Here is a 57,671-nt window from a genome sequence, read left to right on the forward strand (position 1 = left end):
TTAAACGGCAAGCCCCTGACTCTATCCCCGATGGAGTACAAAATGCTGAACCTGTTTCGTAAAAATCCCCGGCAAGTGCTGACCCGTGGGCAGCTTTTGGAAAAGCTGTGGGATATAGACGAAAGGTTTGTGGACGAACACACCCTGACAACCTCTATCAGCCGGATTCGCAGCAAGATTGAAGCCGACGGCGGCGCACCCTACATCAAGACCGTTTACGGCATGGGCTATCAATGGACGGGAGGCGAGGCAAAATGAAGTTTCAAAACCTCTCGGTAAAGCGGCTGTTTGGCCGGGTGGCAATAGGGCTTGCCCTCTCCATGTCCGGGATCACCATAGCCCTGTTTCTTGTGACAAAACAGATTGCGGTGCTGCTGACAGGCGGGACGCTGCTGCTGTGCGCCCTTGTGGGGATTTTTGTACTGACGCAGGCGTTTGGAAAGCGGCTGTCGCAGTTTACCGCTGACCTGTGCCAGACCTTAGACCACATGATCGCCGGGAATGAAGCGCCCCAGCGGCCAGAGGACAGCGAAACCCAGCTTGCCAGAATTGGACACCGGCTGGCAAGGCTCTATCAGATCATGCAGGAGAACCGCCGCCGGGTGGACGAGGAACGGCAGGAGTTACAGACCCTTGTATCGGATATTTCCCATCAAGTGAAAACGCCGGTAAGCAATCTGAAAATGGCGACGGACACGCTGCTGGAAAAGCCTATGACCAAGGCGGAGCGCACCGACTTTATCCGGGGAATCCGCAGCCAGACGGATAAGCTGGACTTTCTCTTTCAGGCCCTTGTGAAAACTTCCCGGCTGGAAACGGGCGTGATCCAGTTGGATAAGAAACCGGGCCGCCTCTTTGATACCGTGGCACAGGCCATGAGTGGAATTGTGTATGCAGCAGAGAAAAAGGAAATCGTCGTGTCCGTGGACTGCCCGGAGGATTTGACCGTTTTCCATGACAGCAAGTGGACATCCGAAGCCCTTTTTAACCTGCTGGACAATGCGGTGAAGTACACCCCGGCAGGCGGGAAAATCGCTGTGTCGGTGGTGCTGTGGGAAATGTATGTGGAAATCAAAGTAGCCGACACCGGCAAGGGCATTTCCGAAAGCAATCAGGCCGCCATCTTCCGGCGCTTCTATCGTGAGGAAGAAGTACACGAACAGCAGGGCGTGGGCATTGGCCTGTATCTGGCCCGCGAGATCGTAACACGGCAGGGCGGCTATATCAAAGTGGTTTCGGAGCCGGGCAAGGGTTCGGAATTTTCCATTATGTTGCCGACTAAATAAAGCACACTTATAAAAGGAGAAAACACCATGAAAAAAATCAATTTTTGCAAAGCAACAACAATCATCTTAATAATCAATGTTATTTTATCTATTGTTTTATTTTTCGTTGTTCCTGATAAAATAGCAATTCAATGGGTAGGTACATCCCCCAGCAATGCAGTAGATTCTTACTATGTATTTTTGGTGCCGGTATTGTCAGTGCTTTTTGCTTTTACGGGAAAACCTATTTTTACAATGTTCCTGTTTAGATTGTGGAATAGAACTAACGAGCATTTAGTGACATACTTAAATTTGTGTCTGCAAGTTGTATTTCTTACTTGTGAAATCTATATCGGATTATATAACCTATGTAATTTTAATGTTGCCATTAGTATAATTCTCATTGTGGAACTTATGATAGATGTGGTGATTGGATTGAAATTATTTCACAATCAATCTATCTAAAAGATTGTGTAGTATGATTCGGCGGACGACCATTTCCGGCTGTCCGCCGTGAATTTTTTTGAAATGTCCGAGCGTTGTAACATTTCACCCCGATTTTCAATGAAATTTTTTGGCCGCTGTAACATTTCGCGGACATTTGGGTTTTACAATACCCTTATCAAATATGGAGGTGATACAACTATGACATGGCCTTTTGAGAACGATACCAGCGTCATTGTAAAGAAATTAGCAAAACGCAATGTATCTTCAAATCGTATTTTTTGCTTTTTTAATGTTTTGACCATTGCGCTGGCAATTAGTTTGATTGTGGGAATCTCCTTATTCCAACAAGGCAGCAAAATTAGTGAACAAAAGATTTTGAATCAAATGCAGCAAGCTACCATCGGGGGGCTTACAGCAGAACAGATAGAAGTTCTGAAAAAAGAACCTGATCTTGAAGATATTGTACCCTATAAGCATAGTGATAGTTTTCTGATGGATGGGATCAAATTTGAAGCGGTTTATATGCCGACTGGTTTTGGAATTATAAAATCCTATGAATTAGTCAGTGGAACCTGTCCAGAACAGTACAATGAAATTGTAATTGATAAAAATGTTCAATTAGAGCTGGGGTATCAGCTAAATATAGGAGATACCATCACTTTACCAACGGCGGGGAGTAAAACAGAGGATTTCATCATTACTGGTTTTACTGATAATGTGGAAACAGGAACATTTTACTTTTATGTCTCCCCAGCGTATGCAGAACAGGGTGTGTTATTATCTGATATTCCATATAGTGCCTTGATTCGTGTAAATGGTGCCACGGAAATGGGACTTATTGATTTTGAGAATACAGTATATCGTCTGGCTTTATCCCAAGACATAAGCAGGAACCAACTTTATTTTAATAGCAAATTCTGTTCCTCACTTATTAGTGGATCAGGAATGGGAGGTGTTCTTTTAGCTACTCTTTTTATTGCATTTTCAAGCGGAATTGTCATATACAGTGTGTTCTACCTTTCGGTATCAAATCAAGTGTCGCAGATTGGACAGCTCAAAACTATTGGCATGACAGAAAAACAGATTAAGCGGATGATTCGTAAAGAGGGGTATCGTTTCTGCCTGTTCGGAATACCTGCCGGTATTACAGTAGGTATCATATTTGCATATTTGTTAGAGCCGAATGGAATAACGATTATCAATGCCATAGCCACAAGTATTTTTGCAATAATATTAGGTATTATCATCGTACAAATTTCCGTATACAAGCCCGCACAAATAGCTTCAAATATTTCCCCTATTGAAGCAACAAAATATGTTGGAAACGATCCAGAACTAAAAGAAAGTAGAGTGTGCAACAGGAAAAATCATATTCGTCTCTCACCGTATTCTTTAGCCGTATTGAGCGAAAAGCAGAATCGAAAAAAACACAATCTGACGATTGCCTCGCTTGCAATCGGCGGGATTTTATTTATGGTTGGAGCCACTTTTATATCATCATGGAATCCAGATTCCTTTGCGAGAATGGGGAATTTGGAAGATGGAGAATATTATATTACGATTAACCACAATACATTAGTCAATCCGAAACCGTATGGTATTTCGGAGTATCAAGTTGATACGCCTTTTTCACAGGAACTCATGGAAGAATTGCAACAAATCCCGGAAGTTAAAGAGATTTATGCTACGGAGAGAACCGCAGCTATTATTGAGTATCACAATGAACAATTAGAAATTCCCATTATTCCGATTACGCCTGATAATCAGGAAGAAATTTTGAAAACGTTTCCTGTTGATTGGACATACGAAACATTGGTGGAACAAGACGCTATGGTTATATTGGGAACAAGCGTACAGAAAGAAGTCTATCATACTTGCCCGTCAATAGGAGAAAAAGTGACATTACGATGGTTTGATGGAACTGAACACAGCATAGATGTTTTGATTGCCGGTACTTCCGAAAAAAGTATGAATGAGGGCTTTTATCTTCCAAAAGAAACCATAGAAAAGTTGTGGGGCGATATGGATTTAACAGCTTCCTTAACTTTGTCCGTACCTGAATATGAAAAAGTGGGTAAATCAGTAGAAAGCAAATTAAATAAAATACTGTCCCGACACCCTGATTTGGTAATGGAAACCTTACAAGAGGTAAAAGCATCTTCGGCAAATACGATTCATAATACCAGCGTACAAGTTTATGGAGTATCTGCCTTTGTCATTATGTTTAGCATTTTTAATCTGACAAACACCTTGATTAGTCGTATCAGTACAAGGAGAAAAGAATTTGGAATATTAGAGTCTATCGGTATGACAAAAAAACAGATAAAGAAAATGCTGCTGCATGAAAGTGTCTTACTGATTATTCCATGCTTGATTATTACGGTTGTGGCAGGAACCTTGATGGGTTATTTGTTAGTACGGATATTGTCTGCGAATGGATTAACTTATTTTCAATATGCTTTTCCTTTTATTCCATTACTGATTTACGGTGTCTGCTTAATAATAACACCTATTATAATTTCTGCTATCTGTCTAAAAATTCAATGCAGAAATTCGTTGGTGGAACGGATCAAAATGGCAAACTGATTTTGAAATGTCCGAGCTTTGTAACATTTCACCCCGATTTTCAATGAAAATTTTTGGCCGCTGTAACATTTCGCGGACATTTGGGTTTTACAATACCCTTATCAACAAAAGTGAGGAGGCGACGCAATGGAACTGACCCCGACCTTGATTTTGAATCTGGCGCTGCTGATCGTCCCGCCCGTTGCCCTTGTGCTGGTGTTCCGGCAATGGCTGGCCCGGCACATCCGCTGGACGGTTGCCTTGACTGCTCTCTGTGATGTTCTCCTATTTTGGGATGAATTGTTCTACTATGAGAGCTTCGGTCTGTTCGCTGTGCTGATTCTGGTGCAGTTGGCGGCCACCGGCGCAGCAGCGTTCCACATTTACAACAAACAAAGAAAGGATTGAATTTTATGAGCATTTTACAGACTATCGACCTGAAAAAGTATTACGGCACAGAGCCGAACATCACCCGCGCCCTTGACGGCGTGAACTTCTCCGTAAATGACGGCGAGTTTGTGGCCGTTGTGGGAACCTCCGGCAGCGGCAAGTCTACCCTGCTTCACATGATGGGCGGGCTGGACACCCCTACTTCCGGCAATGTGATTGTCCGGGACAAAGAGCTGTCGAAAATGAACGACGAACAGCTTACCATCTTCCGCCGCCGCAACATCGGTTTTATCTTCCAGAACTATAACCTTGTTCCCATTCTGAATGTGTATGAGAACATTGTCCTGCCGGTGGAGCTGGACGGGGACACGGTGGATCAGAAGTTTTTGGACGAGATCGTTCACCTGCTGGGACTGGAAGATAAACTGAAAAATATGCCGAACAATCTTTCCGGCGGACAGCAGCAGCGTGTGGCGATTGCCCGCGCCCTGATTACCAAACCGGCTATTGTGCTGGCCGACGAGCCGACTGGCAACCTTGACAGCAAGACCAGCGCCGAGGTGCTGGGGCTTATCAAGCGTACCAGTGCGGAGTTCCGGCAAACTGTTGTGATGATTACCCACAACAACGACATTGCCCGCCTTGCAGATCGGATTGTCCGCATTGAGGATGGCAAGATTGTGGAATAAGGAGGTGGCAGGCTATGACATGGCCTTTTGAAAATGATACCAGCGCCATTACAAAGAAGCTGGCAAAGAAAAGTTTGCAAAGCGAGAAGCGCCGGAATCTGATGGTAGTGATCGCCGTTGCGCTGGCGGCATTTCTGATCTGCTTTACGGGAATTGTAGCTACTTCCCTGACACAAATGCAGCGCAATCAGGTTGTCGATACTTATGAGGCGGTCTGGCTGGGCGTAGAGGAAAACGACATTGAAACCCTGAAAGGACTGCCGGAGTTTGAGCGCGTAGGCGGCTACTATATGCTCGGTGAGGAACTTTCGGAACAGGGCTATCATGCGTCCTATGTGTATTGTGACGCGCAAATGATGGAGATTGCCAAGGCGCAAATGAATCTGTTAGAGGGCCGGGTTCCTGAAAAGGCAAATGAAGTTGTCGTAAGCGAATACTTTCTTTCCACTTATGGAAACAATGCCAAGATCGGGGACAGTGTGACCTTAGATACCGAGAGTTTTCATGGTGATTATGTCGTTACCGGCATTATGGACAGCGTAAATGAAAAAGAAGCGAATACCTGCGCTATCATTCTTTCCAAAGCTGCCCTGACAGAATGGAAAGGGTTTGATCCGGCTGGGTATCGCGCCTATGTCCATTTCAAAAACAGCGACCAGTTGGTCGAGGAACTGATAACCTCTTATTGCAGGGAGATTGCAGAGGAATATCAGCTTCCTAATCCCAGCATGAACAACAAGTATTTTGCTTATGCTTCTAAATCCTTTGATTTTTTACCGATTGTTGGTGTGATTGTTATTGTTCTGATCGGCGGCTATATTGTGATTCAGAGTATCTTCCGTATCTCCATCAATGACAAAATCAGGAGCTACGGACAGCTTCGGACGATTGGTGCAACGCCAAAGCAAATCAAGCGGATTGTAAAGCGGGAGGGACGCAAACTCGGCAGTATCGGAATTTTGGTTGGTACAGTGCTGGGCGTATGCTGCGGTTTTCTTCTGTTTTCCAAGGGATTTAACGCTGTTTCCTATGTCGTTATGGTTTCCCTGACACTCATAAGCAGTTGGATCATGGTGTCTATTTCCATCCGTAAGCCGGTGAAAATCGCGGCAGGGATTTCCCCCATTGAAGCCGTCCGTTTTACCCCGGTGCAAAAGGACATCCGCAGCCGGAAAAAGAATATCAAGCTCAATCCTGTTTCAATGGGAATTGCGAATTTTAAGCGTGACCGCAAAAAGACAATCTCTATTATAGCGTCTTTGAGTTTGGGCGGAATTATCCTGCTTGTGGTATCCTCCATGGTTTTGCTGCGCTCCCCAGAGGCACTTGCAAGGCAGATTTATCCGTATGGTGACTATAAAATTTATTTACATTCCGAGTTGGCAGTAGAAGAAGCTATGGCAGCGGGAAATCCATTGAATGAGAAATTGAAGCAGGAAATTTTGGCCATTGATGGTGTAACCGATGTGATTACAAAAAGGCAAAGCCTTCATATAAATTATCGTGCCAACGGAATTGATGAGGCTGGTTGGTGTGATATACTAACTGAACAAAATTATTCTGCGGTTGAAGCTGCATTGATAGAGGGAACTATGCCAGCGGATGCACACAGCATCATAATTGATTCGCATACAAGTAATCGTGATAATATAAGAGTGGGAGAAACGGTTGAAGTTACCTCTGGGAAATCAACTATTCCTGTTACTATATCAGGGGTGTTTGACAACGATAGCATACCAACTGATGGACATGGAACAGTCCCAGTTGACTCTCCACTTGAATTTGCAACGGAAGCATTATTCCATGAATTACATCCAGAAATAGCTTCGTTTGACTATTCATGGAACATTGCAAGTGATCCGAAAAAAGCGGACAATGTAGAGTCTGAATTGAAAAATATTGTAGCCACTCATACTGATATTGCGTTAGAAAATATTGACACTATAATTGAGTATGAAAAAAATATAAATTCTTTTGTATTTGGCAGTATGGAGGTACTTTCATGGCTGGTATTCCTCTTTGGCGTTATCAACCTGATTAACACGACCCTCTCTAATCAAATGTCCAGAAAACAGGAAAACAGTGTTTTGCGTTCCATCGGTCTGACCCAAAAGCAGCTATGTAAAATGAATATCTGCGAGGGGCTGTGCTATGCGTTCTTTGCAACATTGGCGACGCTGATCGTTGGGCTTCCGGCTTCCATCTTTGCTTGTAGCAAATTTAGTGTAGGCGCTTTTGCCGGAAAAGTAGTGCCTTACAAATTCCCGGTTTTGGAAATGGGTCTGTTCATTCTGGTATTGTTCGGAATGGAGCTGATCTTATCTGTATGGACAATCCGCAGACAGAAAAAACAATCCCTGATTGAGCAAATGCGGGCGATGGAATAACCGTATGGGATCGGCGGGGCGGCGTGTGCTGCCCCGCTTTTTTCGCCATTTCTCAAAAAATTTTTGAAATGTCCGAGCTTTGTAACAATTCAGCCTGTTTTTTTGTCGAAATCAAAGGCACCTCGGACATTTATAGTTCTTCCAAAAGTTTGATGATAATATTACCATTCATGGAAGAAGCAATCTGTTATTGCAATAATGCGAAATTGACGATAGAAAGTTTTTCATATCTCGGTCAGCTCAACAATTACATTACTCTGCTGATACAGCCAGTCCGTAAATTCTTTCGGGCTGGCCGTTCCTGTTTTTACAGCCTTTTTTCTCTGTAAGGCTTCTTTCCTAAAGTCGGAAAAGGAAGCCTGTATTTTTTCCAGACGGTCAGCCGGAAAGCCTGCGGTATTTTTTACCCGGTTTATTTTGTTGCGCCAGTTCTGGCATTCATTTTTATAAAGCAGGTCATAGTTATTTTCTCTTGACCTCTCGTCAAATTCCCGCTTGTTTTGAAGCGCCTGTGCTTTTCGGCACTTGTCGCTGCACAGCTCATACCGCTGGCTCTTTGCCAGAAAATATTTTCCACAGACCTTGCACCGCCGGAAGCAAAGCCCCCAGTCATTCAGCCTGTTCAGATAATAGGTAATCAACGGGTAGAGGGACGCATAGGCAGACACACATTCTTCTGTGCGCCGGTTGTCCGGGAACCAGAGGTCAAGCCGGGTATCTTCTGACGGTGCGCCTTTGAAATAAAGGCTGCCAGCTTGAAATTGTTTCGGTTTTCCTGTCTCCCTGTCAAAGCTCATGGTTTCGTTTTGGAATACCCCGGTCAGTCTGCTCATTTTATCCATGAAGCGGTCACAGGCAGCGTTACGGTCACGGGGTTCTCTGGCAAGCAGATAGCTGTTCCAGATACGGAACGCCACATACATTTTCAGAGGGTCGTTGCTAAGATATTTCTCCCAAAGAAATTCGCTTGCCGCCTGCTCCAGCTCCGGCTGTTTCCATCGGTTGGAGTGGAGAGCTTGCCGCAGCGGAGAAAGCCCGTATAAGTTCCAGTCTCTGTCCGTGTCACGCTCAAAGTTTATCAAAAAAGTTCCCAGTGGGCGTGTCATATCACAAAGCACCTCTGCGTTTTGGCTCCCGTTCAGACGGAAGCGGATCTGCTGTTCTTCCCCAATCAAAATCCGCTCTTTCATTTTCTTCCTGTCCAGCGTCAGGACAAACAAAATCCTCTCAAAACATGGCTCATGCCGTATAAACTGATTCTCCATCCCTATCCCCTGCCTTTGTTTATGGTAATTATATAATTCAGTTATATCCGTTACACTCATGGTATCGCAGAATCATTGTTTTGTCAAGGATAGTACGCTATGATGATTGCGGTTGGTAATTTCGTACCGCACAGTACCTTGACAAGTGAATGACCGTCCAAAAGGGATATGACCGGCAGGAGAAGTGACGCATTCGGCGCACCAATGCAGGGAAACACCGCAGGAATGGGGCAGGAAAACGGCTTTTGGGGAGAACGGCAACAGGAAGCATTTTAACCTATTTGATTTATGGGAGGAACAGAATGAACGATAAAAAGAGATTGAACAGCTACGAGGATTTACCGCTGGTTCTGGATGTGGCGGACATTCAGCGGATTATGGGAATTTCAAGAGCGAGCGCCTATGAGCTGGTACACACACCCGGCTTTCCAGCGTTCCGCAGGGGCAGACTTATCAAGGTCAGCAAAATTGCTTTCTTTGAATGGATGGCAAAAGGCTCCGAAACCGTACCGGGAAGCGACAAATAAGCGTGAGGTATCATTCCCTGACTTGCAATACTGCCGCACTTTCCAAAGGGGCATACAGAGGGAAAAAAACTTAAAAATGATACCGAGACGCTACATCAAAACAGCCTATCTGCGTACATCAGATAGAAACGGAGAAAGGAGCCGGTTATGGCAAGAATGAGTAACAAGCGGCGGTTGGAATGGTCTTTCTTCTTAAATGACCGCAGCCGTATCACTTACAACGAACTGTGCCGGAAATGCCAGCACGAATGTAAACAGAGCTTCCGGGCGGTTGTGGTTGACTGCCCGAAGTATCTTTCCAAGCGTTCCAAGAAAAAGGACAAGACTGCCGGAAACGGCAAAATCCCTTAGGAACTAAGGGCGCACTTCTATACATAGTCTAAAGACCATGTATCGTGCGTCCTGCGGAGCTTACCTCTGCCGCTGATAAAATCAGCAATCCGAGGTCTGCGTTCGCTTCGCTCCGACAAGGTGGCTACACCCCCTTGCGCCGCTAAAGCGGCTATCCCCTGTGTACCCGCCGCAAAGAGAAATCCGCTCTGCGGTTTTCCCTTTTCATCGGGTTTTATAGAAGCACTGACACACGGACTGTCTGCGGATGGTCTTTCTTTATCTTATCAGCAAAGGATGTGAGAACATGGAAAAATCTTTGGAACAGTTGAAGCAGGAATATGAAAAAACCACTGTCCTGCTGGAACAGGAAAAACGGAAAATGCAGCGTTTGAAAAACCGGCAGGCGTATCTGGAAAGCGGTTCCCGGAAACAGAGGACGCACCGGCTGATTACCCGTGGGGCAGCTATTGAGAGCATTGCACCACAGACAAAGGAGCTATCCGAAGCGGAATTTTATTCCCTCATGGAAAGCATTTTGAATCTGCCGCAGGCGGAGCATTTCATCCGGTCTGCCACAGAGAACCACGCCCGTATTTCCGGGCAGGAGAAAGGCGGTGACTAAGGATAGCACTTTATCATTTTTCAATCGCACAGATCAAGCGCAGCGCCGGTCAGAGCGCCATTGCCAGCGCAGCCTATCGAGCCGGGGAGCGTCTTTACAGCAGCTACTATGGAGAAGTCAGCGACTACACCAAAAAGGGCGGCGTGATCGCTTCGGAAATCATGCTGCCGCCCCATGCGCCGGAAATATATCTTGACCGGGCGACCCTCTGGAATGCTGTGGAGAACTGCGAGAAACATCCAAAAGCACAGCTTGCCTATTCCTTTGATATTGCCATGCAGAATGAATTGACGCTGGAAGAAAACATGGAGCTGGCGAGGAAGTTCGTACAGGAGCAGTTTGTGACAAAAGGCATGATTGCCGACCTTGCTTTTCACAGCCCGGAGAAAGAGGACGGCGGCATCCCTAACCCGCATTTTCATGTGATGACAACCATGCGCCCTTTGAACCCGGATGGCACATGGGGACAAAAACAGCGTCGGGAATATCTTCTTGATGAAGATGGAAACCGAATCCGGGATAAAAACGGCGATTATATGTTTAACGCTGTCCATACAACAGACTGGCATGAGCCGGAAACGCTGGAACACTGGCGGGAGCAGTGGGCGGCTGCCGTTAATACAAAATTTGAGGAAAAAGGGCTGGATGTGCGTATCGACCACCGTTCCTATGTGCGGCAGGGGCTTGACCTGATACCTACTGTCCACGAGGGAGCTAATGTCCGGCAGATGGAAGCAAAGGGCATCCGCACCGAGAAAGGGGAACTGAACCGCTGGATTAAAGCCACCAACCGGCTCATGCAGGATGTGAGGAAGAAGATCAAAGCCCTGTTTGTCTGGATGGCAGAGGTAAAAGAAGAACTTTCCAAACCGCAGACACCGAGCCTTGCCGACCTGTTGATCGCTTATTACAACCAGCGCAACGCAGGGGCATGGAGCAATAAAGCCAGAACCGGAAACTTAAAGCAGTTTGCCGAAGCCGTCAATTATCTGACGGAAAACAAGCTGCTCACATTAGAGGATTTGCAGGAGCGTCTTTCCTCTGTCAGTGAAGAATTTGAAGCATTAAGCGGCTCCATGAAAAAGAAATCCGCCAGGATAAAGGAATTGCAGGAATTGATACGGGAGGGCGAGAATTACCAGCGGCTAAAACCTGTTCATACGGAATTGAACAATATCAAGTTTAAGAAACAGAGGGAGAAATTTGAAACATCCCACGATGCGGAGTTACGGCTGTTTTATGCCGCCCGCCGTATTCTGAAAGAAGAACTGGACGGAAAATCCATTGCCCTGAAAGCATGGAAACAGGAATATGCACAGTTAAAAACAGAGTATGCCGAACTGTCTCCGCAGCACAAGCCACTCCGGGAGGAAGTCATACGGCTGCGGCAGGTGCAGAACGCCGTAGATACCGCACTGCGCCGGAGGGAGCAGCCACAGGAAGTACAGAGAAAGAAACATGAGATGGAGCTATGATATAACCGGCAGCTTTACCGCTACCAGTATTTTTATGGAGGGAGCATTTGAATGTATTTGAAGCGGTGAAACAGTCTGTTACCACCCGGCAGGCTGCTTCATTCTATGGAATCCGGGTGGGGAGAAACGGCATGGTCTGCTGTCCATTCCACAATGACCGCACGCCCAGCATGAAAGTGGACAGCCGCTTTTACTGCTTCGGCTGCGGGGCTTCCGGGGATGTGATCGACTTGGCCGCTTTGCTGCATGGATTGGGGAAACGGGAAGCTGCGGTCAGGCTTGCGGAGGACTTCGGCGTTTCCTATGAGAAATCCGGCAATGCGCCGCCAGATAGGAAGCGTCACAACAGGTCACAGCCCCGACAAAAATCAGCGGAGCAGAGATTTCAGGAAACGGAACGGTATTGTTTCCGGGTGCTATGCGATTATCTGCGCCTGCTGGAGCATTGGAAAACAGCACACGCCCCACAGCCGCAGGATGCCATCTGGCATCCTCTTTTTGTGGAAGCGTTGCAGAGGATAAGCTACACAGAATACCTTTTGGATATTTTGTTATACGGAGAAATAGAAGAAAAAGCGGCATTGATCGCCGCACAGGGAAAGGAGGTGCTGCGGCTTGAACAGCGAATTTCAGAGCTTGCCGCCGGAAACGCAGGAAGTGGTCAAAAGGACGATGGACACAATGGAACCGGCGCAGACACCGGCAGAAATCCGGGAAACATTAGAGGGGACGCAGAAAGGCGGCGTGAAGAACAGCATCCGAAACTGCCTGACGGTGTTCCAGCGTGACCCTCTGTTTCGCGGGGCGCTGCGCCTGAACCTTTTGACGGAGCAGATTGACATTGTGAAGCCGCTGGGCTGGGAGCGCACCAGTACCACGCTGACCGACATGGACATGAACTACCTGCTTTTGTATCTGGAAGAAAATTACGGGCTTACCAGCGAGAAAAAGGTGCAGAGCGCCATCAAGATTGTTGCCAATGAAAACCGCTACCATCCAGTCAGGGATTACCTGAACAGCCTGCAATGGGACGGCACAGAGCGCATCCGTTACGCCCTGCATCACTTTCTGGGAGCCGATACGGACGAATACACCTATGAAGCCTTGAAACTGTTCCTGATGGGAGCCATCCGGCGGGTATTCAGACCGGGGAGCAAGTTTGAGGTCATGCTCTGTCTGGTTGGTGGTCAGGGAGCCGGGAAATCTACCTTTTTCCGGCTGCTGGCAGGCAGGGACGAATGGTTTTCAGACGATTTGAAAAAGCTGGACGATGAAAATGTGTACCGCAAGCTGCAAGGGCATTGGATTATCGAGATGTCGGAGATGATTGCCACAGCCAACGCCAAGAGTATTGAGGAAATCAAGTCATTCTTAAGCCGCCAGAAAGAAACCTACAAAGTGCCGTATGAGACACATCCGGCAGACCGGCTGCGGCAATGTGTATTTGGAGGGACGACCAACCGGCAGGACTTTTTGCCCCGTGATCGCACCGGCAACCGGCGCTTTCTCCCCGTGACGGTGTACCCGGAACGGGCGGAGGTTCACATACTGGACGATGAAGCGGCGGCGAGGGCGTATATCGAACAGATGTGGGCGGAAGCCATGACGGTTTATCGCAGTGGGAAGTATAAGCTGTCATTCAGCATGGAAATGAACCGATACCTGAACGCCCACCAGCAGGACTTTATGCAGGAAGACACACAGGCCGGCATGATCTACGCCTATTTGGAGGACTACACCGGCGACAGGGTATGTTCCAAGCAGCTTTATGAGGAAGCGCTGGGGAACTTAAATTCCCCGGCAGACTGGGAGACACGGGCAATCTGCGAGATTATGAATACCGGCATTGCGGGCGGCATCATACAGGGCTGGGTAGCCTACAAAAGCCCGAAGCGGTATAAGAAATACGGTTCTCAAAAAGGCTGGGAGCGTGTCAACCAAGCTCCGCCGGAGGGGGACGGTTTTCAGGAAATCACGGAAGAAGAAGCCCGGCAAATGGAACTTCCATTCTGAAAAGCCACCGGTTGACAGTTTGGTTGACGCTTTGGTTGACAGCCGGTTGACGGGGAAAAGCCTGATATTTGGGGCATTTCTCTCCTTTGTCAACCATGTCAACCAAGAAATCAAAGAAAAAGTAAAAAGTAATCATAGAGCGCCTATGGATTGTTTTCAAAGTCTTTTCTGCCGGTTGACACGGTTTGGTTGACACGGAGACAGTCTGCGGCTGTACACCTGTCTGACATTCCCTTGTCGGGCATATTTCATTTATGGAGGTAACTGCCTATGGCAAAAAGCAAAAACGAGAGCAATAACAAAAACAGCGGCACCCTGCTTACCGAAAAAGACGGCACCCAGTATTTTGTCATGGGGAAAGTCCGTATCAAGGTATCGGAGCATTTCGCACAGGATGGGAAGCCGCTTGACAGCCTGCTGGAAGATGTGATCCAGCACGCTGCCGCCGCTTCCTGAAAAAATACGGAATAACGACTGTCAATCAGCCCACGCTTATGATATACTTGTACCAGCGAGTATTGTATAAGCGTGGGTTGTTTCTTTTAGAAGGAGGATTTTTAACCGTGAAACAACCATACAATACAACGATTTATAACACTGCACTATATTTGAGATTGAGCCGTGACGATGAATTACAGGGGGAAAGCGGCAGTATCCAGACCCAGCGCATGATGCTTAGACAGTATGCCGCAGAGCATGGGCTGACCGTTGTAGACGAGTACATTGACGACGGATGGAGTGGGACAAATTTCGAGCGTCCAAGTTTCCAAAGGATGATTGATGACATCGAAGACGGGAAAATCAACTGCGTTGTCACAAAGGACTTATCCCGTCTGGGAAGAAACTATATCCTGACCGGTCAGTACACGGAAATCTATTTCCCCAGCAAGGGAGTACGCTACATTGCCATCAATGACAATGTGGACACCATCAACGGAGAAAGCGAGCTTGCACCGTTCTTAAACATCCTGAATGAAATGCACGCCCGACAGACCAGCAAAAAGGTCAAGGCTGCCATGCACACAAGATTTGCCAATGGCGCACACTATGGAGCCTATGCACCGCTGGGCTATGTAAAAGACCCGGACAAAAAAGGTCATCTTCTGATCGACCCGGAAACACGCTGGATTGTAGAGAAGATTTTTGACCTTGCTGTACACGGGCGTGGAGCCGCCAGCATTACACGGATTCTGGTGGAGGAAAAAGTACCTACCCCCGGCTGGCTGAACTATGAAAGATACGGGACTTTCGCCAATATCTACGCCGGTGCGCCCGCAGAAAAAGCCTATGCGTGGACGATAGCACAGGTCAAGAGCATTTTGAAAGAGGAAACCTACATCGGTCACAGCATTCACAACAAGCAGAGCAACATTTCATTCAAGAACAAGAAAAAGGTGCGGAAGCCGCAGGAAGAATGGTATCGTGTGGAAAATACCCACGAAGCCATCATTTCTGAAGAAGTGTTCCAAAAAGTTCAGGAGCTGATTGCAAGCAGACGCAGGAAACGCAGAAACGGTACGACACAGATTTTCGCAGGATTGATAAAATGTGCAGACTGCGGATGGTCTTTAGCCTATGGGGAAAACAAGCAGAATAAGAACCCATACGGGTACTACCATTGCAGCAAGAACGGGCAGGGATTACGCCAGTGTTCCATGCACTATATCCGCTATGATGTACTGTATGCCTATGTGCTTGCAAGACTGCAATACTGGTCTATGCTGGCACAGAAAGACGAGGACAAGCTGCTGAAACGCCTGCTCAATGCCAGCGACAGGGAAAGAAACTCTGCGAAGAAAAAGCAGGCTGCGGAGCTGAAAAAGGCAGAGAAGCGTAAAGCCGAGGTTGACGGGCTGTTTGCTAAAATGTATGAGGACTGGTCTGCCGGACGCATAACCGAGTATAACTTCAATATGCTGTCCGAGAAGTACCAGAACGAGCAAAAGGAGCTTGAAACAAAAATAAGACAGCTTCACGAAACGATGGAAGCCGCCGTACAGACCGCAGCGGATGCTGAAAAGTGGATTGCCCTGATGAAACAGTATGTCAACCCTGTGGAGCTGACCGCCGAACTTCTGAACACTCTAATTGAAAAAATAACCGTCCACGAAGCTGTCAAGGGCGAGGACGGAAGCCGTGAGCAGGAAGTAGAAATCTACTACCGCTTCATCGGCAAAATCGACTGACCTTTCTTTTTTACCCAACAATATCTTTAATTAAGGGAGACGGGTGAGACAGTTCCGAACACAGAGACCTTAAAGCTCTTGTCAAAGGGGTTCCGGACAGGTGGCTCAGAGAGCCCCGGAATAATCAACATGGAAAGGTAGGCTGCGGGTATAGCATTTGATCATTATAAATTTAGGAAAATGTGGATTTAGTCCTTGCAAATGCAGATTCTGCGAAAATGGGTATTTCCGAAAAATAGCAGAGGCAGATCGTGAGCTGGATAATACGCAAGATGTTGGAAGCATAGATAGCTTTCTTATGCAAAGCATGTCAAAAGAAAGAAGCACCAGAACCGGTGATATGCCGGAAATGGTGCTTCAAGTCTATTTTGAGGTTTCGACTTCCCTGTCGTTAAGATATTCTGCAAGGCTGTAATACAGCTCCCCCTCTCTTCCGCGGGTCTGTTTTGCAGCCGTCATGGAATTTAAGATCGCTTCCTGTTCGGCTTCCGCCGCAGCAAGAAAAGCCCGGTTGATCACATGCTCCGGAATTGCTGATATCTGGAGCAGTTCCTCCTCACGACCGGACGGGATCCGGTTTGCGGTTGTAAAGCCGATCATGACTTCTCCGCTTCCATGTCCCGTATAACCGCCGGTTCGTGCGATGCCAACTCCTGTTCTTTTCAGAATCCGTTTGAGCTGACGGCTTGTCAATGGGAGATCGGTAGCCAGAATACTCATGATCGAACCTTTATCTTCTTCGGATGCAGCCATATCATTCTTTTCCTGCTTCCATTCCAGGATTTTTGGACCAACAGCCTCTCCGTTCAGTACAAAATCTTCGGTTGCACCAAAGTTTGACTGAACCAGAACGCCGATGGTGTATTCCTTTTCGCCAATACAGATCACGCGGGATGCAGAGCCGATTCCACCCTTCATGCCGTAGCAGATGGTACCGGCACCGGCACCGACATCCCCTTCTTCGAATTCCTCGGCAGCAGCCTCAAAAGCCTGCCGCACTTCTTTTTCACCAACTGCACGTTTCTGGATCTGGTTGATCCGGCAGTCATTACACTCGCCAACGACCGGATTGATGCTCATGGGTTCCAGCCCATCGTTCTGACACTGTTCGATCACGATACCGGCAAGTGCATCCCAAACCTTTCCGACATTTAACGTATTTGTAAGGGCAATCGGTGTTTCAAGAGTCCCAAGCTCTTCTACCTGTACCAGACCGGCACTTTTCCCAAAGCCATTGTGGACATAGGCTGCTGCCGTATAGTGATTTGCAAATGCATTATCCGGTCCAGGGATGATCACGGTCACACCGGTATGATTTTCTTCCGTGTTCACAGTACAGTGTCCTACCAGTACACCAGGTACATCCGTAATCGCATTTCTTTTTCCTGTTTTCACTCTTCCGGGTACAATTCCGAAGTCCCGAATCCGTTTTTTCTCCACGTTGATTTCCTCCTTGGATTTTGTCGGCTATTTCTAATGATTGTATCATAGTTTTTGAGAAATAAAAACAGGATGGGGGGAAATTAGTGATTTAATGACATCAATCTACAAGGATGACAAAAAAACGGCAAAATAAAAGTAAGGGTGAATACAAGACAATCAAAAAAGCAATCGTAAAAAAATACGATTGCTTTTTTGCGTATTTCTGCATATAATATATTCAATAAGAGCAAAATGGAGGCGATTGATATGCGTGAAACAAGAATATTGGAGTTCAAGGAAACGATTACGAACACGTTTTTAAAAACAGTCAGTGCCTTTTCAAATTATGATGGCGGAACCATTCTTTTTGGTGTAGATGATGATGGAAATATAAAAGGTTTGCCGGATGTCAAGCAAGCTTGTCTGGATATTGAAAATAAAATCAATGACAGCATTACACCGCAGCCGGACTATACGCTTGAAATACAGAATAATGACCAGACGATAAAACTTACTGTGAAAAGTGGACTTCAGAAGCCGTATCTATATAAATCGAAAGCCTACAAGCGGAATGATACAGCAACGATAGAAGTAGACACTCTGGAGTTTTCAAGGCTGGTACTGGATGGAAAAAACATTCGATTTGAAGAATTGACTTGCAAAGATCAGGAACTGTCCTTTGAAATTTTACATCGTAAACTGAAAGAAACTGTCCGGATTGAAAATTTTGATAAGGATACGCTGAAAACATTGAACTTATATGACGATGTAAATGGATTCAATAATGCGGCAGGACTTTTGGCAGATAAAAATCATTTCCCCGGAATTGATATTGTCAAATTCGGAGAAAACATCAGTATCATTCAAAAGAGATCAACCTTTGAAAATATATCGGTTTTAGAGGTATATGAAAAGGCAATCGAGGTATTCAGAGACTATTATCAATACGAAGTAATACAAGGTGCTGATCGAAAGAAAATGGAGAAAATACCGGAAGCTGCTTTTCGAGAAGCAATCGCCAATGCTCTGATTCATAGAGTATGGGATGTGGATTCACAAATCAGAGTTTCGATGTTTGATGATCGAATCGATATTGTTTCTCCTGGTGGATTACCGTCCGGAATCACAGAGGAAGAATATCTGTCTGGAAAGCTTTCTGTTTTAAGAAATAGAAATCTTGCCAATGTATTTTATAGATTAGGATTCGTAGAGATATTTGGAACGGGAATTACAAGAATAAAACAACTCTATGCAGAAGCTTTGATAAAACCGGATTTTGAAGTTTCGGAAAATGCTATAAAAATTGTGCTTCCGATATTTGAAAAAAATGCTGATCTGACAGAAGATGAAATTGTAGTTTATAAGCTTTTGAGCAAGACGATGCTGAAGCCGATCAGCGAAGTTGCACCGTATGTACCTTTTGGTAAATCAAAGACAACAAAGCTACTGAAAGAAATGCGTCAAAAAGGTGTGATCACAGTGGAAGGAAAAGGCAAGGGTACAAAATATATTATTAGTTAAGACATGGGTTCCTGAAACAGTGTTTCAGAAATTCAAAGAACCCCATGTTACTACCCAATTTACTCCTAACAGGTAGTAACAACTTGCTCAATCTTGCTCTGATTTGCCACAATCTGTAATTTCAGAGCATATCACCATAATCCCCGGAATCCCTCACAAAACAGGGCATTCCGGGGTAAATCAAGGAGAAACAAAACTATGATAAAAGTATTATTTATTTGCCTCGGCAACATCTGCCGAAGCCCACTCGCCGAGTTCTACTTTAAAGATCTCGTAGCAAAACACAACCTTTCCGCTGAATTTTATATCGAATCCGCGGCGACCTCCTATGAGGAGACCGGAAACCCGGTACATCCCGGAACGAGAAAGAAGCTGGCAGCGGCAGGCATCTCCTGCGCGGGGAAGACTGCGAGATGTATGGAGAGGGAGGATTACCGGAAATTCGATTATCTGATCGGGATGGATCAGGCGAATATCAGGAATATAACACAGATCGCGGGCGGTGATCCGGAGAAGAAGATCTATAAGATGCTGGAATTTGCCGGAGATGGCTGGAAAGAGCTTAAAGCGGGAAAGCGGAACCTGGACAAGGTGCCGGATGTGGCGGACCCGTGGTATACGGGGAATTTTGATGATACCTGGCGGGATGTGACGGCCGGGTGTGAGGGATTATTAAAGTTTTTGGATTAGTTATTGAACTGCAAAATCCTGTTGTGGTGCATGGGAAAGGAGTGACCATGTACTGTAACTCGATGAGAGACAGAATGGTGTACTCGATATGGAAAACGATAAAGGATGGTATAGTGTAGCCAGCTGTTAGTATGTAGATCAGACTCTGCGGAACAGCTAATCGTGAATCGTAATAAGAAAGGAAAAAACATATGGTAAAAAAGATCATTCATGACCCCATGTTCCTCAGGCAGAAGTCTGTGGACGCGACCGAAGCCGATAAGCAGGTGGTGACAGACCTTTTAGACACCCTGCGGGCGAATCTGGACCGGTGTGTCGGGATGGCGGCGAATATGATCGGGGTGAAGAAGAATATTATTGTTGTGGCAGTGGGACCGTTTCAGTTTGCAATGATCAATCCGGTGATCACAAGGAAGAGCGGACCGTACGAGACGGAAGAGGGATGTCTTTCGCTGAGCGGTGTGAGACCATGCACGAGGTACCAGGAGATCGAGGTGGATTACCTGGATCAGAATTTTGTCAAGAGGCATGGAAAATATTCCGAATGGACAGCGCAGATCATCCAGCATGAAATAGATCACTGCAATGGAATCCTCATATAAATATATAATCGAGAAAGAACCTGGCGGCTGCCAGGTTCTTGTTTTCTCTCACTCACTTCTCAACCTCCGGATCCGTCGGATCCCAGTTCTGCTCAGCCGGGATCTTTTCTGCCGCCGAGCGCTCAAACGGGGCGGCGAGGTTGTCGCCAACGGTGACGACTGTTCCGGATGCGCAGTGGTCGTAGACCCATTTGCAGTCAGCTACGGTCATGCGGATGCAGCCGTGGGAGGCGGGTTCCCCGAGCTTGTTGTATTCCGCTGCCGGAATATTATAGATGCTGGTGGTCTTTCCAGGAACGCTGTGGAAAAGAATGCTGGTATTTCCGAGTCTTGTGCAGTACTGTCCGTAAGTGGATTCTACCAGAGCATGCCAGCGGTACTTGTTCGTGAGTTTAAAGGTTCCGACCGGAGTCGGAGTGCTCGATTTTCCCGGGGAGCAGATAAAGGTGCGGTACGGGATAATGTAACCGTTGTCTCCATCCGGTGCATATACGGTAACCTGGCAGCGGGAACGGTCAACAGTGATCCGGAAGGACGGTGCGGCGAGAATTCCTTCAAGATCCTGGATCAGTGAGCAGGAAGTTTCGTCAAAATAAAATTTGTATCCATTGATATACTGCCAGCCCTTGACGGCATATCCGTCGGAATCAAAGTAGTACCAGTTGTTGTTTGCATTCTGCCAGCCATTTTTCGTGAGCTTACCGCTCTCATTCCGGTAGATCAGACCGTCAGCCGTCTCATGAATCCCGGTCGTAAGGTCCTCCGGCGGAGTCTCCCGCTGTTTCACCATGCCGTTTACAGTCCAGCGGCCATCGGAATCGACCTGGAAGCCGTCCGGAGTTCTTGTTCCGGCCAGCAGCTGGCCTTTTTTATCAAAGTAGTAGCATTCTTCCATGCCGTCCTGGTCGGAATCGATCCAGTACCAGCCGTCTGCGGCGTAGGAGCCGTCTCCGAGATCGTATTTCCACTGGTTCGGTCCTCCCTGATTGGACCATGTTCCTGCATAGGAGGCCAACGGGTTGATGAGCAGTGCTGCGAAGGCTGCGCCGAGGCAGGTGCGGAGTGTATATTTTGTTTTCTGATTCATAATGAGGTTCTCCTGAAGGTAAAAATAAAATTCTTTTTCACATGAATATAGCTGCCTCGCGTTCCACACAGAGGAACCGAAACAGCTTCGCTTTTTATTCTAAGTATATCACTGGAAAAAATCAATCCTTTTTCTGAAAATCCTGCTACATGGACTTCACGCAGTCCCCAATCGTTCGAAAATCTTTACTTTTCGAAAAAAATGACTATAATAAAATATCAGGGCTCAAAATCCGGGGATCCGATATCGGTTTACAGATGCCGGATCCCTGAATTCCCAGCCCCGATAAAACATGAATAAGCAGCCATTTTTATTAACAAAATGGTAACAGTTACGCAAAGTGAGCGTATTATGAATGTTCTGCAAAATGCAGTTCATCAGATAAAAGACAGCGGGTAAGATTCAGGACCCGCACAACAAGACATCAAAGGAAGTGAACTACAATGAATATCGTAGACAAATTCGGAAATATCGTGGGAACAGAGGCCATGAAGGATCCGGAGAAAGCACGGCGACTTCTCCTCACCGGTTACCGCATGCAGGAGAAAAAGCTGCAGCTTTTCCCGGACCGCGCACTGCCGGAATCCGGACAGTATGTGGCGAAGATTGTCATGAAGAACATCATTGAAGCGCTTGCAAAACCGGAGCAGGCGGCGATGGTCAGCATTTTTGTCCCGGGCGAGCTCGTGACGGCAGCAGGCCTTACCCCGTACTCGGTGGAGGCGCTGTCCTGCTTTATCGCCGGAACGAAATGTGAGCAGGCATTTTTGAGAAGAACGGAGGAAGAGGGATTCCCCGAGACCATGTGCTCGTACCATAGGGTGTTCCTCGGAGCGGCGCTCAGCGGACTTCTCCCGAAACCGAAATGCACGGTCTACACGAACCTTGCGTGTGACGGCAACATGATGACATTTCCGTATCTGAAAGATAATTTCGGATGCGAGGGCTTTTATATCGATGTTCCGTATGAGAAAAATGAGGACTCCGTAAAATATGTTGCGGACCAGCTGAGAAAGCTGAAGGGATTCCTGGAGGAAGTGACAGGAAAGAAGATCACGGAGGAAGCAGTCGCAAAGGCGGTCGCGAACAGCAGGAAGGCATCTGAAAACTATCGGGCGCAGCTTGCCCTGAGAAAGGACCACGATCCTGTCACATCCCTGACGAATGAATTGTATGCACTCTTCATGTGCCATCTGATGGCCGGATCGGAAGAGGCAGTGAAATACACGAAACTTCTCCTTGAGGATGTGAAGAAAGCCCCGAAGGGCGAAGGACTCCATGTTCTCTGGATGCACATCATGCCGTTTTTGCAGGAGCCGGTGAAGGAAGTATTCAACTACAATCAGAAGATGCACATCCGCGCCTGCGATTTCATCGCCGATGGATTCCAGGAGATGCATCATGAGGATCCGTACGAGGCGATGGCGGAGAAGATGGTAAACTGCATCTATAACGGGAATGTGAACCAGAGGATCGAGGCCGCAAAGAACCTCGCAAAGGAGACGGATGTGGACGGCGCGATCCTGTTTGCCCATTGGGGATGCAAGGGAACGATCGGCGCGTCGAGCCTGATCAAGAGCTCCCTGGAGAAAGACGGACTGCCGACCATGATCCTCGACGGGGACGGATGCAATCCGGCCAACACCAGCGACGGTCAGGTTTCAACGAGACTTCAGGCATTCATTGAAATGCTGGAGAAGGCGAAAAGTGAGTAATCGATTCCAGATAAAAAATATTTGACGAAATGAAGCAAGCTGCGAAAGAGGATTGCGAACATCCTTTGACTTGTAAAAACGAATTGATTACAAAAAGGAGAAAATTTCATGATACATTATGTCTGTAAATACACCCCGATCGAGCTGTTTGCGGGCTTCGGGGAAACATGCGCGGTCCTGGAGGAGATGCCGGAGAACTTCGAGATGTCGGACCAGATCGCCCATGCAAATCTCTGCGGATTCGGAAAATCCGTGATCCAGGCAGTTCTGCAGGGAAAAGCGGATGAGCTTGTCATGGTGAACTGCTGTGACTCCATGCGCCGCGTGTACGATATCGCTGCGAGCACAGGAAAATGCAAATTTCTGTATATGCTGGATCTCCCGCATGACGACAATGAGTGCGAGAAGGAAAAGTTTGCGGCAGCGATCCGCCGCCTGAAAGAGGCGTATGAGAAGTATTCCGGGAAAACATTTGATAAAGCTGCATTTTTCCATTCTTTCGCGAAACTTCGCACAGAGACGAAACCATATATCGGCGTTCTCGGCGTGCGTGTCAGCGGTGTCCTGGAAGACATGATCCGGGAAAACATCCGGATGGATGTGGATAACCTCACCTGTACCGGAGGAAGACGGTTGACAGTGACTCCGGAGGAACTGGAAAAGATGGATGAGGACGCGATGTTCCTCGCCTATGCGGACGGACTTTTGGGGCAGATGCCGTGCTTCCGCATGAACCAGAGTTCAAGGAGAACAGCTCTCTATCTGGACCCGAATTTAAAGGGGATCATTTATCACACGATCAAATTCTGCGATTACTATGGATTTGAGTACGCGAGCATCAAGAAAAACATCAAAGTCCCGCTTTTGAAGATCGAGACGGACTTTACGAGCCAGAGTGCCGGACAGCTTCTGACGAGGATCCAGGCATTCTCGGAGACGATCGAAGGTTCGGAGGACATGGACCCGGGAAAAGGAATCAGCGAGGAGGCAAGAGAGAAGATGGCATCAGGAGTTTATTATGTAGCGGGAATTGACAGCGGATCCACAAGTACCGATGTTGTGATCCTGGATCAGGACGGAAAGATCAAGTCCACGATGATCATCCCGACCGGCGGAGGAGCGACCATGAGCGCGGAGAAGAGCCTGGAGCTGGCCGTGGAGAAAGCGGGAATTAAAAAGGAAGAGATCGTCCGCATTGATACGACAGGATACGGACGTGCCTACATCGACAGTGGTGACGACAGCATCACGGAGATCACCTGCCATGCGAAAGGCGCCCATTATCTGAATCCGAATGTCCGCACTGTCATCGACATCGGCGGACAGGACATCAAGGCGATCAGCATCGATGAGAACGGCGCGGTCAAGAACTTCCTGATGAACGATAAATGTGCGGCCGGAACGGGACGTTTCCTGGAGATGATGGCGAGAACACTGGGACTTTCCCTGGAGGAGATGAGCACGAGAGGTCTGAAATGGAAGAACAATGTGGTGATCTCCAGTATGTGTACCGTGTTCGCAGAGTCGGAGGTCGTATCGCTCGTGGCACAGAATAAAGATGTGGCAGATATCATTCACGGTCTGAATGTGTCCGTTGCTTCCAAGGTCGGCGCGCTGGCGGCCCGCCTCGGACAGAACAATCCTGGCGAGTACATGATGACCGGCGGCGTTGCGCAGAACCAGGGAATCGTTGAGGCGCTGGAGGAGAAACTCGGCGCGAAACTCTATATCTGCGATGAGGCGCAGCTCTGCGGAGCACTCGGTGCGGCATTGTTTGCGTACGAGAAGTGCCAGGCTGCGAAGTAAGGAAAAAGAGTAAAAAATCCGTCATTCCGTCATGAAAACTAATTTCATGGCAGAATGGCGGATTTTGTCTCAGCCAGATAAGCTTTTTGTGGGAGTAGCTGCAAGCGCATCTCATATGTAATTTATGAATGTGATAAATGGTCTGTGCGGATGCTCGTCCCCCGGAACAATGGATTTATCATTGGAATGTAATTCTTTTACCCGATCTTCTTATCTTCCTGAACCGGCTCGCATGTAACATCGATGCCGAGTTTCTTAAAGATATTTTTATCAACATTGGAGAGCATAACGGTCGTGTGGACCTGGCAGCCGCGGAGTTTCGGGAGCTGCTCTAACGCGATCCGGGCGTTGTCATCAGTAGCGGCACAGGTGGAGAGTGCGATCAGCACCTCGTCAGTGTGCAGTCTCGGGTTGACGCTGCCGAGATAGCGGACCTTTAACTCCTGGATCGGAGCGATGGACTCCGGGGAGATCAGGTCGATGGAGTGGTCGATCCCGCCGAGTTCTTTCACAGCGTTTAAGAGAACAGCTGCGGAAGCACCGAGGAGTTCCTTTGTCTTTCCGAGAACGATCTTTCCGTTCGGAAGCTCCATTGCAGCTGCCGGAGCGCCGGTTTTCTTCGCAAGTTCGATGGCAGCCGGAACAACCGGGCGGTCATTCGGGGAGATCTTTGCCTGCTTCATGATGAGCTCGATCTTGTATGCTTCGTTCTGGCAGGAATCGTCTTTTACGACTTTTTCAAGCGCCTGGTAGTAGCGGCGGATGATCTCCTGGCAGGAAGCTTCCCGGCACGCATCATCATCAAAGATGCAGAGTCCGGCCATGTTGACCCCCATATCGGTCGGGGACTTGTACGGGCATTCGCCGAAGATCCCTTCAAAGATCGCGCTCAGCACCGGATAGATCTCAACGTCACGGTTGTAGTTGACGGTAGTCTTTCCGTAAGCTTCCAGATGGAACGGATCGATCATGTTTACGTCGTTTAAGTCAGCGGTAGCGGCCTCGTAAGCTAAGTTTACCGGATGCTTTAACGGGAGGTTCCAGATCGGGAAAGTCTCGAATTTTGCGTATCCGGCCTTTACGCCGCGTTTGTTTTCATGGTAGAGCTGGGAAAGGCAGGTTGCCATCTTTCCGCTTCCCGGTCCCGGAGCTGTGACAACGACGAGCGGACGTGTTGTCTCGACATAATCGTTCTTTCCGTAACCTTCATCGCTGACGATGAGCGGGATATTGCTCGGGTAGCCGTCAATCTCGTAGTGGCGGTAAACCTTAAGACCGAGCTTTTCCAGTTTGTGTTTGAACTGCTGGATCGCCGGTGTGTCAACGTAGCGGGTGATCACGACGCTGCTGACATAGAGTCCGCGGTCGGTGAATACTCGGATCAGGCGCAGCACGTCGAGGTCGTATGTAATGCCCAGATCGTAGCGCACTTTGTTCTTTGTGATATCAGCGGCGTTGATCGCGATGACGATCTCCGCCTGGTCAGCGAGCTGCATCAGCATGCGGAGTTTGCTGTCCGGTTCAAAACCCGGAAGCACGCGGGATGCATGGTAATCATCATACAGCTTGCCGCCGAACTCCAGATATAATTTATCGCCGAATTTGCTGATTCTCTCACGGATATGGTCAGACTGCATGGCGAGGTATTTATCGTTGTCGAAACCCTGCTTAATCATTTGTTCTCTTCTCCTCTTAATCATGATAAATGAAAAGATCCGGTTCAGGGCATTCCTGAAAGACATCCGGGCGGACAAAGCCGTCATGGGGTGGACGTCTGGATCGGTTTCATATTGTTTTATTGTACCCGTCTATCTATTATCCACCAAAAACATCATTTTGAACAGTAGTTTTTTAATTTTTCTTTCCAAAATCCATATACTTATGCTATGATGATGATAACTATGGGAGAAGAACAGGAAGGACAAATATGAAAAAAATGCTATTTGCGTTCTCCATGGCGGGGATCCTGCTGTTATCAGCATGCGGAAGACCGGCAGCGGAGGAGACAGAGGCGGCAGAGACAACAGCGGAAGCGGAGCGTGCGCAGGAGACCAGCGGTGTCCTGGTGATCGAGGATGCCGGAGAAGATAAGAACAAAACAATCTCCGTGCGGATCGTGGATTCCTCGAACCCGGCGCTTCCCGGGCGTGAGGCGAAGAAAGTCCGCGGCATCTACATCACAGGTCCTGTGGCCGGAAATGGGGAAGTCTTAAACGGAGTTCTGGACGGCGCCCTGGCGGCTGGGATCAACGCGGTGGTCATCGACTTTAAGGAGGACCAGGGGAGGATCACATGCCCGGTGAGCGCTGCGACCGTGAATGAGATCGGTGCCAGCATTCCTTACGTCCGTGATATGAAAAGCCTGATCGAAAGCCTGAAGGAACGGGATCTCTATGTGATCGCGAGAGTTGCGGCTTTCCGGGATTCTTACCTTGCGGAGAAGAAGCCGGAGTGGAGTCTGACACTGCCGGACGGAAGTCTGTACCGGGATCGCCAGGGGATGGCCTGGGTGGATCCGTATCGCCACGAAGTCTGGGATTATCTTCTGGAAGTTGGGAATGAGGCGAAGGAACTTGGCTTTGATGAGGTCCAGTTCGATTATCTGAGATTCCCGAATGAGGCATCGGCCGGACAGGTCGTCTACGATGATGCGGTGATCCGGGGACGTTCCAAGACGGATACGATCCTGGAGTGTGCCAATTATTTATATGAAAATCTCGCATCCCAGGGACTTTTCGTGTCGGCAGATGTGTTCGGCACGATCATCGGGAGCGGAGTGGATTCCAGCGCTGTCGGCCAGGATTATACGGAGATGGCGAAGATCCTCGATTATATCTGTCCGATGATCTATCCGTCCCACTACAGTTCCGGAAACTTCGGGCTGGAGCATCCGGACATGGAACCTTATAAGACGATCTTCGGAGCGCTCCAGAAGTCCGGAAAAGTCCTGCTGGACGCGTCGAGAGCCGATAACCATGAGAGCCGCCAGGCGATTGTGCGCCCGTGGCTTCAGGACTTTACGGCGACATACCTCGGAGAGGGCAATTATATCACCTACGGGGCCGCTGAGGTCGCAGAGGAAGTCCGCGCCGTGCAGGATGCCGGATATGAGGAATGGATGCTGTGGAGCGCTGCGAATAAATACCACTTAGAGGGACTTTCTGCGGACGGAAGCAGCGCGGCTGCGGCGGAAGTTTCGACAGAAACTTCTGAAGAAGGCGAGACAGCGGGTGAAGATGCTGACGGGACTTCTGAGGCTGAGTCCGCGGCAGAAACCGCGCAGCAATAGAAAAGTATGCTATTGTACACGGGCAGAAATTTCCTAAACTGAAAATTCTGCAACATACAGCAGAAATCGAAAAATATAGTCACAAAACTTTATGTCTGGACCGGCCGGCGTCTGAAAAACGCCTGTCGGCCTGACAGAGCAGAGAGTAAAGTCATAGAACCTTATGCCAAAGGAGACACCGTCCTGAAAGGGGCGGCCGGACCCGGCAGAATGGAGAACAAAAAATGGAACAGATTCGTAAAACACCAGTGCCGGGAGAATTCTACCGGCACTTTAAAAATAAGTTATACCAGATCATTGCGGTCGCAACCCACTCGGAGACCGGGGAGGAGATGGTCGTCTACCAGGCTCTGTACGGAGATTTCAAGGTGTGGGTGCGCCCGTTATCGATGTTTTTAGAGGAGGTCGACCGGGAGAAATACCCGGATGCGGCCCAGAAATACAGGTTTGAGAGAGTACGTCTCGTGAAACCGAAAGATGCAGGTCAGTCCGGAACGAAATCAGCTCCTGAAAATGCCCAGCCGGAAAAAAATGATGCGAAAACCATTGATCAGGACGCAAAAAATCCGGCAGCGAAACAGTCAGCAGCGGCCAGCGAAAGCAGGAACGTGCAGATGACAGCCGGACAGGCGCCGGAGGAAGAACCGACGGTCAGCCAGGATCTTCTGGACTTCTTTGATGCGATGGACGAGAAGAATTACGACCGGATGCTGGAATGTCTGACGAAGCTTTCCGCGCATGCGACCCGGAAGGAACTCGATGACATCTGTCTGGTCCTGGACATCAATCCGCCGGCTGGCTGTGATGATAGCTTGTCTCAGATCATGTTCATCAAGCGCCACCTGGCGATGATCAGAAAGTTTGACGGGGAGAGATTGCGTTGACAGAAAAGGAAAATTCTTATGAGCGCCCGACCTTTAATATAGAAGAAGAGCTGAAAAAACTCCCAGCATCGCCGGGAGTTTATCTCATGCATGATAAGCACGATGAGATCATATATGTAGGAAAAGCGATCAGCTTAAAGAACCGTGTGCGCCAGTATTTCCAGAGCAGCCGCAACAAGACTGCGAAGATCGAAAAGATGGTCTCGAGGATCGCCCGGTTTGAGTACATCATCACAGATTCGGAGCTGGAGGCACTCGTTCTGGAGTGCAACCTGATCAAGGAACACAGACCTCGTTATAATACGATGTTAAAGGATGACAAGACGTATCCTTATATCAAGGTTACGACGGACGAGCCGTTCCCGAGAGTCCTGTTCTCCAGAACGATGAAGAAGGACAAATGCCGGTATTTCGGACCGTACACCAGCGCCGGGGCGGTAAAGGACACGATCGATCTGATCCACAAGCTCTGGAAGATCCGGACATGCAGCAGGAACCTTCCGAAAGATATCGGAAAGGACCGCCCGTGTCTGAATTACCACATTAAACAGTGCTCGGCACCCTGCCAGGGCTATATCTCCGAGGCAGAATATAAAAAGTCCGTCTCCGAGGTCATCGAGTTCCTGGACGGAAAATATACGCCGGTCTTGACGATGCTGGAGGAGAAGATGATGGCGTCCTCCGATGCGATGGAGTATGAGCAGGCCATCGAGTACCGGGAACTCTTAAACAGTGTGAAGCAGGTCGCCCAGAAGCAGAAGATCACGAGCCAGAGCATGGAGGACCGCGATGTGATCGCCATGGCGCGGGATGAGGCGGATGCGGTGGTCCAGGTATTCTTTGTCCGCGACGGAAAGATGATCGGACGGGAACATTTCCGTGTCTCCGCGTCTACGGCGGACAATAATTATCAGATCATCGGAAGCTTCGTAAAGCAGTTCTACGCGGGAACTCCGTTTATCCCGAGAGAGATCTGGGTTCAGGAAAAGTTCCCGGAGATGGACCTGATCGCGGAATGGCTCACGAAGCGCCGCGGGCAGGCGGTAAAATTCCTGGTCCCGAAAAAAGGGCAGAAAGAGCGCCTGGTGGAGCTTGCGGAGAAGAACGCGAAGCTTGTGCTCGATCAGGATAAAGATAAGATCAAGCGGGAGGAGCTCCGGACCATCGGCGCCATGAACCAGGTGGGCGAGTGGCTGGGACTTGGAAAAGTCCGCCGGATGGAGGCCTACGATATCTCCAACATCAGCGGGTTTGAGTCGGTCGGCTCGATGGTGGTCTTTGAGGATGGAAGACCGAAGAGGAATGACTACCGGAAATTTAAGATCAGGACGGTCCAGGGCCCGAACGATTACGCGTCCATGGAGGAGGTCCTGACGCGCCGGTTTACCCACGGGATGGAGGAGCTGGAAGAAGAAAGGAAGAACCGGGAAGACGGAGAGGAAGCACTGGACGGAAGATTCGGAAGCTTTACGAGATTCCCGGATCTGATCCTCATGGACGGCGGACGCGGACAGGTGAATATCGCACTGAAGGTCCTCGATGAGCTGCGGCTCGATATCCCGGTCTGCGGCATGGTAAAGGACGACAACCACCGGACGAGAGGTCTCTACTATAATAATGTGGAGATCCCGATCGACCGCCATTCCGAGGGATTCAAGCTTGTGACGAGGATCCAGGATGAGGCCCACCGGTTTGCGATCGAATATCACAGGAGTCTGCGAAGCAAAGCACAGGTCCATTCGATCCTGGATGATATTGAAGGGATCGGTCCGGCGAGAAGAAAGGCGCTGATGCGGAGATTTAAGTCACTGGAAGCGGTGCGGGACGCCTCCCTGGAGGAACTTGAGAGTACAGAGGGAATGAATAAGCGCGCGGCGGAGAGTGTGTATACGTATTTCCGTGAAAAAGACCGTATGCCTCAGATCTCAGAGTAGATGAAAATTTCGTGCCCCCAAAACTGTATCATACGGAATTTTCAGTTCAGAAAATTCCTACCCGTGAGAAGTAACAATTTCGTGACATTCTGCCCGTGATATGATAGGATGAAGATAACTGTGCGCAGAGAGAAAAAGACTGAAGAGAAGTGTTCAAAGTCAGCACGATGCGAAGCCGTCAGACTCTGCGGGACTGCCGGTTTGGAGTTAAAACAGGAACAAAAAGAACAATCGCAGGTTATGTATGTCAGCAGACAGATACAGAAAGGAGAACTTCATCATGTACGGAGTTACCATAGCCGAATTAATAGAAAAAATGGATTTCAAAAACCTGACACCGGAGCTGGATTCCGAAAAGATCGTCGTTTCCCACCCGGATGTCAATCGTCCGGCGCTTCAGCTCACCGGATTTTACGCGCATTTTGACAACGAGCGCGTGCAGATGATCGGAAATGTGGAGATCGCATATCTCTCCGGACTTTCCAGAGAGCGCAGGATTGCGATGTATGACAAGCTGATCTCCAGCAAGATCCCGTGCCTCGTATTTTGCAGAAATCAGATTCCGGAGCCGGAGGTTACAGAACTCTGCAGCCACTACGGTGTTCCATGTCTTCTCTCCTCGAAACCGACATCCGACACGATGGCGGAGGTCATCCGCTGGTTAAAGGCAAAGCTTGCTCCGTGCATCAGTATCCACGGAGTTCTTGTCGATGTATTCGGCGAAGGCGTCCTGATCACAGGTGAGAGCGGGATCGGTAAGAGTGAGGCGGCTCTGGAGCTGATCAAACGAGGTCACCGTCTCGTCAGCGACGATGTGGTGGAGATCCGCAAGGTCAGCGATGAAACACTTGTCGGCTCTGCCCCGGATATCACAAGATACCTGATCGAGGTGCGCGGGATCGGCATCATCGATGTAAAGACCCTGTTTGGCGTCGAGAGCGTCAAGGACACCCAGTCCATCGACATGGTCATCAAACTCGAAGAGTGGGATAAGAATAAGGAATATGACCGCCTCGGTCTTGAAGACCAGTACACGGAATTCCTTGGAAATAAAGTGATCTGCCACAACATTCCGGTCCGTCCAGGACGTAACCTGGCAGTCATCGTAGAGTCTGCGGCGGTCAATTACCGTCAGAAAAAGATGGGATACAATGCGGCCCAGGAACTCTACAACCGCGTGCAGGCGAACATCGCGAAACGCAGCGAATGATCGCACAGCCTGCTCTGGATAAAAGTGCAGGTGGAATTATATAAGAAGGAGAAACATTCATGGAAATCAGAACAAATGAGCCGATGGCGCGGCACACATCGTTCCGCGTCGGCGGCCCGGCAGACCGGTTCATGATTCCGGAATCAGAGGGAGAACTCCGCGAGGCAGTTCTGGACTGTAAAGCGTCCGGAAAGCCGTGGTACATGGTCGGAAACGGGAGCAATCTCCTCGTGGGAGATAAAGGCTTTCGAGGCACGATCATCAGCACGGAGCGGCTTACGGAGCTGGAGGTTTATAAAAACGAAAACAGTATCATCGCCGGAGCCGGTGTGATGCTCTCAAAGCTTGCGAACACGGCGGCGAGAGAGAAGCTTACCGGTCTGGAATTTGCGGCGGGCATTCCCGGGACCGTCGGCGGCGCAGTCATGATGAACGCGGGTGCATATGGTTCCGAGATGAAGAACGTGCTCTTGTGGGCGGACGTGATGGACCGGTACGGGACGGTAAAGCGGCTGAAGAATGAGGAGCTGGAGCTCGGATACAGAACGAGTGCGCTGGAGCGCCGTGGTCTCTTCGCAGTGCGCGCAGCGTTTAGCCTGACAACGGGTGATCCGGGCGCGATCCGGGAAAAGATGGAAGAACTCGCGGCAAAGCGAAAAGAAAAACAGCCGTTAGAGTATCCGAGCGCCGGAAGCACCTTTAAGAGGCCGGAGGGATATTTTGCCGGAAAGCTGATCGAGGATGCCGGATTGAAGGGATTTTCTGTCGGAGGCGCAGCAGTTTCCGAAAAACACGCAGGTTTCGTGATCAATAAGGATCATGGAACGGCGGCGGATATCCTGGAACTCTGCAATGAGGTGAAACGACGGGTGAAGGAAAATTCCGGCGTGGATCTGGAGATGGAAGTAAAATTATTAGGGGATTTCTAGGAGAGTTTACGGGCAGGAGTTTTCCGAATGGAAAATCCTGCGGGATATAGTTGCGTTCGCAGATTCTGTGTACAGCAGCTTTCTAAGAATACAGGGAGGAAGATCTCGTTGAGACTTGTAATCGTGACCGGAATGTCGGGAGCCGGAAAGACAACGGCATTAAAAACACTGGAAGACATGGGCTTTTACTGTGCCGACAACCTGCCGGTCCTTCTGATCGAAAAATTTGCGGAGCTGGTCATGAACGGACAGAGCGAAAAACAGGATATCGCCCTAGGGGTAGACGTGCGCAGCGGTGAGGAACTGCCGTATCTTGAGACGATCATCCGGAAATGGAGAGAGAACAAATATCCGTTCTCGATCCTGTTTCTGGACTCCTCCGATGAAGTCCTGATCAAGCGTTTTAAGGAGACGAGACGGAGCCATCCGCTCTCAAGGACGGGGCGCGTGGAAAAAGGGATCGAGCTGGAGCGGGAAAAACTCGCTTTCCTGAAAAAAGAGGCCGACCAGGTCATCGACACCAGCAGACTTCTGACAAAGGAGCTGCGCCATGAGCTGGAGAATCTTTACCGGGGAAACGACGGACACAGCAGCATGTTTATCACGGTCCTGAGCTTCGGCTTCAAATACGGGATCCCGGCGGACGCGGACCTCGTGTTTGATGTGCGGTTCCTCCCGAATCCTTACTATGTGGAAGAACTGCGGTTTCACACGGGAACAGAAAAAGCGGTGCAGGACTATGTGATGCAGGGCGGCACCGGGGAAGAATTCCTGAAGAAACTGAATGACCTTCTGGAATTTGTGATCCCGAAGTATGAACAGGAAGGAAAAACGCAGCTTGTGATCGCGATCGGGTGCACCGGCGGACGTCATCGTTCGGTGACGATCGCAGGAGAAGTATTTAAGCGTCTGACGGAGTCCGGGCGGTATGAGATCCGGCTGGAACACAGAGACGCGGGGAAGGATGGAGGAAAGTAGTCATGTCTTTCTCTTCCAGGATCAAGGAAGAACTTTCCAGGCATATGAGCGCAGCAAGGCACTGCCAGATCGCTGAGATCGCAGCGATCTTAAGTCTTTGCGGTCGGATCCAGATCTCCGGAGACGATCATTACAGCATCAAGATCCATACAGAAAATGTGACGGTTGCCAGAAAGTGCTTTACATTATTGAGAAAAACATTTAATATAGAAACTGACATTTCTATACGGAGGAACGCGCATCTTGGGAAAAACAGGATCTATTCAGTCTGTGTCAAACAGCATGAGGACGCGCTCCGTGTATTGAAAGCCACAAAACTTCTATCGGAAGACGGGGAGATTGGGGAGAATCTTTCTGTGGTGGGAAATGTGGTCGTCCAGAACCCCTGCTGCCGCAGGGCATTTTTGCGCGGCGCTTTTCTCGCATCAGGATCGATCAGTGATCCGGAGAAGTTTTACCATTTTGAGATCGTCTGCGCGACAGAGCCCAAAGCGCGCCAGATCCAGTCCATTATGGCGACGTTTGATATCGATGCAAAAATTGTCATCCGCAAACGCTACTATGTGGTATATATTAAAGAGGGAAGCCAGATCGTAGATATCCTGAATGTGATGGAAGCCCATCTGTCACTGATGGAGCTGGAGAACATCCGCATTTTAAAAGAAATGCGCGGAAATGTAAACCGCCAGGTCAACTGCGAGACGGCAAATATTAACAAGACAGTGTCTGCTGCCGTGAAACAGATCGAGGATATCGAATTTATCCGCGACACGGTGGGATTTGAAAGTCTCCCGGATGGTCTTGCGCAGATCGCGCGGGCAAGACTTCTGAAACCTGAGGCGACACTGAAGGAACTGGGCGAAGACCTGGAACCGCCGGTTGGAAAATCCGGTGTCAATCACCGCCTGAGAAAGCTTGGTGAGATGGCGGAAAAATTGCGGGACCAGGGGACAGATAGCTGAATGGAAATTGGTTACTTCCATTCTTTTGTGCAATTGAGGAGGATTATTATGACAAAACGTACGGTGACCATTGAACTTGCTTCTGGTCTGGAGGCTCGTCCGATCGCAATGTTAGTACAGCTTGCGAGCAGCTACGAGAGCACGATCTACGTCCAGAGCGATAACAAAAAGATCAATGCGAAGAGCATTATGGGCATGATGACCCTTGATCTTCCGGTCGGCGAGCAGGTGATCGTGACAGCGGACGGAGTGGACGAAGAAAAAGCAGTAAACGATATTGAAAAATATCTGAGTAATAACTAAGGAATAAGTCCGTAAAAAAATATATTCAAACAACGGGACTGCCGCCTTTCGGGGCGGCGGTCTTTTTCTGATAAATGAGAAAGAAACGGAGGAGACAGATGGCATTTACACACTTGCACGTCCATACAGAGTACAGTCTTCTGGACGGATCCAGTAAAATCGGAGAGCTGGCGGCCCGGGCGAAGGAACTCGGCATGGATAGCATGGCGATCACCGATCACGGTGTCATGTACGGTGTGATCGATTTTTACCGTGCGGCCCGCGCGGCGGGGATCAAACCGATCATCGGCTGCGAGGTGTACGTCTCCCCCGGATCGAGATTTGACCGGGAGACCGTTCACGGTGAGGACCGGTATTACCATCTGGTCCTTCTTGCGGAAAACAATACCGGTTACCAGAATCTGATGAAGATCGTCTCCAAAGGCTTTGTGGACGGCTTCTACTACAAACCGAGGATTGATGAGGAGGTCATGCGGGAGTATCACGAGGGGATCATCGCGCTGAGCGCCTGCCTGGCTGGTGAAGTTCCGAGATATCTGGAAAAAGGACTCTACGAGGAGGCGAAGGAGGCGGCAAAGCGCCACCTGGAGATCTTCGGTGAGGGAAACTATTTCCTGGAACTCCAGGACCACGGTATCCCGCTGCAGCGCCAGGTCAACCAGGGGATCATGCGCCTCTCAAAAGAACTGAACATCCCGTTAGTGGCGACAAACGACTGCCACTATATCAACGCCGAGGACTGGGAGGCCCACGACATCCTGCTCTGCATCCAGACGGGAAAGAAAGTCTCCGATGAGAACCGTATGCGCTACGAGGGCGGACAGTACTATGTAAAATCCGAGGAGGAGATGCGGCAGCTCTTCCCGTATGCCCCAGAAGCGATCGAGAACACCCATAAGATCGCGGAACGCTGCAACGTGGAGATCGAGTTCGGCGTCACAAAACTGCCGCGGTTTGATGTGCCGGATGGATACGATTCCTGGGGCTATTTAAACCACCTCTGCGATGAAGGATTTGCACTGCGCTACCCGGATGATGACGGGACACTCCGAGCCCGCCTCGACTATGAACTCGGAACCATCAAGAGCATGGGATATGTGGACTACTTCCTGATCGTGTGGGACTTCATCAACTTCGCGAAATCCCACGGGATCGCGGTGGGACCGGGACGAGGTTCCGCGGCGGGAAGTATCGTGGCATACTGCTTAAAGATCACGGACATCGATCCGATCCGCTACCAGCTTCTCTTTGAGCGTTTCTTAAACCCGGAACGAGTCTCCATGCCTGATATCGACGTGGATTTCTGCTACGAGCGCCGTCAGGAAGTCATCGACTATGTCGTGGAAAAGTACGGAAAAGACCAGGTGGCGCAGATCGTGACCTTCGGTACCCTGGCGGCCCGCGGTGTGATCCGCGATGTGGGCCGTGTCATGGACCTTCCGTACAGCCTGTGTGACCAGGTGTCGAAGATGGTGCCGGCAGAGCTCAACATCACGCTCGATCTGGCGCTGCAGAAGAATCCGGAGCTGAAGGCGCTCTATGAGTCGGATGAGCAGGTGAAAAAGCTCATCGATATGAGTAAGCGGCTGGAAGGACTCCCGCGCCACACCTCGATGCACGCGGCTGGCGTCGTGATCTCAAGGACCTCCATCGATGAGTACGTCCCGTTATCGCGAGGCGCCGACGGAACGATCGTGACCCAGTTTACAATGACGACGCTGGAAGAACTGGGACTTTTAAAGATGGACTTCCTGGGACTGCGCACGCTCACCGTGATCCAGGATGCTGTGAAGATGATCGAGAAAGACTATGGTGTGAAACTTGATCTGGAACACATCGATTATGATGATAAAAAAGTCATGGATTCTCTCGGGACCGGAAAGAACGAGGGCGTGTTCCAGCTGGAAAGCGGCGGCTTCAAGACCTTCATGAAGGAACTGAAGCCGACAACACTGGAAGATATCATCGCCGGAATCTCCCTCTACCGTCCGGGTCCAATGGATTTCATCCCGAAGTATTTAAAGGGAAAAAATGACCCGGCATCCATCACCTACACCTGCCCGCAGCTGGAGCCGATCTTAAAGCCGACCTACGGCTGTATCGTTTACCAGGAGCAGGTTATGCAGATCGTAAGGGACCTGGCCGGATATACGCTCGGTCGAAGTGACCTTGTGCGCCGTGCCATGTCGAAGAAAAAAGGGGCAGTCATGGCGAAGGAGCGCCAGAACTTCGTCTACGGAAACGCCGAGGAGGGCGTAAAGGGCTGTATCGCGAACGGCATCGATGAGAAGACCGCGAACCAGATCTACGATGACATGACGGACTTCGCGAAATACGCCTTCAATAAGTCCCATGCAGCAGCTTACGCGGTGGTCGCTTATCAGACGGCATTTTTGAAATTCTACTATCCGAAGGAATTTATGGCAGCGCTCATGACCTCCGTGATGGACAACACGACGAAGGTCTCCGAGTATATCCTTGCCTGCCGGAACATGGGAATTCCGATCCTGCCGCCGGATATCAACGAGGGATACAGCGGGTTCTCCGTATCGGGGAACGGCATCCGCTACGGACTCTCCGCGATCAAGAGTGTGGGACGCGCTGTTGTGGACGTGATCATTGCGGAGCGTGAGAACGGCGGACTCTTTAAGAGTCTTGACGATTTTGTGTCGAGAATGTCGAACAAGGAAGTCAATAAGAGAACACTTGAGAGCTTCATAAAATCGGGTGCGCTGGATACGCTTCCGGGAACGAGAAAACAGAAGCTCATCGTCTCCGGTGACCTGCTGGAGAGCAAAGCCAGGGAGAAAAAGACGGTCATGGAAGGCCAGCTTAGCTTTTTTGATCTCGCCCCGGAGGAAGAAAAGAACAATTTCCAGATCACATTCCCGAACGTGGGAGAGTACGACAAGCAGACGCTGTTAGCCTTCGAAAAAGAGACGATCGGCATCTATGTCAGCGGCCATCCGATGGAAGAGTACCGGGAACTCTGGGAGAAAAATGTGACAGCAAAAACCTCCGATTTTGTCGTTGACGAGGAGGGAAAGACCGTTGTGGAGGATAATTCCAATGTGGTCATCGGCGGAATGATCACGTCAAAAAAGGTAAAAACTACAAAGACAAACCAGCTCATGGCATTCATCACGATCGAGGATCTTGTGGGCACAGTGGAAGTCCTCGTGTTTCCGAAGATCTACGAGAAGAACCGTCCGTCATTTACCGAGGAAAACAAGGTATTTGTCCGCGGCCGGGCATCCATCGGCGACGATCCGGTCGGAAAGCTCATCTGCGAGGAAGTGATCCCGTTTACGGACATCCCAAATGAACTCTGGCTCCAGTTTGAGAACCAGGCATTCTACGAGAGCCATATCGATGATGTCATGGCGGCACTCCGGGATTCCGATGGAAAAGACAGAGTGATCATGTATCTGAAGGAAGAGCGGAAGATGCGGAGACTTTCCGAAAACTGGGCAGTTCTTGCAGGGCCGGATCTCCTCGGCCGCCTGTACCGGATTCTTGGTGAAAAAAATGTCAAGGTTGTGCAAAAGGTCATTGAAAAGAAGGGGAAAGTGTATTAAAATATGTACGTATATGGCGAATGATCGACAGAATCTTTTTTGGAGGAAAACCAGTATGGCAAAGAAAGAAGTCAGAACGATCGGAGTATTGACCAGCGGCGGCGATGCCCCTGGAATGAACGCGGCAATTCGTGCGGTTGTAAGAACCGCTATCAATAAAGGACTGAAGGTAAAGGGGATCATGCGTGGTTACGCCGGACTCCTTCAGGAAGAAATCGTAGATATGGACAGTGTGAGCGTTGCGGATACGATCAACCGCGGCGGTACGATCCTCTACACGGCCCGCTGTGAGGAATTCACGACCGAGGAAGGTCAGAAGCGCGGCGCCGAAGTCTGCAGAAAACATGGAATTGACGGGATCGTCGTGATCGGAGGAGACGGTTCCTTCCGCGGTGCCGGAAAGCTTTCCGCCCTCGGGATCAACACCATCGGTCTTCCGGGAACGATCGACCTCGATATTGCCTGTACCGACTATACGATCGGTTTCGACACCGCGGTGAATACGGCGATGGAAGCGATCGATAAAGTCCGTGATACATCCACATCCCATGAACGATGCAGTATCATCGAGGTTATGGGAAGAAATGCCGGATATATCGCTCTCTGGTGCGGCATTGCAAACGGTGCGGAGGATATTCTTCTTCCGGAGCGCTATGACGGAAACGAGCAGTACCTGATCAACCGGATCATCGAGAACAGAAAGCGCGGCAAAAAACACCACATTATCATCAACGCTGAGGGAATCGGACACTCCACTTCCATGGCGAGAAGGATCGAAGCGGCAACCGGGATTGAGACGAGAGCTACGATCATCGGACATATCCAGAGAGGCGGAACCCCGACCTGTAAGGACCGTGTGTACGCATCGATCATGGGAGCCCGCGCGGCGGAGCTTCTCGCGGAAGGAAAGAGCAACCGGATCGTTGCCTACAAAGACGGAAAATTTGTAGATTTCGATATCCAGGAAGCATTAAATATGAAGAAAGACATCCCGGAGGAGCAGTACGAGGTGAGCAAACTTCTCGTGCGCTGATCACTGCGGGAGATGACTGCCGGCTGCGGGATGCAGGCGGCAGCAGTAAAGGAGCAGGAACATGAGTATCAGAGAGGACGAAAAGATCGCCCCGCACTGTGAGTTTATTCATGTCCACGACAAGGTGGTAAAACAGGTGATGGACGTGATGCCGGAAGGCGAGGAACTCCAGAATCTTGCGGAATTTTTCCGGATCTTCGGAGATTCCACGAGGATCAGGATCCTGTATGCGCTCAGCCAGTCGGAGTTATGTGTGTGTGACATCGCAAGTCTTCTCGGAATGGGACAGTCCGCGATCTCCCACCAGCTTCGGATCCTGAAACAGATGCGCCTTGTCAAGTTCCGCAGGGAAGGAAAGAGTGTTCTCTACTCTCTTGCGGACGGTCACATCCAGACGATCCTCGCGCAGGGTATGGAGCACATAGGAGAATAAGATATGAAATTCACAAAGATGCAGGGCATCGGAAATGATTATGTATATGTAAACTGTTTTGAAGAGACAGTGGAAGATCCCTGTGAGACGGCAAAGATGGTCAGCGACCGTCACTTCGGGATCGGTTCAGATGGTCTGATCCTGATCAAACCGTCAGATGTAGCGGACTGCCAGATGGATATGTATAATCTGGACGGATCCCGTGGTGCCATGTGCGGAAACGGGATCCGCTGTGTAGGAAAATATGCCTATGATCACGGGATCGTAGATAAACCGGAGATCGACGTGGAGACTCCGTCCGGGATCAAGCACCTGTCCATGAAAGTAAAGGATGGAAAGGTGGAACTTGTGACGGTGGATATGGGACGTCCGGTTCCGACGTCTGAAATCGGAGAACCGATCACGGTCGACGGAAAAGAGTACCGCTTTACCGGAGTTTCCATGGGAAATCCGCATGCGGTAGTATTTATGGACGGGATCAAGGATCTGGAGATCGAAAAGATCGGTCCGTCCTTTGAGAGTCATGAGAGATTCCCGGATCGCACCAATACAGAATTTGTGGAGGTTGTGGACCGCGGACATGTCAATATGCGTGTCTGGGAGCGCGGCTCCGGAGAGACTCTGGCATGCGGAACAGGTGCATGTGCGACTGTGGTCGCGTGCATCTTAAATGGTCTTACCGATGACGAAGTCCGCGTGACTCTGCTCGGCGGCGATCTTCTGATCCGCTGGGACAGAGAAAAAGACACGGTATTTATGGCAGGACCGGCAGCGGAAGTATTTCACGGAGAGATCTGAGTACGCTCGTGCCTGCAAAGACGCGCACGGTAAGCGCGGATAAAACACGAACCCAGTAATTGACCGGTGGTCATATACCGCAGCAACGCGGAGCCGCTGGGCGGTTATCTGTATATAGAGAAGAAGTTCCGGACATGTGACACAATACAAAAACCTGAAAACCGGGACAAAGGAGAGAATTATGGATCATATTGATCGCGAAATTCTGCAGATCCTGCAGCACAATGCGAGAGCATCCCTGAAAATGATCGCGGAGAAGACGTTTCTTTCTTCCCCTGCGGTTTCGGCGCGAATTGAAAAACTGGAGAAAGATGGGATCATCACGTCCTACCAGGCACAGATCGACCCGATGAAACTCGGATATCACATCCTTGCGTTCATCAACCTCAATGTGCTTCCGGAGGATAAGCAGAAATTCTATCACTATGCGGAAGGGATCCCAAATATTCTGGAATGCAGCAGCGTGACGGGAGAATTTTCTGTGATCATGAAAGTTGCTTTTGAGAGTACGATGCAGCTTGACAGCTTCCTTGGTCAGCTCCAGAAATTCGGAAAGACTAGCACACAGGTGGTATTCGCCACCCACGTAGGTCCGAGAGGCGTGCAAGTACAGGAATAGGAATACATACGAAACATGAAAAGGACATCTGAACGAGAGATACGATGGGTATTTCTGGTTCAGGTGTCCTTTTTAGTCTTCTTATAAAACCGCGACCAATGCCGCCACGATCGGAATCGAGATCATGGACAACAGTGTGGAGATGCAGATCCCCCTCGACACGAGGGTCACATCCCGGTTGTATTCCATACAGAGCATGGACACGTTTCCGGCGATCGGGCAGCCGGAGAGGATCGTAGAGATCTCTAAAAGTATGCGGTCCCTGATAAAGAATCTCAGAACGAGGAAGGTGATCACCGGGAGAACGAGAAGCTTCAGGAAGGAGAAGAGGTACAGCTCCCGGTCAGTAAATACAGTGGAAAATCTGACTCCGGCCAGGGTGGATCCGATGACGATCATCGCTAACGGTGTTGTTGTGGCGCCCACAGTGGAAAACAGGCTGACTGCATGCTGCGGGAGATGGATATCTAAAAGATAAATGCCGATCGCAAGGAACGCGGACAGGATTCCGGGGGAGAGAAGCTTTTTGACGCTGAAATGTCTGTTTTTTGCGTCATCCCGTGATAACAGATATACCCCATAACTGAACAGACTCAGGTTAAACGTCATCATGAAGATCGAAACATGCAGCACATACTCTCCGCCATAGAGCGTAGAGATGATCGGGATCCCCATGAATCCAAGATTGCTGTAATTTAACATCAGCTCATAGGTCGGATCCCAGCAGATGATCTTCTGGATAAAATGGCAGACCACATGGGCCACCAGGAAGATGGAGACCGCTGCAATAAAGATCGGCAGCATCTCCTGATCATGGGCCATGTCTGACCCGGTAACCGCGTTTAAGATCGTTGCGGGCAGGGAGATATTGACGATAAAACGGGAGACCTTCGACTCAAAGGTCTTATCGATCACGCCGAAGCGATTGGCGAGATAGCCGGTGAGCATTAAGAGAAAGAGACTTATCATCTGGTTGAATACGATTAGCATAGTAATGAGATCCTTTCATGAGATTGCCAGAAAAAGTTTTAAGACATGGATGGCGCAGGTCTGGTAATTTATGAATATGATATCATAAATGTATGAAAAAGGGAGAATAATTTTGGCAAAGCAGAACAGTGTCATTATTGATCCGGGACATGGCGGAAGTGATCCGGGAGCGGTATATGGGAACAGACGGGAGAAAGACGATACGCTGGCATTGGCCTATGATATCGGAAATGCTCTGGAACAGCGCGGAATCCGGGTGGAGTACACGAGGATCGGTGATATATACAACAGTCCATATGAGAAGGCGGAAATCGGGAACAGGTCTGCGGCAGATTTGTTTTTATCCATTCACCGGAATGCCATGCCGGTGCCGGGAACAGGTTCCGGGACGATGAGTCTGATCTTCGGGAGGGGCGGCGATGCAGAGACGTTTGCGAGGAATATCAATAAGGAACTTGCAAAGACAGGCTGGAAAGACTTGGGGATCAGCGAGCGGCCAAATCTCGTAGTCCTCAGGGACACGGCGCTTCCGGCGGTTCTCGTGGAGGTTGGATTTATCGATAATGAGAACGACAATGATTTCTTCGATGCAAATATGAGACAGACCGCAGATGCGATCGCGGATGGAATCGTGCGGACGTTTGCGGAGCAGGAAAAGCAGACGTCAGATGTGGAGGAACCGGGATTCTATATGGTGCAGACCGGTATCTACCGGGTGCGGACCAACGCGGAAAGGGAGATGGAACGGCTGAAAGCTCAGGGATTCCCTGCGTTCATGACTTTTAAGGATGGATTTTACTATGTCCGCGCAGGGGCATTCCGGAACATGGAAAACGCTGTGCGGCAGGAGCAGGAGCTTCGAAAGCTGGGATATCCGACATTACTTGTTAAAACTTGAAAAACACTGAAAACATCGCAAAAAAGACTTAAAATTCCTGCGGAGATATGTTAAAATACAGATAGAATAAAAAGTATTCCCGCGTTTTTTTAGGTACAACTGCCGAAAGGCAGAAGGGGAAGAAGGAGGCATCTATGGCTGAGAATAAAAAATTTGTGATCACGGTCGGAAGACAGTACGGAAGCGGCGGAGCGGAGATGGCGAAGCGTCTCGGTGAGCGTCTTGGGCTCCATGTTTACGATAAGGAGATCTTAAAGATGACCTCCGAGGAGAGCGGGATCCGCGAGAGTTATTTCCACCTGGCGGATGAAAAGGCCGGAAATAAGCTGTTATACCGGATCATCCATTCCCTGATCCCGGAGAATGGAACCCCGTCATTGGGTTCTGACCTGATCTCTTCCGATAACCTGTTCCGGTTTCAGTCATCGGTCATCCGAAAACTGGCGCAGGAGGAATCCTGCATTATTATCGGTCGGTGCGCCGACTATGTCCTCGACGGGACGGAAAATCTTGTCCGGATCTTCGTGTACGCAGAGATCGAGGAGAGGATCAACAAGGTCCGTGAAAAGGGATATTTCCCGGAGGAAGATATCTTAAAGAATATCAAACGGATCGACCGGGAACGCCGTGATTACTACCGTTATTATACCGGAAAGAGCTGGGAGAATCTGGAAAACTATGATCTGATGATCAATACCACAAAACTTTCCTACGATGAGATGGTGGAGTGCGTGATCGACTATCTGAAAATGCGCGGACTTATTGCAAAATAGAGGGAAATACGATAGAATATAGGCGGCTTGATCGTAGGCCGCCTTTTTCTTTTCTGTGCTATGTATCTGCAGGGAACTGCCGGTGGCGGGTTCTGCAGGTAATCATGCGTTGGAGATAAACGGTTGAAAAATTGCTCCGGAAATGAGAAAAGGGCAGACATTTGAAAAAAGCAGGATCCACAGGCGGAATTGTTTGATACGGAGCTTTCGAATTGGAAAATCTGATTTGTGGAATGTAACAGGAGAGGAACAATAAATGAAGATCACACGCCCGATCCGCGCCGTCCTTTTTGATATGGACGGTGTCATGGTAGACAGTGAATTTGTATATATGAAGTATCTGCTGGAATTCGCGAAGGAGAAGAATCCGGCGGTGAAAATGGAAGATATCAACCCGATGGTGGGACGGAGCAGACAGGACAGCTGGACTGTCATGGAGCAGGCTGTCAATAACGGGGAAAACTGGGAAACGCTGATCAGAGAGTGGGCGGACCGGGATATCTACAGCCAGATCGATTACCGGAAGATCTTTCGCCCGGAGATGAAGGCAACGGTGCAGGAATTAAAACGCAGGGGATATATCGTCGCACTTGTATCATCGACCGGACCAAAGCTGATCTCCAGGATCGTTGAAGAGGTTGGCATGCGCCCGGAATTTGACCTCATCGTCAGTGGAAAGCAGTTTAAACAGAGCAAACCGAATCCGGAGATCTATCACTATACAGCGGATACTCTGGGAATCCGTGAGGACGAGTGCTTTGTTGTGGAGGATTCTACCGTGGGCATCGAGGCGGCATACCGCGCCGGAATGTCGATCGCAGGCCTTAAAGATGACCGGTTCGGATTCGACCAGAGTAAGGCGGATTATCATATCGATTCAATATCTGATATTTTAAAATACCTGTAAGTTTCGCGAAACAACTAAGCTTTAAAAAGACTGGACAGGTAATATAACAATATAAAAATCACACTATATGACAGGAAACGGAGCAAACATATATCATGGCAGAAAACAACAATAAACAGGAAAACATCATCCTCTGCGGCGCAAACTCATACCAGCAGAAATATTACTTCAACGAAAAATTCAAACTTCTCCCGGAAAACATCAAAAAGGAACTTCAGATCATGTGCGTTCTCTTTACAGAGGATGTGGGCGGCATTCTCTTTCTGGAATTCACCCCGGAAGGAAACCTCGAGTTCCGTGTGGAAGCGGAGGACCAGGACTATCTCTTCGATGAGATCGGAAGTGGTCTTAAGATCCGCCAGTACCAGAGAGAAAAAAAGGAACTCTTAGAATCTTTGGAGTTATTCTACCGCGTGGTATTTCTCGGCGGCAAGCTGGAAGACCAGCTGGAAAAAGAAGGAGAATAACACCGGTATCGGAGGAAGCGGTATGAGAAGAACAGGCTGGAAACGCATACGAAACAAAATGAGCCGCTGTGCAGGATATGTTTATAAGGGAAAAGCGAGGAAAACGATGATGGCGGCAGCGATCGGAATTGGAGGTGCTGTACTTTTGAGTCTTACAGACTCCGGAACAGCAGGGATGACTGCCTATGCTTTCAACATTGGTCCGGGCATGGAGGATCACGATATCATATATTATCAGGAGCAGCCGGAAAACAACCCGGCTTACAACAACGGCTGGACTTCCAATGTCGGCCCCGGAGCGTCCGGCTCCAATCCGGGCGGCGGTCTTGGCAGCGAGAAAGATTACGTGTACTCGAAAGGCCCGGGAAACGAGGCGGCACAGCAGTACGCAAAAACAGAAAACAGCACGATCTACATCCACAATACATACCGCGGTGGCAGCTGGAGACAGCGGGCTGACGGGAAATGGGCCTTATATAAGCCGGACGGAAATCCGGTCTCGAGTCAGTGGGGCTATGTAGATGGAAAGACATATCTGCTGGATATGTATGGGATCATGCAGACCGGCTGGCAGAATGTCAATGGAAACTGGTACTATTTAAACAGCAAAGGAGCTATGCAGACGGGCTGGCTCTTGAAAGAAGGAAAATATTATTTCCTGAACACGGACGGAACGATGGCATACGGATGGGTCAACGCCCAGGGCAGCTGGTACTACTTCCAGAAACCGAATGGGGATATGCTGACAAACGCTTATGCACCGGACGGACGGTACGTAAACGCAGAGGGAGTTTTGATTCAATGACGTTAAAAATCGGAAATGTGGAACTTGAAAACAATGTGATCCTCGCCCCGATGGCGGGCGTGACGGATATGCCGTACCGGATCCTCTGCAGGGAGCAGGGAGCAGGTCTGGTGTGCATGGAGATGGTGAGCGCGAAGGCGATCCTCTACAAGAATAAAAATACTCAGGAGCTCTTAAAGGTGGATGAGCGGGAGCGTCCCGTGTCCCTGCAGCTTTTTGGCTCTGATCCGGATATTGTAGCGGATATCGCGGCGAGCCTGGAGGATGGTCCATACGATATTTTTGATATCAACATGGGCTGCCCGGTGCCGAAGATCGTTAAGAATGGTGAAGGCTCTGCCCTCATGAGAAATCCGAAGCTGGTGGAGGAAATCCTTACGAAACTCGTGAAAGCGGTGAAAAAGCCGGTGACTGTGAAATTCCGCAAGGGCTTTGACGATACCTGCATCAACGCCGTGGAGATCGCAAAGATCGCCGAGAGTGCCGGTGTGGCGGCGGTGGCTGTCCATGGTAGAACGAGAGAGCAGTATTACTCTGGAAAAGCTGACTGGAATATCATCCGCGAGGTCAAAAAAGCTGTGAAGATCCCGGTGATCGGAAACGGAGATGTCTTTACACCGCAGGATGCGAAGCGCCTTGTGGAGGAGACGGGCTGTGACGGGATCATGGTGGCCCGGGGTGCGAAGGGAAATCCGTGGATCTTTAAGCAGATCACCCACTATCTCGAAACGGGCGAGCTTCTCCCGAGACCTTCCGTGGAGGAGCTGAAAGCCATGATCCTGCGCCATGGCCAGATGATGATGGAGTTTAAAGGCGAGCTGGCGGGAATGCGGGAGATGCGGAAGCACGTTGCCTGGTATACCGCCGGGTATCCGAATTCTGCGGCATTAAGAAATGAGATCAATTCGGTTGCGACACTGGAGGAGCTGACGGAGCTGATCGGGACGAGGTTATAAAATCCTACTAAGGTAATTTCACACTGTTTACATGGCATACGGACAATAAAGCAGGTGTCATCACAGCAAATTTTGAAAGAACAAAGAAAATCCGGATCTGGTTCCTCAGAAGATACCAGATCCGGATTTTGTGGTTTTGAGTGTTTAAAGGGTCATACGATGTGCGAGATTGTTGGCCTCGGAAGCAGCAACGAGACGGAACGAGGAAGCTTTTGATTGTTCAAGGTGGTAGATGAGCTGCTCTTTTGCTTTTTCCCAGTCTCCTTTCAGGCACGGTTCTACGATCGCCATGTGCTCCTTGAAGGTCGCCTCCAGACGGAAATTCGAAACATTTCCGGTCATATATCGAAAACGCTCATTCTGCGTCTGGATCGTATCATAGCTTCTGTTGATAAATTCATTCGGGCAGGCGGACATGATCAACGCATGGAAGCGATAATCGAGGTCATAGAAGGAATCCTTGTCCCGATAGATTTCTTTGTTAGGATCCCATTTCTTGAAAATATCATAGAATTCATTCAAAGCGGAGACGGAAAGATTTGCTCCGTAATGGGTCAGGACATACGGCTCATACATCATGCGGACTTCAAAGATCATATCAATGTCATTTAAGGTAAGAGGACGAACGAGGATTCCGCATTTCGGGCGGATTTCCAGAAGACCTTCCTGCTCGAGACGTCCAAGCGCATCCCGCACCGGGGTACGGCTCAGAGATAATTCAGTGGTAAGCTGTTCTTCATTCAAAAAAGTACCCGGCGCATATTGACAAGTGACGATCTTGGAACGGATCGCATTGTACGCCAGGGTTTTCAGGTTTATTTTAGGCATAATGGACTCCTGTCTTTTTCTTCTCAAATAAAAAAATATATAGACTCATACTAACACAAAACAAAATCGTTTTCAAGCAGATGTCGACGGTTTTTGCTAAAAACGTCAATTGGCGTTTTGCACAAGCCCAAAAGCTCGATTTTGTTGAAAAAGTCAAAAGTGGTGCAAATTTCTTAACACTTATTGACATTGGTGTAAAAAGTATTATAATCTGTTGTATACAACAAAGAATACAACAAAATTGATTTTGAAAAATTATATAGAAGGCAAAAATCGTAAAATTAAGGAGGAAACAACGATGAAAGCAATGTATATTGACGCACCGGGTCAGGTTTCTATTAAAGATGTAGAGATGCCGGTAAGAAAAGAAGGAGAAGTTTTATTAAAGATCCTTTACGGTGGAATCTGCGGAAGCGATCTTGGTTCCTACCGTGGAACATTCGCATATTTTGATTACCCGAGAATCCCGGGTCACGAGTTCTCCGCTGAGGTTATCGAGGCAGATGAGAACAACGCGTATGGCATCAAGCCGGGAATGATCGTAACCTGCAACCCGTACTTCAACTGCGGACACTGCTATTCCTGCGAGCACGGAATCGTAAACGCATGTATGGACAACCAGACAATGGGATGTCAGAGAGACGGTGCTTTCCAGGAATACATCACAATGCCGATCGAGCGTGTGTATGACGGTAAGGGAATGGATGCAAAGACTCTTGCAGCAATCGAGCCGTTCTGCATCAGCTACCATGGCGTGAGCCGCGCAAACGTAAAAGAAGGAGACAAAGTTCTCGTAGTCGGTGCCGGTACCATCGGTGTTCTCGCAGCGATTGCAGCAAAAGCGAAGGGTGCTACTGTATACATCTCCGATGTATCCGCAGGTAAGCTTGAAATGGCGAAGGACTTCGGTGTTGACGGAACCTTATTAAATGATTCTCCGGAAAACTTCGAGAAAGGTGTTGCTGAGATCACAAACGGCAACGGCTTTGATGTAACGATCGAGGCAGTTGGTCTTCCGTCCACATTCCAGAACTGTATCGATGCCTGCTGCTTCGGTGGACGCATGGTTCTGATCGGAGTCGGCAAGAAGAACCTTGACTTCAACTTCACACTGATCCAGAAGAAGGAATTAAATGTCTTCGGTTCCAGAAACGCATTAAAGAAGGATTTCTTAGAGCTGATCGATATCGTGAACGCAGGCAAGGCACCGCTCCACAAGATCATCACAAATACATATGCGTTTGATGATGCTGCAAAGGCATTCGATGACTTTGCGCACAACCCGGGCAATATGTTAAAGGTTGTATTTGATTTTTCCAAGATTTCTAAATAATCAAAAATCATGAAGCTTTCCCCGGGAAACGGGGTGCGAGGTCTTCTGCCTGATGGGGATCGGGCAGAGGACCGAATAAATGTTTTTAAAACAAAAAACGGAGGGAAACATTATGAAACTCAAAAAAGTTATGGCATTAACCATGGCAGGTGCTATGGCAGCAACAACACTTACCGCTTGCGGAAGCGGTTCTTCCACAACAGAGACAACAAAGGAAGCTGAGACAACAGCAGCCGCAGCAGCAGATACTACAGCAGCTGCAGCAGCAGATAACGGTTCTTCCGATGCTGAGACAGTTCTTCAGGTCGCTTTCGAGAACTCCATTTCCGAGCCGGTTGGACAGGGCTGGGAGAAAGCTCAGGAGATCATCAAAGAAAAATCCGGCGGCAAGATGGCAATCGAGATCTACCCGGATTCCCAGCTTGGTGATAAGTCTTCCTTAATCGACTCCATGCTTCTCGGCGAGAATGTCTGCACACTTGCAGACGGTGCTTTCTACGCTGACTACGGTGTACCGGATTTCGGTATCGTATTCGGACCGTTCCTGTTCGATTCTTGGGATCAGGTTTGGAAACTGGTTGATTCCGACTGGTACAAAGAGCAGTGTGACAAGCTTGAAGAAAAAGGCTTAAAGATCATCGCTTCCAACTGGATCTACGGTGAGAGACATACTCTTACAAACGTTCCGGTCAACACAGTTGATGACTTAAAGGGATTAAAGATCCGTGTTCCGTCCAACGAGATCCAGTCCAAGGGCTTCGATGTACTTGGCGCAACATCCACAGGTATGGCACTTGGTGATGTTTATCAGGCTCTTCAGACAAAGACCATCGACGGTGCTGAGAACCCGCTTGCAACTCTGTACGGCAGAAAGCTTCACGAGGTTGCTAAATACTTAATCCTTGACGGACATGTAAAGAACTTCACAACATGGGTTGTATCCGCTGACTGGTTCAACAGCCTTCCGGAAGAGCAGCAGACATGGTTACTTGAGACAGCAGAAGAAGCTGGTGAGTACAACAACGAAGTACAGCAGGCTGCTGACGCTGAGTACCTTCAGAAGATGAAAGACGAAGGCGTAACTGTTGTTGAGCCGTCCGAGGAAGTTCTTGCCGGATTCAAGGAGAAAGCACAGCCGTTCTATGAGATGGGTGCTGACTTTGGCTGGAGCGATGGCCTCTATGACACAGTTAAAAAGGCTATGGGCGCTGAATAATCCATTTTGCAGTAAATGCATAAAGTAGCTGTTCCCGGCGGATCTGTCCGCCGGGAACAGTTTCCCTGATAGGAGTCTGAAAATCTATGGAGAAGAAAGAAAATAAAGCTTCAGCGATCCTGATGAACATTGACATCGTTGTCGCTTCCATTATTCTTGCGATCCTGATCGTCCTGACATTCCTCGGCGTTGTATGGAGATATATCTTCAACGCACCATTTACATGGCTTGAGGAGGTTCAGACCTCATGTATGGTCTGGATCGTATTTGCAGGCGCAGGCGCAGCATTCCGCTCCGGCAACCATGTTGCGATCGAGATGATCGTGGACCTGATGCCGAAGAGCATGCAGAAGATCATGGAAATCCTGATTTCCATCGTAGTTGTAGTTGTAATCGGATATCTGTTCATGCAGAGCATCGGTTTCATCCAGGTGTTCGTAAAGAGCGGACGTTCCACCAGTATGTTAAAAATTCCGTATTCCTGGGTATACGGTATCGCGATCATATCCTATTTTGATATGATCATCAGCTATTTCTACGCCCTGTTCCACGGCGTAAAATCTGAGGCAAAGGAGGCAGCAAGCAGCAATGAGTAATGTGTTAATGTTATCTGCAATTGTGATGCTGGTTCTTCTTTTCTTCAAGGTTCCGGTATTTATCGCCGTCCTCGGCGGTTCCATGGTTTATTTCGTTATGAACCCGGGAATCAATACCGTTATCTTTGCCCAGCAGGCAATCATTGGTACTGAGAAAATTTCCCTTATGGCGATCCCGTTCTTCGTTTGTGCCGGTATTTTCATGAACTATACCGGTGTTACAAAGAGAATCATGGATTTCTGTGAGGTTGTAACAGGACGTCTTCCTGGCGGTCTCGCACAGGTAAACGTACTTTTATCCACCGTTATGGGCGGACTTTCCGGATCCAACATCGCCGATGCAGCGATGGAGTCTAAAATGATGGTTCCGGAGATGACAAAGAAGGGCTTCTCTCTGGAGTTCTCCAGCGTTGTAACAGCCGCTTCCTCCATGATCACACCGCTGATCCCGCCGGGAATCGCGATGATCCTTTACGGATGTATCGCGAACGTTTCCATCGGTAAGCTGTTCATTTCCGGCTTCGGTGTCGGAGGTCTTCTCTGCGTTTCCATGATGATCCTCGTAGGAGTGATCTCCAAGAAACGTGGCTATGGTCTTTTAACAACAGAAAAATTAACCTGGTCCAAATTCTGGACTGCTTTAAAACCGGCGATCCTGCCGCTGCTCCTTCCGATCATCATCATCGGTGGTATCCGTATCGGTATCTTTACAGCTACCGAGGCCGGAGCCGTAGCGATCCTCTACGCTGCATTCCTTGGTTTTATCTACCATGAGATGCACATCAAGGATATGATCCAGGGCTTAAAGGAGACTGTCTGCACGACAGCTTCTATCATGCTCATCGTATCCGCTGCGTCCGTATTTTCCTGGATCCTCACAAAAGAGAGAATCCCGCAGGCGCTGACAGCATGGATGCTTGCAAACATCCACAGCAAATATGTATTCCTGATCGTTGTAAATATCTTCTTACTGATCGTAGGTATGTTTATCGAAGGTAACGCTTCCATGATCATTCTGGTTCCGCTTCTTGCACCGATTGCTGCACAGTACGGAATCAACGAGATCCAGTTCGCAATGATCTACATCTTCAATAACGCCATCGGCGCATTATCACCGCCTATGGGAACCCTGATGTTCGTAACCTGCTCTATTACAAAGTGTAAGACCGCGGCATTCATTAAAGAAGCAGTACCGTTCTATATCCTGCTTATTGTCAACTTGATGCTCCTTACCTGGGTCGAGCCGTTTACCACATTCCTTGTAAATCTGTTCTATTAGGGTAAACTTGCTGCCAGATGGGGATCGCTATGATGCCCCGTCTGGCAGTTTTGATTTATATACCATGAATTCTTTTATATGAAGAAAGGAAATTATTATGGAACGCTTAAATTATGATGTTCTCAAAAAATCTGGTTATGATGGATATGTATTAAAAGACGCACCGGAGAAAGTTCTTCAGTTCGGTGAGGGAAACTTCCTTCGTGCTTTCGTAGATTACTGGTTCGACCTTGCAAATGAGAAGGCAGGCTGGAACGGAAAATGCTGTCTGGTACAGCCGATCGCTCCAGGTCTTGCAAAGATGATCAACGAGCAGGAAGGTCTCTACACACTGTACCTTCGCGGAAGCGAGAACGGACAGAAGGTAGACGCTAAGAGAGTGATCTCCAGCGTAAACCGCTGCTTAAATCCGTATGAGAAAGAGGATTACGAGAAGATGATGGAGGTTGCTGCAAGCGATGACCTTGAGATCATCGTTTCCAACACAACAGAGGCTGGTATCCAGTATGATCCGTCCTGCAAACAGGATGACTGCCCGCCGTCCAGCTTCCCGGCAAAATTAACTCAGGTTCTCTATCATCGTTACAAAGCAGGAAAGAAAGGTATCATCATGCTTGCCTGCGAGCTGATCGACAACAACGGTAAAGAGCTCTTAAAGTGCGTAAACCAGTACATCGAGCAGTGGGGACTTGAGGACGGATTCAAGAAGTACGTAAATGAAGACTGCACATTCTGCGGTTCCTTAGTAGACCGTATCGTTCCGGGCCGTATCAAAGACGCAAACGAAGTTGCTGAGCTTGAGCAGAAGAACGGCTACGCTGACCCGCTTACAGATGTCGGCGAGGTATTCGGCGTCTGGGTCATCGAAGGCGATGAGAAGTTAAACGACATTCTTCCGTTCAAGAAAGCAGGACTTCTTGACAAAGTATTCGTAACACCGGATATGAGCCCGTACAAGAAGAGAAAAGTTAGAATCTTAAACGGCGCTCACACAGGTTTCGTACTCGGCGCTTACCTTGCAGGCGAGAACATCGTTCGTGACTGTATGCATGACGAGGTCATCAAGGGCTTCATGAACAAGATGCTCTACGATGAGGTTATCCCGACACTTCCGCTTGACAAGAACGACTTAATGCAGTTCGCATCCGCAGTACAGGATCGTTTCAACAACCCGTTCGTTGACCATGAGTTAATGAGCATCTCCTTAAACTCCACATCTAAGTGGAAAGCAAGAAACATGCCGTCCTTCCTTGAGTACATCAAAGAGACCGGTAAGCTTCCGGAGTGCCTGACCATGTCCTTAGCGGCTTATATCGCATTCTACAGCAATGACATCCAGGCTCTGACAGACGCAGGTCTTGTTTGCAAGCGTCCGGCCGGCAACGAGTACACCGTAAGCGATGACAGATGGGCACTTGAGTTCTACTATGCGCACAAGGATGACTCCGCAGAGGCTCTTGTAAACGCAGTTCTCACTAACGAGAAGATGTGGGATCAGGATCTCACAAAGATCGCTGGTCTTGAGGAGAAGGTTGTCGCTGACCTTAAGAAGATTCGCACGGAAGGAGCAAAGGCTGCATTTGCAAGCTGCCTTTAATTAACATATGAAAGTAATTCAGATTTCCAGACTGGATAACGTAGCGGTCGCTCTTCACCCGATCAAAAAGGGTGAGGAGGTCACTGCAGGCGGCATCACAGTCACAGCGCTTGAGGACATCCCACAGGGCCACAAGATCGCGTTAAAACCGATCAAGAACGGTGAGAATATCATCAAATACGGCTTTGCCATCGGTCACGCGACAGCAGACGCAGAGGCCGGTGCATGGATGCACACCCACAACGTGAAGACAAATCTGGAAGGAGAGATGGAGTATACCTATACTCCGTCCCTCGACTTCCCGGAAAAAGTAGAGCCGGAGACCTTTATGGGCTTCCGCAGAAAAGACGGCCGCGCGGCGATCCGCAATGAGATCTGGATCATTCCGACCGTAGGCTGTGTCAATGATATCGCAAAGAAAATGGTCCACGATAATCAGGATCTTGTGAAGGGCACCATCGACGGACTCTATACATTCCCTCATCCGTTCGGCTGCAGCCAGACAGGCGCAGATCATGCACAGACAAGAAAGCTTCTTGCAGCCCTTGTCCGTCATCCGAACGCAGCCGCTGTTCTCGTATTAGGACTTGGCTGTGAGAACCTGACCCACGAGCAGTTCCTGGAAGAGCTTGGCGATTACGACCATGACCGTGTAAAATTCCTGACCTGTCAGGAAGTGGATGATGAGTTTGAGGCAGGAAGAAAGCTTCTCGAGGAATGTTCCGCATACGCAGCGCAGTTTGAGAGAGAGCCGATTCCGGTCAGTGAGCTTGTTGTCGGCATGAAGTGCGGAGGCTCCGACGGACTTTCCGGCATCACCGCAAACCCGACTGTCGGACGTTTCAGCGATATGATGGCAGCCAGAGGCGGTTCTACTGTGCTTACAGAGGTTCCGGAGATGTTCGGAGCGGAAGGTTTCTTAATGAACCGCTGTGTAAATAAAGAAGTATTCGACAAAGCCGTCAACATGATCAATGGCTTCAAGAACTACTTCATCAGCCACCACGAGGTCGTATACGACAACCCGAGCCCAGGAAACAAGCAGGGCGGTATCACCACCCTTGAGGATAAATCTTGCGGATGTGTCCAGAAGGGCGGTACAGCCCCGATCATGGATGTTATCGGCTACGGTGATCCTGTTGTCACAAAGGGACTTAATATGCTTTACGGACCGGGCAATGATCTGGTATCTGCAACAGCCATGACGGCTGCCGGAGCGCACATGATCCTGTTCACAACAGGTCGCGGAACACCGTTTGGTGCACCGGCTCCGACCTTAAAACTGGCAACAAACAGCCAGCTTGCGGAGAGAAAGAAAGGCTGGATCGACTTCGATGCCGGTCCGATCGCTGACGGCGAGACCATTGATGACGCTGCGAAGAGACTTCTGCAGCTTGTGATCGAGGTTGCCGGCGGAAAACAGACAAAAGCAGAGGAGAAAGGTTTCCGCGAGATCTCCATTTTTAAAGACGGTGTTGTGCTGTAATAACAGCTTCACAATTTTTTATGTTTCCCTTATAGAGACACTCACTTTTGGTCAGAGATGGCCGGAGGTGGGTGTCTTTTTTGAGTAATAGGAACTTCCGAGTAATTCCCTATTATATAAAAGACAGTCACGTGCCAATGATATGCATTCGCGCGAAGATGTAGACTGTCACAAGCAACCGCGCGGGGCGCGAGAATATGCCAGGGCACATTCATTGTACGGAGCATCCGAACCTGCCGCTTGCGGCAGGTTCAGTGGGCGTCCGCGTGGGATCGTCCTATATTTTAAAAGACCCCGGCAGTGTCCTGTGAGAGACACTGCCGGGGGTAAGTAGGGGGAGTATGGGTATGACGATTGGAATCAGTCTGTAAGTCTACATTTACCATGCTGGGGAAGGAGCGGGACTAAATAATGTAATTATGAGGTGTGGTTCTCCGGAACGGTTTCAGTGTCTGGTGTGGACGGTATTGCTGAATCACCCGTGCCGGAACTTAAATCGGAAGTACCAGGTTCAGGTTCTGCGTCTGTGGGAGCTGCAGTTTGTTCATGATGTACAGCCGGGATCGTAAGTCCGCTGACATTGATGTTCCTGTTTACCTTTGCGTCATATGTCTGTGCCTTCAGAATATCCCGGAAATCCACACCGGTGGCCTCAGACATAGTATCAAACACCTGCTGCATGACAGCAGCTGTATTTCCGGAGATCTCGCTGACTCCGCTTCCGTTTGTGCCGTTTGCACCGCCGGTTCCGTAGATATTGACCTTGTCGATAGAGGACAATGGCTTCGCGATCTCTGCGGCCATCTGCGGCATGATGCCAACTAACATCTCGACGATAGCAGCGTTATTGTACTTCGCGTAAGCTTCCGCTTTTTTCTCCATACCTTCCGCCTCCGCGACGGCCTTTGCCTGGATCGCTGCTGCCTCCGCCTCACCGCGGGCACGGATTCCAGCAGCTTCCTGCTCCGCCTGATATCTTGCGGCATCTGCCTTTGTACGCATGGCTTCCGCTTCTTTTTCTAACTCATATTTTCTGGCTTCCGCTTCACGCTGGCGTTTTGCAAGCATCGCCGCCGCTTCCTGCTCGACCTTGTAGCGTTCCGCATCGGCTTTCTTGTTGACTTCCGCGTCTAACTGCTGCTGCTGTACGGCAACTTCCTGCTTCCGAAGTTCTGCTTCGCGCTCTGCCTTTGCGATCTGAGCATTCACGGTAGCTGTCTGGATCGTTTTTTCCTGTTCCTGCTTCTGGATCTCATAAGCAGCGTCCGCCTCCGCTTTCTTCGTGTCGGAGTGCTTCTGAAGCTCTGACTTACGGATCTCCAGCTCATTATTTTTCTCCGCGATCTCTGTCTCCGCAAGTACGCGGGCATCGTTGGCAGATTTGTTCGCTTCTGCCTGGGCGATGGCGATATCGCGGTCTGCCTGAGCTTTTGCGATCGCGGCGTCCTTCTTGATCTTTGAGGTGTTGTCAGCACCAAGATCCCGGATCAATCCATTATCGTCAGTGACATTCTGGATATTACAGGACAGGATCTCGATTCCCAGCTTATCCATGTCCTTGGATGCCTTTAGCATAACCTGAT

Annotated in this window: 52 protein-coding genes (1 of these 52 running past the window's edge); 45 read left to right on the plus strand and 7 right to left on the minus strand. The window is 49.1% G+C overall.

Annotation, left to right across the window (positions count from 1 at the left end):
• From GPK90_RS19245 to GPK90_RS17230, 7 genes are all read left to right on the plus strand, one after another.
• Positions 1 to 258: winged helix-turn-helix domain-containing protein (locus tag GPK90_RS19245; RefSeq protein ID WP_252197568.1), on the plus strand; the 258-nt coding region annotated here is incomplete at its 5' end.
• Positions 255 to 1,286, plus strand: coding sequence for a sensor histidine kinase (locus tag GPK90_RS17205; protein ID WP_118002821.1), 1,032 nt, complete (start codon positions 255 to 257; stop codon positions 1,284 to 1,286). The genes GPK90_RS19245 and GPK90_RS17205, both read left to right, overlap by 4 nt.
• Before the next feature lie 27 nt (positions 1,287 to 1,313).
• Entirely contained in the window at positions 1,314 to 1,730 is a 417-nt protein-coding gene (locus tag GPK90_RS17210; protein WP_004611616.1) for a hypothetical protein, read from the plus strand.
• Positions 1,731 to 1,910: 180 nt separating this feature from the next.
• Complete coding sequence (locus GPK90_RS17215) at positions 1,911 to 4,298, plus strand: ABC transporter permease (RefSeq protein ID WP_117142396.1); 2,388 nt, start codon at positions 1,911 to 1,913, stop codon at positions 4,296 to 4,298.
• A 126-nt stretch (positions 4,299 to 4,424) separates the two neighbouring features.
• Positions 4,425 to 4,685, plus strand: coding sequence for a hypothetical protein (locus tag GPK90_RS17220; protein WP_009244706.1), 261 nt, complete (start codon positions 4,425 to 4,427; stop codon positions 4,683 to 4,685).
• Between the two features lie 5 nt (positions 4,686 to 4,690).
• A complete protein-coding gene (locus GPK90_RS17225) occupies positions 4,691 to 5,356 on the plus strand; it encodes an ABC transporter ATP-binding protein (protein WP_071422048.1) in 666 nt (221 codons plus the stop codon).
• Positions 5,357 to 5,370: 14 nt separating this feature from the next.
• On the plus strand, positions 5,371 to 7,743 hold the full coding sequence (locus GPK90_RS17230) for an ABC transporter permease (RefSeq protein ID WP_215703536.1): 2,373 nt from the start codon (positions 5,371 to 5,373) through the stop codon (positions 7,741 to 7,743).
• A gap of 224 nt (positions 7,744 to 7,967) precedes the next feature.
• Here GPK90_RS17230 and GPK90_RS17235 read toward each other — a convergent pair whose 3' ends face one another.
• On the minus strand, positions 7,968 to 9,008 hold the full coding sequence (locus GPK90_RS17235) for a DUF6076 domain-containing protein (RefSeq protein WP_215703537.1): 1,041 nt from the start codon (positions 9,006 to 9,008) through the stop codon (positions 7,968 to 7,970).
• Between the two features lie 302 nt (positions 9,009 to 9,310).
• Here GPK90_RS17235 and GPK90_RS17240 point away from each other — a divergent pair, with 302 nt between their 5' ends.
• The 8 genes from GPK90_RS17240 (at position 9,311) to GPK90_RS17275 (ending at position 16,164) form a co-directional block, all read left to right on the plus strand.
• Positions 9,311 to 9,535 (plus strand): helix-turn-helix domain-containing protein, encoded by a 225-nt coding sequence (locus GPK90_RS17240; RefSeq protein ID WP_005362423.1) that lies wholly within the window; start codon positions 9,311 to 9,313, stop codon positions 9,533 to 9,535.
• A 147-nt stretch (positions 9,536 to 9,682) separates the two neighbouring features.
• On the plus strand, positions 9,683 to 9,886 hold the full coding sequence (locus GPK90_RS17245) for a hypothetical protein (protein WP_004614949.1): 204 nt from the start codon (positions 9,683 to 9,685) through the stop codon (positions 9,884 to 9,886).
• Between the two features lie 286 nt (positions 9,887 to 10,172).
• On the plus strand, positions 10,173 to 10,490 hold the full coding sequence (locus GPK90_RS17250; protein ID WP_008816380.1) for a DUF3847 domain-containing protein: 318 nt from the start codon (positions 10,173 to 10,175) through the stop codon (positions 10,488 to 10,490).
• A 2-nt stretch (positions 10,491 to 10,492) separates the two neighbouring features.
• Positions 10,493 to 11,965 (plus strand): MobQ family relaxase, encoded by a 1,473-nt coding sequence (gene mobQ, locus GPK90_RS17255; RefSeq protein ID WP_215703550.1) that lies wholly within the window; start codon positions 10,493 to 10,495, stop codon positions 11,963 to 11,965.
• A 47-nt stretch (positions 11,966 to 12,012) separates the two neighbouring features.
• Positions 12,013 to 12,753, plus strand: coding sequence for a CHC2 zinc finger domain-containing protein (locus tag GPK90_RS17260; RefSeq protein WP_035110550.1), 741 nt, complete (start codon positions 12,013 to 12,015; stop codon positions 12,751 to 12,753).
• Positions 12,638 to 13,978 (plus strand): virulence-associated E family protein, encoded by a 1,341-nt coding sequence (locus tag GPK90_RS17265; RefSeq protein WP_009321442.1) that lies wholly within the window; start codon positions 12,638 to 12,640, stop codon positions 13,976 to 13,978. The genes GPK90_RS17260 and GPK90_RS17265 overlap by 116 nt, the downstream gene beginning before the upstream one ends.
• Positions 13,979 to 14,248: 270 nt before the next feature.
• Entirely contained in the window at positions 14,249 to 14,434 is a 186-nt protein-coding gene (locus GPK90_RS17270) for a hypothetical protein (RefSeq protein ID WP_004849804.1), read from the plus strand.
• Positions 14,435 to 14,472: 38 nt separating this feature from the next.
• A complete protein-coding gene (locus GPK90_RS17275) occupies positions 14,473 to 16,164 on the plus strand; it encodes a recombinase family protein (RefSeq protein WP_005936058.1) in 1,692 nt (563 codons plus the stop codon).
• Between the two features lie 363 nt (positions 16,165 to 16,527).
• Here GPK90_RS17275 and GPK90_RS17280 read toward each other — a convergent pair whose 3' ends face one another.
• Positions 16,528 to 17,604, minus strand: a complete 1,077-nt coding sequence (locus GPK90_RS17280) for a P1 family peptidase (RefSeq protein ID WP_215703538.1) — start codon at positions 17,602 to 17,604, stop codon at positions 16,528 to 16,530.
• A gap of 249 nt (positions 17,605 to 17,853) precedes the next feature.
• Between GPK90_RS17280 and GPK90_RS17285 the strand changes: the two genes are divergently transcribed.
• The 3 genes from GPK90_RS17285 to GPK90_RS17295 all read left to right on the plus strand — a co-directional run bounded on the left by GPK90_RS17285 (position 17,854) and on the right by GPK90_RS17295 (position 20,399).
• Positions 17,854 to 19,107, plus strand: a complete 1,254-nt coding sequence (locus tag GPK90_RS17285) for an ATP-binding protein (RefSeq protein WP_215703539.1) — start codon at positions 17,854 to 17,856, stop codon at positions 19,105 to 19,107.
• Positions 19,108 to 19,305: 198 nt separating this feature from the next.
• Entirely contained in the window at positions 19,306 to 19,797 is a 492-nt protein-coding gene (locus tag GPK90_RS17290; protein ID WP_118298931.1) for a low molecular weight protein-tyrosine-phosphatase, read from the plus strand.
• A 191-nt stretch (positions 19,798 to 19,988) separates the two neighbouring features.
• Positions 19,989 to 20,399 carry a peptide deformylase gene (locus GPK90_RS17295; RefSeq protein ID WP_118532324.1) on the plus strand — a complete coding sequence of 137 codons (411 nt, stop codon included), beginning with the start codon at positions 19,989 to 19,991 and terminating at the stop codon, positions 20,397 to 20,399.
• A 52-nt stretch (positions 20,400 to 20,451) separates the two neighbouring features.
• Here GPK90_RS17295 and GPK90_RS17300 read toward each other — a convergent pair whose 3' ends face one another.
• Positions 20,452 to 21,486, minus strand: a complete 1,035-nt coding sequence (locus GPK90_RS17300) for a L,D-transpeptidase (RefSeq protein WP_215703540.1) — start codon at positions 21,484 to 21,486, stop codon at positions 20,452 to 20,454.
• Positions 21,487 to 21,929: 443 nt separating this feature from the next.
• On the opposite strand from GPK90_RS17300, the gene GPK90_RS17305 reads away from it, so the two are divergent.
• Positions 21,930 to 23,201, plus strand: coding sequence for a 2-hydroxyacyl-CoA dehydratase subunit D (locus tag GPK90_RS17305; RefSeq protein ID WP_118532320.1), 1,272 nt, complete (start codon positions 21,930 to 21,932; stop codon positions 23,199 to 23,201).
• 108 nt (positions 23,202 to 23,309) lie between these two features.
• Entirely contained in the window at positions 23,310 to 25,007 is a 1,698-nt protein-coding gene (locus tag GPK90_RS17310) for an acyl-CoA dehydratase activase (protein ID WP_118532318.1), read from the plus strand.
• Between the two features lie 197 nt (positions 25,008 to 25,204).
• Here GPK90_RS17310 and GPK90_RS17315 read toward each other — a convergent pair whose 3' ends face one another.
• On the minus strand, positions 25,205 to 26,683 hold the full coding sequence (locus GPK90_RS17315; protein WP_252197570.1) for a DUF1846 domain-containing protein: 1,479 nt from the start codon (positions 26,681 to 26,683) through the stop codon (positions 25,205 to 25,207).
• Positions 26,684 to 26,934: 251 nt separating this feature from the next.
• Here GPK90_RS17315 and GPK90_RS17320 point away from each other — a divergent pair, with 251 nt between their 5' ends.
• From GPK90_RS17320 to GPK90_RS17380, 13 genes are all read left to right on the plus strand, one after another.
• Positions 26,935 to 28,296, plus strand: a complete 1,362-nt coding sequence (locus GPK90_RS17320; protein ID WP_215703541.1) for a putative glycoside hydrolase — start codon at positions 26,935 to 26,937, stop codon at positions 28,294 to 28,296.
• Between the two features lie 224 nt (positions 28,297 to 28,520).
• Positions 28,521 to 29,180: a DUF1653 domain-containing protein gene (locus GPK90_RS17325; protein WP_243022328.1), complete on the plus strand. Its 660-nt coding sequence runs from the start codon at positions 28,521 to 28,523 to the stop codon at positions 29,178 to 29,180.
• On the plus strand, positions 29,177 to 31,114 hold the full coding sequence (gene uvrC, locus GPK90_RS17330; protein ID WP_118532314.1) for an excinuclease ABC subunit UvrC: 1,938 nt from the start codon (positions 29,177 to 29,179) through the stop codon (positions 31,112 to 31,114). Before GPK90_RS17325 ends, uvrC begins: the two co-directional genes overlap by 4 nt.
• 280 nt (positions 31,115 to 31,394) lie before the next feature.
• A complete protein-coding gene (gene hprK / locus GPK90_RS17335; RefSeq protein ID WP_118532421.1) occupies positions 31,395 to 32,324 on the plus strand; it encodes an HPr(Ser) kinase/phosphatase in 930 nt (309 codons plus the stop codon).
• 59 nt (positions 32,325 to 32,383) lie between these two features.
• A complete protein-coding gene (murB, locus tag GPK90_RS17340; RefSeq protein WP_118298940.1) occupies positions 32,384 to 33,253 on the plus strand; it encodes a UDP-N-acetylmuramate dehydrogenase in 870 nt (289 codons plus the stop codon).
• 108 nt (positions 33,254 to 33,361) lie between these two features.
• The gene (gene rapZ, locus GPK90_RS17345; RefSeq protein ID WP_118298941.1) at positions 33,362 to 34,231 is read left to right on the plus strand and encodes an RNase adapter RapZ; all 870 of its coding nucleotides are present in this window, start codon (positions 33,362 to 33,364) and stop codon (positions 34,229 to 34,231) included.
• Between the two features lie 2 nt (positions 34,232 to 34,233).
• Positions 34,234 to 35,193: a DNA-binding protein WhiA gene (gene whiA, locus GPK90_RS17350; protein ID WP_118298942.1), complete on the plus strand. Its 960-nt coding sequence runs from the start codon at positions 34,234 to 34,236 to the stop codon at positions 35,191 to 35,193.
• A gap of 48 nt (positions 35,194 to 35,241) precedes the next feature.
• Positions 35,242 to 35,496, plus strand: coding sequence for an HPr family phosphocarrier protein (locus GPK90_RS17355; protein ID WP_118298943.1), 255 nt, complete (start codon positions 35,242 to 35,244; stop codon positions 35,494 to 35,496).
• Positions 35,497 to 35,594: 98 nt separating this feature from the next.
• Positions 35,595 to 39,074 (plus strand): DNA polymerase III subunit alpha, encoded by a 3,480-nt coding sequence (locus tag GPK90_RS17360; protein ID WP_215703542.1) that lies wholly within the window; start codon positions 35,595 to 35,597, stop codon positions 39,072 to 39,074.
• Between the two features lie 55 nt (positions 39,075 to 39,129).
• Positions 39,130 to 40,107, plus strand: a complete 978-nt coding sequence (gene pfkA / locus GPK90_RS17365; RefSeq protein WP_118532310.1) for a 6-phosphofructokinase — start codon at positions 39,130 to 39,132, stop codon at positions 40,105 to 40,107.
• 61 nt (positions 40,108 to 40,168) lie between these two features.
• Positions 40,169 to 40,540, plus strand: a complete 372-nt coding sequence (locus tag GPK90_RS17370; protein WP_118298946.1) for an ArsR/SmtB family transcription factor — start codon at positions 40,169 to 40,171, stop codon at positions 40,538 to 40,540.
• A gap of 3 nt (positions 40,541 to 40,543) precedes the next feature.
• Complete coding sequence (dapF, locus tag GPK90_RS17375; RefSeq protein WP_118298947.1) at positions 40,544 to 41,338, plus strand: diaminopimelate epimerase; 795 nt, start codon at positions 40,544 to 40,546, stop codon at positions 41,336 to 41,338.
• A 181-nt stretch (positions 41,339 to 41,519) separates the two neighbouring features.
• Entirely contained in the window at positions 41,520 to 41,957 is a 438-nt protein-coding gene (locus GPK90_RS17380) for an Lrp/AsnC family transcriptional regulator (protein WP_118532306.1), read from the plus strand.
• Positions 41,958 to 42,038: 81 nt separating this feature from the next.
• Here the strand turns inward: GPK90_RS17380 and GPK90_RS17385 are convergent, their stop codons facing one another.
• A complete protein-coding gene (locus GPK90_RS17385) occupies positions 42,039 to 42,947 on the minus strand; it encodes an AEC family transporter (RefSeq protein ID WP_215703543.1) in 909 nt (302 codons plus the stop codon).
• 112 nt (positions 42,948 to 43,059) lie between these two features.
• Between GPK90_RS17385 and GPK90_RS17390 the strand changes: the two genes are divergently transcribed.
• The 6 genes from GPK90_RS17390 (at position 43,060) to dusB (ending at position 47,753) form a co-directional block, all read left to right on the plus strand.
• Complete coding sequence (locus GPK90_RS17390) at positions 43,060 to 43,845, plus strand: N-acetylmuramoyl-L-alanine amidase (RefSeq protein WP_142412465.1); 786 nt, start codon at positions 43,060 to 43,062, stop codon at positions 43,843 to 43,845.
• A 134-nt stretch (positions 43,846 to 43,979) separates the two neighbouring features.
• Positions 43,980 to 44,618, plus strand: a complete 639-nt coding sequence (locus GPK90_RS17395) for a cytidylate kinase-like family protein (RefSeq protein WP_118298951.1) — start codon at positions 43,980 to 43,982, stop codon at positions 44,616 to 44,618.
• 256 nt (positions 44,619 to 44,874) lie between these two features.
• Complete coding sequence (locus tag GPK90_RS17400; protein ID WP_215703544.1) at positions 44,875 to 45,525, plus strand: HAD family hydrolase; 651 nt, start codon at positions 44,875 to 44,877, stop codon at positions 45,523 to 45,525.
• Between the two features lie 95 nt (positions 45,526 to 45,620).
• Positions 45,621 to 45,992, plus strand: coding sequence for a DUF6145 family protein (locus GPK90_RS17405; RefSeq protein WP_117470040.1), 372 nt, complete (start codon positions 45,621 to 45,623; stop codon positions 45,990 to 45,992).
• Between the two features lie 22 nt (positions 45,993 to 46,014).
• Positions 46,015 to 46,797, plus strand: a complete 783-nt coding sequence (locus GPK90_RS17410) for an N-acetylmuramoyl-L-alanine amidase family protein (protein ID WP_215703552.1) — start codon at positions 46,015 to 46,017, stop codon at positions 46,795 to 46,797.
• Positions 46,794 to 47,753: a tRNA dihydrouridine synthase DusB gene (gene dusB, locus GPK90_RS17415; RefSeq protein ID WP_015552585.1), complete on the plus strand. Its 960-nt coding sequence runs from the start codon at positions 46,794 to 46,796 to the stop codon at positions 47,751 to 47,753. The genes GPK90_RS17410 and dusB overlap by 4 nt, the downstream gene beginning before the upstream one ends.
• A gap of 144 nt (positions 47,754 to 47,897) precedes the next feature.
• Here dusB and GPK90_RS17420 read toward each other — a convergent pair whose 3' ends face one another.
• Positions 47,898 to 48,581 carry a GntR family transcriptional regulator gene (locus GPK90_RS17420; protein ID WP_215703545.1) on the minus strand — a complete coding sequence of 228 codons (684 nt, stop codon included), beginning with the start codon at positions 48,579 to 48,581 and terminating at the stop codon, positions 47,898 to 47,900.
• A gap of 298 nt (positions 48,582 to 48,879) precedes the next feature.
• Here GPK90_RS17420 and GPK90_RS17425 point away from each other — a divergent pair, with 298 nt between their 5' ends.
• The 6 genes from GPK90_RS17425 to GPK90_RS17450 all read left to right on the plus strand — a co-directional run bounded on the left by GPK90_RS17425 (position 48,880) and on the right by GPK90_RS17450 (position 56,088).
• Positions 48,880 to 49,914 carry a zinc-binding alcohol dehydrogenase family protein gene (locus tag GPK90_RS17425; RefSeq protein ID WP_015552581.1) on the plus strand — a complete coding sequence of 345 codons (1,035 nt, stop codon included), beginning with the start codon at positions 48,880 to 48,882 and terminating at the stop codon, positions 49,912 to 49,914.
• A gap of 112 nt (positions 49,915 to 50,026) precedes the next feature.
• Entirely contained in the window at positions 50,027 to 51,130 is a 1,104-nt protein-coding gene (locus tag GPK90_RS17430; RefSeq protein ID WP_215703546.1) for a C4-dicarboxylate TRAP transporter substrate-binding protein, read from the plus strand.
• Positions 51,131 to 51,216: 86 nt separating this feature from the next.
• Positions 51,217 to 51,726 (plus strand): TRAP transporter small permease, encoded by a 510-nt coding sequence (locus GPK90_RS17435; protein WP_015552580.1) that lies wholly within the window; start codon positions 51,217 to 51,219, stop codon positions 51,724 to 51,726.
• Positions 51,719 to 53,005, plus strand: a complete 1,287-nt coding sequence (locus tag GPK90_RS17440; RefSeq protein WP_015552579.1) for a TRAP transporter large permease — start codon at positions 51,719 to 51,721, stop codon at positions 53,003 to 53,005. The genes GPK90_RS17435 and GPK90_RS17440 overlap by 8 nt, the downstream gene beginning before the upstream one ends.
• A gap of 97 nt (positions 53,006 to 53,102) precedes the next feature.
• Positions 53,103 to 54,602, plus strand: coding sequence for a tagaturonate reductase (locus GPK90_RS17445; protein ID WP_015552574.1), 1,500 nt, complete (start codon positions 53,103 to 53,105; stop codon positions 54,600 to 54,602).
• A gap of 7 nt (positions 54,603 to 54,609) precedes the next feature.
• The gene (locus tag GPK90_RS17450) at positions 54,610 to 56,088 is read left to right on the plus strand and encodes a UxaA family hydrolase (RefSeq protein WP_215703547.1); all 1,479 of its coding nucleotides are present in this window, start codon (positions 54,610 to 54,612) and stop codon (positions 56,086 to 56,088) included.
• Between the two features lie 417 nt (positions 56,089 to 56,505).
• Here the strand turns inward: GPK90_RS17450 and GPK90_RS17455 are convergent, their stop codons facing one another.
• Positions 56,506 to 57,671 carry the 3' portion of a flotillin family protein gene (locus GPK90_RS17455; RefSeq protein ID WP_118532290.1) on the minus strand. 457 nt of this gene lie beyond the right edge of the window, so 1,166 of the gene's 1,623 nt are visible here — the last part of the coding sequence; its start codon lies off the right edge, out of view; the stop codon is at positions 56,506 to 56,508.

Source organism: Clostridium sp. MCC344, assembly GCF_018785365.1.
Lineage (GTDB): Bacteria > Bacillota > Clostridia > Lachnospirales > Lachnospiraceae > Pilosibacter.

Excerpts from the sequence above, each read along its gene's own strand:
- GPK90_RS17385 (WP_215703543.1), bottom strand. The coding sequence starts at position 42,947 with ATGCTAATCGTATTCAACCAGATGATAAGTCTCTTTCTCTTAATGCTC.
- murB (WP_118298940.1), top strand. The coding sequence starts at position 32,384 with ATGGAAATCAGAACAAATGAGCCGATGGCGCGGCACACATCGTTCCGC.
- dapF (WP_118298947.1), top strand. The coding sequence starts at position 40,544 with ATGAAATTCACAAAGATGCAGGGCATCGGAAATGATTATGTATATGTA.
- GPK90_RS17395 (WP_118298951.1), top strand. The coding sequence starts at position 43,980 with ATGGCTGAGAATAAAAAATTTGTGATCACGGTCGGAAGACAGTACGGA.
- GPK90_RS17380 (WP_118532306.1), top strand. The coding sequence starts at position 41,520 with ATGGATCATATTGATCGCGAAATTCTGCAGATCCTGCAGCACAATGCG.
- GPK90_RS17405 (WP_117470040.1), top strand. The coding sequence starts at position 45,621 with ATGGCAGAAAACAACAATAAACAGGAAAACATCATCCTCTGCGGCGCA.
- GPK90_RS17420 (WP_215703545.1), bottom strand. The coding sequence starts at position 48,581 with ATGCCTAAAATAAACCTGAAAACCCTGGCGTACAATGCGATCCGTTCC.
- GPK90_RS17230 (WP_215703536.1), top strand. The coding sequence starts at position 5,371 with ATGACATGGCCTTTTGAAAATGATACCAGCGCCATTACAAAGAAGCTG.
- GPK90_RS17430 (WP_215703546.1), top strand. The coding sequence starts at position 50,027 with ATGAAACTCAAAAAAGTTATGGCATTAACCATGGCAGGTGCTATGGCA.
- GPK90_RS17315 (WP_252197570.1), bottom strand. The coding sequence starts at position 26,683 with ATGATTAAGCAGGGTTTCGACAACGATAAATACCTCGCCATGCAGTCT.
- GPK90_RS17245 (WP_004614949.1), top strand. The coding sequence starts at position 9,683 with ATGGCAAGAATGAGTAACAAGCGGCGGTTGGAATGGTCTTTCTTCTTA.
- GPK90_RS17240 (WP_005362423.1), top strand. The coding sequence starts at position 9,311 with ATGAACGATAAAAAGAGATTGAACAGCTACGAGGATTTACCGCTGGTT.
- GPK90_RS17270 (WP_004849804.1), top strand. The coding sequence starts at position 14,249 with ATGGCAAAAAGCAAAAACGAGAGCAATAACAAAAACAGCGGCACCCTG.
- GPK90_RS17215 (WP_117142396.1), top strand. The coding sequence starts at position 1,911 with ATGACATGGCCTTTTGAGAACGATACCAGCGTCATTGTAAAGAAATTA.
- GPK90_RS17205 (WP_118002821.1), top strand. The coding sequence starts at position 255 with ATGAAGTTTCAAAACCTCTCGGTAAAGCGGCTGTTTGGCCGGGTGGCA.
- dusB (WP_015552585.1), top strand. The coding sequence starts at position 46,794 with ATGACGTTAAAAATCGGAAATGTGGAACTTGAAAACAATGTGATCCTC.
- GPK90_RS17210 (WP_004611616.1), top strand. The coding sequence starts at position 1,314 with ATGAAAAAAATCAATTTTTGCAAAGCAACAACAATCATCTTAATAATC.
- GPK90_RS17310 (WP_118532318.1), top strand. The coding sequence starts at position 23,310 with ATGATACATTATGTCTGTAAATACACCCCGATCGAGCTGTTTGCGGGC.
- hprK (WP_118532421.1), top strand. The coding sequence starts at position 31,395 with ATGTACGGAGTTACCATAGCCGAATTAATAGAAAAAATGGATTTCAAA.
- GPK90_RS17295 (WP_118532324.1), top strand. The coding sequence starts at position 19,989 with ATGGTAAAAAAGATCATTCATGACCCCATGTTCCTCAGGCAGAAGTCT.
- GPK90_RS17250 (WP_008816380.1), top strand. The coding sequence starts at position 10,173 with ATGGAAAAATCTTTGGAACAGTTGAAGCAGGAATATGAAAAAACCACT.
- GPK90_RS17300 (WP_215703540.1), bottom strand. The coding sequence starts at position 21,486 with ATGAATCAGAAAACAAAATATACACTCCGCACCTGCCTCGGCGCAGCC.
- GPK90_RS17360 (WP_215703542.1), top strand. The coding sequence starts at position 35,595 with ATGGCATTTACACACTTGCACGTCCATACAGAGTACAGTCTTCTGGAC.
- GPK90_RS17325 (WP_243022328.1), top strand. The coding sequence starts at position 28,521 with ATGGAACAGATTCGTAAAACACCAGTGCCGGGAGAATTCTACCGGCAC.
- GPK90_RS17285 (WP_215703539.1), top strand. The coding sequence starts at position 17,854 with ATGCGTGAAACAAGAATATTGGAGTTCAAGGAAACGATTACGAACACG.
- GPK90_RS17320 (WP_215703541.1), top strand. The coding sequence starts at position 26,935 with ATGAAAAAAATGCTATTTGCGTTCTCCATGGCGGGGATCCTGCTGTTA.
- pfkA (WP_118532310.1), top strand. The coding sequence starts at position 39,130 with ATGGCAAAGAAAGAAGTCAGAACGATCGGAGTATTGACCAGCGGCGGC.
- GPK90_RS17440 (WP_015552579.1), top strand. The coding sequence starts at position 51,719 with ATGAGTAATGTGTTAATGTTATCTGCAATTGTGATGCTGGTTCTTCTT.
- GPK90_RS17400 (WP_215703544.1), top strand. The coding sequence starts at position 44,875 with ATGAAGATCACACGCCCGATCCGCGCCGTCCTTTTTGATATGGACGGT.
- GPK90_RS17275 (WP_005936058.1), top strand. The coding sequence starts at position 14,473 with ATGATATACTTGTACCAGCGAGTATTGTATAAGCGTGGGTTGTTTCTT.
- GPK90_RS17410 (WP_215703552.1), top strand. The coding sequence starts at position 46,015 with ATGAGAAGAACAGGCTGGAAACGCATACGAAACAAAATGAGCCGCTGT.
- GPK90_RS17305 (WP_118532320.1), top strand. The coding sequence starts at position 21,930 with ATGAATATCGTAGACAAATTCGGAAATATCGTGGGAACAGAGGCCATG.
- GPK90_RS17445 (WP_015552574.1), top strand. The coding sequence starts at position 53,103 with ATGGAACGCTTAAATTATGATGTTCTCAAAAAATCTGGTTATGATGGA.
- GPK90_RS17355 (WP_118298943.1), top strand. The coding sequence starts at position 35,242 with ATGACAAAACGTACGGTGACCATTGAACTTGCTTCTGGTCTGGAGGCT.
- GPK90_RS17435 (WP_015552580.1), top strand. The coding sequence starts at position 51,217 with ATGGAGAAGAAAGAAAATAAAGCTTCAGCGATCCTGATGAACATTGAC.
- GPK90_RS17290 (WP_118298931.1), top strand. The coding sequence starts at position 19,306 with ATGATAAAAGTATTATTTATTTGCCTCGGCAACATCTGCCGAAGCCCA.
- GPK90_RS17370 (WP_118298946.1), top strand. The coding sequence starts at position 40,169 with ATGAGTATCAGAGAGGACGAAAAGATCGCCCCGCACTGTGAGTTTATT.
- GPK90_RS17235 (WP_215703537.1), bottom strand. The coding sequence starts at position 9,008 with ATGGAGAATCAGTTTATACGGCATGAGCCATGTTTTGAGAGGATTTTG.
- GPK90_RS17265 (WP_009321442.1), top strand. The coding sequence starts at position 12,638 with ATGGACACAATGGAACCGGCGCAGACACCGGCAGAAATCCGGGAAACA.
- whiA (WP_118298942.1), top strand. The coding sequence starts at position 34,234 with ATGTCTTTCTCTTCCAGGATCAAGGAAGAACTTTCCAGGCATATGAGC.
- GPK90_RS17425 (WP_015552581.1), top strand. The coding sequence starts at position 48,880 with ATGAAAGCAATGTATATTGACGCACCGGGTCAGGTTTCTATTAAAGAT.
- GPK90_RS17220 (WP_009244706.1), top strand. The coding sequence starts at position 4,425 with ATGGAACTGACCCCGACCTTGATTTTGAATCTGGCGCTGCTGATCGTC.
- GPK90_RS17225 (WP_071422048.1), top strand. The coding sequence starts at position 4,691 with ATGAGCATTTTACAGACTATCGACCTGAAAAAGTATTACGGCACAGAG.
- GPK90_RS17450 (WP_215703547.1), top strand. The coding sequence starts at position 54,610 with ATGAAAGTAATTCAGATTTCCAGACTGGATAACGTAGCGGTCGCTCTT.